Origin of the sequence: Lamprocystis purpurea DSM 4197, assembly GCF_000379525.1 — a bacterium.
In the GTDB taxonomy this organism is placed as follows: Bacteria; Pseudomonadota; Gammaproteobacteria; order Chromatiales; family Chromatiaceae; genus Thiodictyon; species Thiodictyon purpureum.
In genome coordinates, this window is record NZ_KB902515.1 from 1 (window position 1) to 55,404 (window position 55,404).

The following is a 55,404-nucleotide window of genomic DNA, read 5'->3' on the forward strand; positions in this document are numbered from 1 at the left end:
GACAAGCCGGGGACAACGCGCCGCGGGCGCGTTGCCCCCACCTTGCCCACACTCATTCACCCTTTGCCCACACTGCGCCGCACGGCCGCCGGAGCTGGCTGAGAACGCCTGCGGCGCAACAGCAACAGATCTTTTCTTAATCGCTGCGCGGATGCCGTCTTAACGACCGCTCCGCGGTGGCTGGGGCAGCGCCAAACCGCTGCGATGAACGTCGGCACGACAACTTAAATTCGGGGGAAAACTGTCCTGGACATGGGGTCCACTATACTGATCGACAGCTTCTACCGGATGCGCGGTTGTCGGAACAGTCAAGACGTCGGCTTCTTTTTATACACTATCTGGTTGCTCGGTATGAAGGCGATACGCATCAGTGGGCGGCGTGCCATCGACCTGATCGGCCGCGCCCAAGGTGACGAGCGCCGCGAATTACAGCGTGTCCAGTCGCGTGACGCGCGCGGCTTTCTGCGGCCATTCGACGGACCGCCTGATGCAGCGGAGATACCTTGCCGCCTGCTCAACCTCAACCGCGAGACGATCCTCATCCAATGCGACGACGACCGGCCGCTGACCCGCGTCCATCTGCGACTCGAACGGTATGCCCGTAATCGGCCAGGGCAGCCCGCAAAACGTCGGATCGTACACTGCGAAGGCGAGGTGAGCATCACGCGCACTCCGGCAGCCGCCAACCATCACTGGCGTTATGTGCTCAAGGTAAAGCCCAGCACGCCCCTGAACGAATTCAAATTTCAAAAGTATTTTCTAAAGTCCGGGATCTCATGAGCAAGAACCCACTCGCCACGCAACCGGGTCGGCAATGACGCGGGCGGGCGGCCCCGGGCGGAACCAGCTGCTCAGACGTTGCGCGCCGCACCCCGGCCGGATACGCTCTCTCAAGTGGACGCTGTGCAGGCGGCGCGGCCTTGATCACGGTTCCGGCTACGGGACATCCTAGGGTGGACAAGCGCAGCGCAGTCCACCAGCGACGGCGCGGGATTCGGTGGACTTGCGCTATCGCTTGTCCACCCTACGGCCGGAACGATGACCAAGGCCGGCAGCGGCGCCCCCAAGCCGGTCGTGAGACCCAGCACCCCGCGTTACCTGGGACTCCCGACGTAACTCTTAAATAATAACAATGTGTTGCTATGGTTATTGCGGTACCAGCCTTGCCCGACGCACAGATCATGGAATCCTAGGACGCGTTGATGAGCCCGTCACTGTCACCGCTCATGATCGCAGACTGCGCGCCGCTTGCCGCCGTCGCCGCGAGCCTGATTCGACTGCGTCAAAAACAGGCACTGACCAGCCTGATCGTCACCAGTTGCAACGCGGGCGAGGGCAAGACGACCGTCGCCCTGCAGATCGCCAGAGCGGCGGTACTGGAATCCGAGCTGCGGGTGCTGCTGATCGACTGCAATCCGGCCAACCCGCGGTTGGCCGACTTGCTCAACTGCGATCCCGTTCCCGGGTTCGCGGATTTTCTCGATGGTCGTGTCGCGGAGGACGTGATCATACGCGCCACCGCGGTCAGGGGTCTCGACCTGATGCCCTTCGGCAGCCCTGGACCAGGCCGGGCCAGCCGCTACGAACCGGGACGTCTGCGCAGCAAACTGCCATGGCTGAGCGCCACGGAGGGTGCCGCCTACGATCTGATCGTCCTCGACGGCCCGAGCAGCGTCGGCGAGTTCGACCTGACCGCAAGCGCCAGCCTGTTCGATGGTGTGGTGTTGGTCATCGAGTGCGAGCGCACCCGTTGGGAGGTCGTCAGGAACTACCAGGACAGGCTGCGCGACGGCAACGCCAATCTGCTCGGCGCCGTCATGAACAAGCGCCGGTATTACATTCCCAAGGGACTTTATGTCTGAGCGGCAGGACTCCGAACGGCGCGCCTGTCCGCGGGGCCGGGTCCGCGTCCGGACCGAGCGCTGGTTGCGCATCCTCACCGTGATAGCCCTGGTGCTGAGCGTGATCGCCTGCGGCACCCGCCGTGACATCGGGGTCGACGAAGAGGTCAGCGTCGCGCGCCGCTCCTTCTCATTCGAAACGTCCAATAACTTCGATCTGATGTCGAAGTATCGCATCTCGCCGGGAGACGTTCTCGACGTCCTGTTCCAGATTCGTACCTGGATCGAAAAGGAGAGCTTTCGGATCGCTGCCGACCATACGGTCGCGGTCAAATTCGTCTATACACCAGAGCTGAATACAGAACAGTTGGTACGCCCCAACGGGATGATTACATTACCCTATATCGGCGAGACCTATGTCGTCGGCAAGACGCCCAAGCAACTCGAGGCTGATCTCAAGGCGGCCTATGCCGGAACCTTGCGCGCCCCGGAAATCTTCGTTCAGGTCCCCGAGTTCCAGTCATCGATCAAGGAGCTCAAGCGCGATCTGCACACGGCCTCACGCGGCCTGAGCCGGCTGGTGACGGTGCATCCCGACGGCTTCGTGGTCTTCCCGATGCTTGGCGAGATCCTGGTCGCCGGACGCAGCATCACCGACGTCAATGATGAACTGAACGAAAAATACGAGGTCATGATCTCCGGCCTGCATGTCGATCTCTTCCTCGAAAAGCACTCCGGCTCGCTGGTCTATGTGCTTGGAGCGGTCAAGGAACCGGGTGGCTTCACGATTGCCAAGCCGATCTCGGTCGCTCAAGCGCTCGCGCTGGCAGGCAGCTTCAGCGACGGGGCCGAGTTGCGCTCAGTCATCGTGGCACGGCGTCGCCATGAGCACGAGATCGTCGCCACCCGGCTCGATCTGACCCGCTCGGCTGACCTCGGTGGACGCGGGTCACTGTTCTACCTGATGCCGGATGACATCGTCTTTGTCCCGCGCACCTTCCTCAATGAGGCGGCACAGATCGGCACTGAATTGCGCGATGCGTTGATGTTCCGCGGCTGGAGTATCAACGTCGACAACATCTCCCTCGACGACAACCCATAACGGGGCATCAGTCTTTGCAACACAGCAGTCAGCAATTCGAAAACTATCTGCGGGAGCTGCTGCTGATCTACTTCGCGCGGCAATCGTTGATCCTGACGACGGCCGCCCTCATCTTCCTGACGGCAGTGGCCGTCGCCCTCTTTGCGACACCGCGCTATTCCGCGCAAGCGGCCGTCCTGGTGCGCTCGGCAGAGGTCCAGCGCAGCCCAGACGCGATCGAAAGCGAGGACGCGCGCGCATTCAAGGTCGGCGAAGAGGACCTGCGCTCCGAGCTCGAGCTCATCCGCTCTCCCGCCGTCATCCAGGGGGCGGTCAGCAGACTCCTCGCCGAACAGCGTCCCTTTGCCGACGGGCTGGAATGGCTGCGGATACAGAAAGACCTGACGACCGAGCTGGTACCGGATTCGCGCGTCATCCATGTCGCGCTGCAACGCGACGCTGCCGACCAGGCCATCGAAATCCTGAACGCCATCCTCGACGAGTACATCCTGCGTCGGTCGCGGATCATCTACCCGGAAGGCAGCACTGAGTTCTTCAGCGCCCAGTTGGATCGCTTCAGAACACAGATCGACGACACCGAACAACAACTGGTCGCACTGGCCGCCACCGCCGGAACGCCGAACCCGCTCAAGGAGATCGAGCACAATCTGCTGGCCAAGCAGCATCTCGGCGAGCGTTTGAATGCGCTCGGGGGCGACGAGGCCACGCTGCGCGAGCAACTCAGACACCTCGACAAAGTATTGGCGGAAAAGGAGGTACGGAACTTCTCTTTCCTACAGAACCCGACCATCGGCGAGATGGCCGCGCGCCTCGTCGATCTGCAGGTCGAACGCGGCAAGACGGCGCGCCATTACGAGGATAACGCCCAAGCGGTGACGGTCATCGATAGGCAGATCCTGAGCAGCGTGAAGCAACTCCGGCGCGAGGTCGACGATTATCGCGACCGGCTCGCGTCCGACCTCGCCGCCAACACCGAGCAACAGCGTGTCCTGAACGCGCGGATCAGCGCGATTGAGGCCCGTAATCTCGAATTGAACCTGAAGAGCATCGAGGCCGACAAATTGAACCGTCAGGCCGAGTTGCTGCATCAATCCTTCGCGACCTTCTTCAAGCGCCGGCAGGAGGCGGAAATCAATACCAAGGTCGACTCCGCAATGTCCCGCTTTTATGTCAGTATCCTCAATCGCGCCTATTCGACCGGCCACCCGGTGTTCCCGAATCGTCCGATGCTGCTGGTCGTCGGCGTACTCGCGGGTCTGGTAACGGGTTTCAGTCTCGGTTTCGTACGTGAATTCTTCGATCACAGCTTCAAGAATCCGCGTGATCTGGAGCAGTTTTCCGGCCTGCCGCTGTTATTTTCAATCCCGTTGATCAAAGAATCCTGTACTCCGCTTAGCTCCCGGCCCGAACCGTATCCAAACCCTGGGAACACATCCGGCGACCTGCCCGCGTCGGCTTGGACGGCCGCGAATCCCGGAGCCGGCCAGCACCGTGGCGGATAGCCTCTCCGGTACCCTCACGCGTTACCTGTCGAGCAAACTCGTCAGCCAGATCTTAGGTGCCGGCATTGGCTTCCTGCGGCCCCGTCTGTTGTCGCCCGAGCTGTTCGGCCTCTGGACCCTGCTCAAGCTGATCCCGCAGTACGCCGGCTACGCGCATCTCGGCACACGGACGGCCTTGCGTGTGTTCTATCCGTGGCACCTCGCCCGCGGCGACCGGGAACAGGCGCAAGCGCTGGTCTCCGGCGGCATCCTCGGGGCCATGTTGATCGATACTCTGCTCGCGTCGGCAATCATCACCCTGGCCCTGATCGGCAACTGGAGCGACTTGGTCCGCTTCGGCTTACTGGCAATGGCCGCCCTGGTCGTGCTGCAAGGCTGGCGCGATTCCATGTTCGCCGCGCTCAAGGCCAGCCATCGCTTCGATGTCATTGCCCGAGCCTACTATGTGGAAGCGACAACCTTATTTCTTACGACGCTGATCCTGTTGCCGACACTCGGCATTTACGGACTGTTCCTCTCGGTGTTGCTGAGCGAGTTCCTTGTCGCCGTCTATCTCGGTCTGCGCGCCGGCGTCGCACTGCAATGGTCACGACGGATCGTCGTGATCATGGGCAGCATGATCCGTCGGGGTTGGCCGATCATGAGCTTGGAACTGGCAATGATGCTGGTGATCACCACCGATCGCTTCGTCGTGTCAGCCATGCTCGACACCACCGCCCTCGGCTATTACGGCGTCGCGCTGATGATCGTCAGCTTCCTGCGCAATGTACCCGGCACCGCACGCGAGGTGCTGGAGCCGCGCCTGATGGCGGATCTTGCCGGGACCGAGCGACCGGCACTGTTGCGGCGGCACCTGTTGGAACCAGCGCTCAATGCCGCGTTCCTGATGCCGCTGATTATCGGTCCGGTCGCGCTGGCCGCACCCTTGATCATCGAATGGCTGTTGCCGGGCTACCAGCCGGCGGCGGCGCCGACCCAGATCCTGGCCTGCGGGGTCTATTTTCTGGCGCTGTCGCTGGTCTTACGCAGCCCGGTTGTCGCCCTCGGTCGGCAACGCCGGGCCGCCGCACTGATGCCGCTCATCGTGCTCGCCAACCTTCTGACTGCCTGGGTCGCCCTGCGACTGGGCGCGGGGCTGGCGGGTGTCGCCGCCGCCAGCGGGGTCGCTTTCTTGCTGCTTTTTCTCACCCTCTGGCGGCTACTGCGCCCGGAACTGGCCGCCACCCCGCGTGAGGAGCGCCGTCAACTCATCTGGATCTGGCCCCTGTTCCTGCTGACCGCACTGCTGATCTGGCAATTGCCGGAATTGATCACGGATGCCGGCCTGCTCGGAACCGGCCTGCGTATGTTCGTCTTCATCGCCAGCTTCCTGTTGTTACATTGGCTCGCCCAGGGTCGCTTGAATCTGCTGAGTCCATTACCGCTCGAGGTGCTCGAAAACCTGTTTCGTGCACTCCAGGTCGGACGCAGAAACAAGGCACATCAATCAAGTCGCCTCCTGGCAGATAAACAAAAATCGCTTTAGCCTCAGGTGTCACGGGAGTTGTCGTTCACGCCAGAGGTGCAGGGAGTTCCCGCCGTGCAAGCGGTCGATCATCGATAGCAGGGTGAGCAGCAGCAATACTTGCCGCTTCGGGCGTTGAGTAATACCCTGAACGACGTGCCGACACGCGGCAACATCCACACCCGCCGCCGCAGTCCCTACCGTACCGATTTGATACTCAAGCAACCGTGCCACCTCATCCGTCGCGGCAAAGCCGGGGGTGCGGATCAGCGCACGCTGCACGCGCCGCGCCAGTCCCGGCCAGGAGTGTGCCGCTGCCTTGAAACGATGGTGAAACGTGAAGCCGAAAGAACCGATTGCGCCGTGCGACCCCGCCTTATCCAGCGTGGCAAGATCCTGTCTCAGCGCCGCAAGGAATTCACGGTAGAGTCGATAGTTTTTCTTCAGATGCGCCGGACAGTCCATCGCATCGCGAAAGAATGGCAACGAAAAGAACGGCGCTACGCTCCAGAAATAGTGTCGGTTACGGTCCTCGCCCTCGAACAGCCAGCGCATCGTCCGCTCATAGATCAGAAAATGAACATACTTGTCAACGCCATCCGCTTCCGGGTAACCCGAGAAGCGATCCATCAATGACGAACGCAGCTCACCAACACTGATTCCTGTGATCGCTGCTGCTTCAGTGAGCGTGAAGACACCGCGGCGATCAAGGGTAAAATCACACATCGCCTCGCTATCCGCTAGACGTCGGTTCGGACGAAGTTCGGGAAGCGCTTTGTCTCCCCCGTCTCCGGTGAAATAAACAACCTCGCTGCCGCAGCGTCGACGGATATCTGTGAAGAACGAGAGGTGGAACGCCATACCGAGTTCGTTCAGCCCCTGCTTGATCTCCAGCAAAGCCGAATAGTCAGCGCCGCGGCAGGGCGGCACTTCGAACGCGCGCCACGGGCGCCCCAACCGTCGTGCCACGTCCTGTGCGATCCGGATTTCCTCCGTGGAATACCAACCGGGTCGCGCCATCGTCACCGCGTCGAACGCATCTTCTGCACCGGCAAGCCCAGCCGCTACGGCACGCGAATCCAAACCGCCGCTTAGCGCGACGACATGAGGTCCCGGAAGCTGACCGCGCGCGGTACAGGATTTCCGGAATAAAAGCGCCAGGTGACTCGCCTGCTCACGCAGATCGCCGGCGGCTGTCGCCTTGGCGCTGAAATCGAAGCGGTGCAATTGTGTCAGGTGACTGCTTGCGTTGCGGCCGATCCGCAGCAACGTTGCCGACGGCAGCACCCGTATCTTATCCCAGAGGGTCTGCTCCCCCAGGCAATGACCGAAAACAAGGAACTGTGCCGCACCCACCGCACTCATCCCATGGTGCCCACACCACGCGACCGCGACACCAATATTGCGCGTCACGGTGAAACCTCGGTCTGAGCGACCCAAGTAGATGGGCAAACGACCAAAGACATCGTTCAAAACGTACCAATCGCCGCTTGCCTTATGCAGGATGACGAACACAAAGTCACCATCGTGCGCGAGCAGCCCATCGGTCACCGCGGCGCAATCATTGCTGACGATGGCTTCGGCCAAGGTGAACGCCGTCCGTACTAAGAGGTCTTCACCTAGCCCATAAATCCGACCTTCGCAGCAGATGACAAAACGTTCGTCCCGCCACACCCTGACCGGGTAGTGTGGATAAGCGGTCATTGTGAGCAGGGCCGCATTGTCCTCGGCAATGACTTCGGTCGATTGTTCTACCGGCGCTTCACTCCCGGCAATGCGGTCGCACGCGTCGGGCACCGCAGACGCATGGGGTGACTGGACAATCAGGTTAAAACCGGGCATTTCACATGATTCCGCGGTGAACATCCACCGCCGAGCAACACAAAGCCCGCGGCGCGACGTCGGAAGGACCCACTTGCTATCACGCGCCGCGGGTCAAGGGAGGATACGCAAATTCCGCGGGCGCGGTAAACGCCCATGGGTCCAATCCGTATAGCCGACATTCTTCCCTGGCCGACTCGGCAGGGGTGCCGGAAACGCGGTGCCATAGTAATAATTCACGAGATGCGGCTGCCAGGTATCGTCACCCTCAGCCGGGTAGTTCGCCTGCGTATGCAGCCATTCAAAGGCCCGCAGCAGCGCCTTATCCTGCCATCCGAACACATCGTATCCGGCACGCTCCAGCATCACAGCCTGAGCGAGCGCGCCCTGCAGCGTCGAGTACACATAGTTTTCATGGGGCGGGGGCCAGGTGAATATGCAGCAGCGCCGCATTCCCTCAGGAATGACACCGTCGATGTTGTGGCCGTCCCGTGCTGAACCGAACGGGTTGACACCGACTGGATTCGCGGGATCCGCCTGCCAGTCGAGTTCGCCGTAACTGAAATCCGCGTAGGCGGTACGGTCGCCAAGCCAGCCCCGAAAGATCCTCGCAATCTCGGCCAACTCCTCTTGATTGCCGAGATAGGCCGCAACGGCTAACCGACTGGCGCCGGCAAAGGTTCCCCAGCCATTTGGCCTGATGGCGTGGGTCTGGCGCAGCGTTCGACCCTCGCTCATCGGCTTCTCCACGACCTTCCCGAGCCAAGCGCGAAACACGGCATCCTGCTCCAGTGGCAGACCCACCAGGTCGGCGGCCAGGACATAGGCCATCAATTCACGGCCGAGCGCGAGGCTGCTGCCGCCGTCCTCGGTACCAATAGCGGCCATGCAAGCCGCAACCACCGCGTCCCGATAGATCGATGCCCCCGTACGCACATAGACCAGGGCCCGCGCCAAGACCAAGACGTTCGTTGGATCCTCCTGATTCGAGAGATTCGGGACAGCCATCGGCTGGTCAGCAGCGGCTTTCAGCGCATCCCAAGCGACGCCCGTGGTCGGCAGGGCACCCAACCGCTGACGATCGATCCAGATTCCGTTGGCGAGCATTTGCATGTCCGGCGGTGCGGCCCGCGTATCTATCGGCGCAATGAACAACAAGACCAGCATCGTGGACGCAAGCGAAGCGAAAACGCGGAACATTGCAGACTCCTCGGGGTTGCCGCGAATTTACCGGACACCAGCCTCTGGAGGCTGACCAAGATAGGGCTCGAACAGGACCGCTAATTGCCGAACATTCATCGCAGTATCAAAATCCCGCAGCACGCGCTCGCGCCCGGCCGAGCCCAAGGCCATCCGCAGCGCGGGACTCGCCGCCAGACGGGCAAAAGCACTGGCGATTTCCTCCGGTTGACCCGGTTGCGTAAGCAGGCCGCTCACACCATCCTCGACCAACTCCGGAATACCCGACAGGCGACTGCTGACCACCGGCAGACCGCAACTCATCGCCTCCATCAGCGTGACCGGAATACCCTCACGGTTTCCGCGGGGTGCCAGGACACTGGTCAGTGCGACGACGTCGGTCTGTTGAAGCAATTGTTGCAGCACGGCTTCCTGCCGTAAAGGCCCCAGCAACCGAACCTGATCACTCAGACCGAGCGTGCGTATCTGGCGCTCCAGTTGCACCCGTAACGGCCCATCGCCGACCAGTCGACAGCGAAACCCAACACCCCGATCCCGGAGCAGTGCGCAGGCATCGATCAGGTGACGATGACCCTTGACGTCCCGCAGAGCGGCAACGCACAGGATGCGCAATCCCCCGCCATCCGTCTGCAACCCCGCCGGGTTCGGACTAAACAGGCGGGTGTCGACACCGCAATGGACGACCTTGATCTTATCCTTGAAGGAGCGTCCAAGCCGTTGTTCGATAAAGCGGCGGTTGTATTCCGAGATGCTGACCACAAAACGCGCATCATCGATCTTTTTCTCCAACATGGTTTGATCGACATGCAGATCGGAGCCATGGGCCGTGAAGCTGTAGCCGATGCCGGTGAGCCGGTAGACGATCCATGCCGCAAGCGCCGGGTGGCTGGCGAAATGGGCGTGCAGATGACGCACCTGATCCTGTTCCAGCCGGCGCGCCAAGTGGACGGACTTGGGCCAGATACCGAGCGCACCGATAAAGAAATTCCGGCTCGGGCGGGTGCCGCGAATCATTTCCGCGAAGGTGCTCCAGTAGCGTCCCGGCCGGCTGATGGCACTGCTGAGATTCGACCACAACACCGCCACCGACAGGAATGGCAGCCATTCCACCAGCGGCATGACCCGCTCGACATCCGCGTGCTGCACCCGCGTGCGCTCGCGCAACAACGGCCAGATCCGAACACGATAGCCCAACTCCAGCAGCGCCACAATTTCCGACAGAATGAAGGTCTCGGTGAGCCTGGGAAAGCGGGACATCGTGTAGGCCATCGCGGGGGCAGACTGATCGACCTCGCCCTTGATCGGGTCCCACCGCACCACGGTACGCCCACGTACAAAATCCCACAGCCCGAGCCCGGTGCCGTAATTGCCCAGAACGAAATACCAGGCCGTGCGACTGACCGTTCCGAACCGACCGCGCAGCGCCGGCACCGCCGCGCCGATCACCGCCAGACCACCGACGCCGAGTTGCAGCATGAGCAGCCACATCCAAGGTGCTGACTCCAAGGCCAGCAGGCTCGTGCTCAGCAGCAGGAGCACCAGAAAAACGGGCAACAAGCGACGCAGCACCTTGTTGATGGCGAGCGCGAGCGCGAAGACCCCGAACCGCAGCGGATTGAGTAATTGGCGATGCATGAAAAGCCCGCGCAAAGAGCGGCACACCACCCGCCGCCGCCGCGAGACTTCGTGTTCAGCCGAGCGCGCCGGCACCCGCACCGCGGCAACGGCCTGCGGCTCGAAAACAAAGCGCCAGCCTGCGGCGATGACCTGCAAGGCGGCGTAAAGATCATCCGTCACACCATCGACGATGGGACCCGCAACCCTGGCGCGCAGCGCATAGAGCTTGCCATCGTTGCTCGTCACACTCCCGACCCGGGTCTCCAGTAACTTGATGCGGCTGTCCCAGTCGATATAACGCACCTGCGCATCCCGCAGGGCCTGTTGCTCGCGCTGCAAGACCCGTTGCCCGCACACGCCCCCGATCGTCTCGTCACCGAAATGCGCAAGCAGCGCGCGCAACGCGGTTGGCACCAGTTGGGCATCGACATCGCTGAATACCAGAATTTCGCCGCTCGCCAGCGCCATGGCCTGATTGAGCGCATAGGCTTTCCCGTGATGCGCGCCGAGTACGCAAGCATGGATCCGTGGTTCTTCGCAATGGTGCAGGATTGCTTCGGTTCCATCCGTTGAACCATCGGAGACGATCACCATGTCGATACGATCAGCGGGATAGTCCAGCGCGAACGTATTTGCAATCTTTTCCTGAAGAAGCACTCCGGGATTGCGACATGCGACGATCAGCGTCACCCGCGGCGTCCAGGTCCTGTCCAGACGGTATGGACGCGCGCGCATCCTGGCCGCCAAGAGCACCAGCAGCGGATACCCCGCCAGCGGCAGCGCGATACCACACAAACTCGCCGCGAATACGAAAAGCATTACCGCGTCCATCAACGCTCCTCCCTAAGAGGCGGCCAGTAATCAAACCCGGTGGTTGCCGGCCCGGCGCCCACAGGAGCCTTTTCCACCGCGACGGTGTCGGCGACACGCAGCCATACCTGCGACAGGCCGATGGATAAGAGCATGAATTTCTGGAACACGTCGCTGAACATGGTCAGGTAAAGCAGCAGGACGCATAATGCGACCAGATAGTGCAGCACCTGATCGGCATGGTAGCCGTCGTCACACTTGAGAAACAACCGGCGGGCACGCAACAGATTGCGCATTGCTGTCAGCAGGAGCGCGATAAAAAAGAAGAAACCCAGCAACCCCGTCCCGACCAGTACCTCTAAATAGGTGTTATGGGCAAAGCGTCGATTGGTCGAGCCTTTCTTATCGTAGCGCTGAGCCCAGTCGGACGTTGTATAGAGATCACGAAAGGTACCAGGTCCATGGCCGAGAATCGGACGATCGACAATCGCATCACGCGCCACGATCAGATAAGAACCACGGCGGTTGAGCGAGCGGTCCTGCTTGGAAGATACCAGCGTCGCCTGGCGCTCCCAGAACGACTGGGGAACCATCGCCGCCCCGACCAGCATGACCGCCGCGGCCCCAGCGAACAAGAGCCCCAACTGCCGTGAGGTCAGTCCTTTGACATTGATAAAAGACAAGATCGCCAGCGTCAGCCCCATGACGATCGCACCGCTGCGCGAAAATGTTCCGACCATCGCCACAATGTTGATGAGGAGCATGGCCAACGCCAGGAGTTTAACCAGTCGATGCCGTGCATGTGTCAGCCAGAAGACCACAAAAGGCAGGCCAAAAATGATCTGCATCGCAAGCGCATTGGGGTCGGCGGTTCCCCCTGTACTACGGCTGAATGTATCGCCTTCCGAGAACACTGCGACATGAAACAGGGTTCCGACGACTGCAGACAGGGAGCCGATCGATACCGACGCCGCGATCACGGCGGGGATGTGCCGCGTCACACCGGTCTTGTCGGTCAGCGAAATGGTCAGCGCAAAAAAAACGATGGCGACTAGCGTCAGCACGACCTGCTCCGCCGCGTTGCTCTTGTAGTCGGAAAAGAAGGTCGAGAGCAGACTGATCGCCAGGAACAACAGGAACCAGGGCCACAGGTTGGAGCGGAAGCGCGCCATCAGCGTGCGATCGGACAACAGGCGAAGCGCCAGCACCAGCAGCAACACCAAGGCCAGTAGCCAATGAATCTTGATCTTCTCGAGCGGCCCGCCAAGATCGCGAAAGTTGCCGAACGGAATCAGAAAAATGATCGCGTACAGGCCGAGTTCCGGACGGCGGCCGATGAGGAACAGAAACAGCAGCCCCAGACCGGGAGCTAACGCCAGATAGGGATAGTCGGTCAAAAGCGGCATCACACTGGCCAGAATCACCAGAACTGCCGCCAGTTGCCATAGCAAATTACCTGGCCGTGAGGCTATCATGCGTACTGACCCCGTGAAGACAACAAGCTGGCTAAGGCACATCGCGTCCGTGATCGCCAATGCCGAGGCAACCGGCAGCCGACCAAATCATGCTCAGCACCAGCGTCGTTATTCCGACTTATCATCGCCCCGCCGAACTTGAAATCGCGTTGCGGTCGATCTTGACACAAACCCGGCTGCCGGACGAGTTGATCATCGTTGACGACGGCGATCTGGCTGAAGTGCCCTTGCTCGATCCGCTGCAGCGCGCCGGCGTCCGCTGCCGACTGGTGCGTAAGGAGCGCCCTGGACTGACCGAATCGCGCAATCTGGCCGTCTCCATCGCCGACGGTGACCTGATCTTCTTCTTCGACGACGATGTCGAACTCTTTCCGGATTATCTGGACGAGGTCGTCCGCGTCTATGCCCAGGATCGGATCGGGCGTATCGGCGGCGTTGGCGGAGTCATCGTCAATCAGAAGCCGTCAAACACCAAACGTCGTCTACGGCAAATCCTGGATCGGCTGTTCCTGGTCTCGGGAAATACCGAGGGCAAGGTGCTGATCTCCGGTTTCTGCGTTGATTACGGCCACACCGGGCAGATCCCCGATGCCGACCGCGATGTCGACTTCCTGGCCGGAGCCGCCTGCTCCTATCGTCGCAGTGTTTTCGACAGCTTGCGTTTCACGCCCGGTTATCGCGATGCCGCCTTCGGTGAGGACAAAGACTTTTCCTACCGGGTCGCGAAACGTTGGCGCCTGGTGCTGGCCGCGAGAGCCAGGCTCGCTCATTTTGAATCACCGACGATGCGCCCGGAGCCGGTTGCCCGCGGGCGCAAATTTATCACCGGCCGGTATCTGTTCTTCCGCGACCTGGTGCATCACACCTGGTGGGACTGGGTGCTGTTCTGGTATGCCTGCTGCGGCTACCTGATCATTAGGCTGCTGATCCTGGCCGCGTCATGGCGCCGCAACGACTGGGACCGCATTCGCGGCGTCGTCCACGGCATCGGCGACATCCTGACCGGACGCCTCCCGCGGCGGGCGCCAAGCGCCTGAGCCGGAGCGATTTCGATCATCGCGATGCGTGCCACGCCACAGCCGCCGACAAGCTGCGACCGACCCGCGCTCCGTTGGGGGCTGGTGCTGTTCGTCCTGCTGTCGAGCCCGAATCTGATCCTGACCTTGAGCGGCGGCGAGAAATCCATCCTCTCGCTTCCGGGTCTGTCGTTCTTCGTCCTGTCTTCAGGACTTGCCGTGCTGCTGGTCGGCCTGTTTCGCCGGCCATGGGTCCTGGTCTTGGCGTGTCTGCCGCTGTTCGCGGTCCTGCCGCTGGAGATCTATTTCATTCGGACCTACCAGTCCCCGTCGACAGTCAACATCATCGCCAGCGCCTTCACCGGCGATCGACATGAGGCCCTACAGTACCTCGGCAGGCAACTCGTTCCGGCGATCCTCGTCATCACAACACTGCTGACGCTCTGGTTCTTGGGTCTGCGCGCCCTCCACCAGAGCCACTGCGCACTGGCACCGCGACTGCGTTTCTCCCTGGTTGCCGTCGGCTGTCTTTCTATCATCGTCATTTTCGGGAAAAATCTTGCCAAGACCGATCTGGACCTTGACGCCTCGCTCGCACAGACCGGCATCAATATCGAACGGACCTTTCCGGTCGGCTTTCTCTTGCGCATTTGGCGTGTCCACGAGGAGCATCAACGTCTCCGACACATCGCGGAGCGGATCGCCGGGTTTCGCTTCGACGCCCGCCGCAGCGGGCAGACCGATGAGGCCGGACTGAATCTGGTCCTGGTCATCGGCGAAGCCTTGCGCCAGTCGTCCTGGTCCCTGGGCGGATATGCCAGGGAGACGGCACCGCGGCTTGGGCGCGAGCCCGGCCTCGTCAACTATACCGACGCCACGGCCGCCGCCTGCCTCACGCGCACCGCGGTGCCGCTGATGATCTCTCGCGCAACGGCGACAGACCCCGATCGTCATCTTGAAGAAAAGACCCTGTTGGGCCTGTTCTCCGAGGCCGGCTACCGGACCTGGTGGCTGTCGAACCAATTCCGGATCGGCATCAACAACACCACTATCTCGGCCCATGCCGTCGAGGCCGATGAGGTCACTTTTTTTAACGACTCGGAGTTGGAGCAGACCCCCTTTGACGACGTGCTCCTTGCCCCCTTGGCACGAGCGCTGACCGAACCGGGACCAACGCATCGTTTCCTGATCCTGCACACCATGGGAAACCACTGGGACTACGGGTATCGTTACCCCGATGCGTTCGACCACTGGCGACCGTCACTGCGCGGTCTGACCAACTATCATATCGGCGCTCCCGGCATCAAGGCGAACATGATCAATGCGTACGACAACGCAACCCGATTCACCGACCATGTTCTTGCCGAGATCATCGCGCTGCTGAAGGCCACGCGCCGCCCTGGCGTCCTGGTGTTCATGCCCGACCATGGCGAGAATCTGTTCGACGACGCCCGAGGCTTCACCGGACATGCACACGACAGCGCCTGGGAGTTACAGGTTCCACTCGTCTTCTGGGCCACGGACGCCTATCGCGCTCTGTACCCGAACGCCTGGCAGCAGGTGATCGCTCACCGCGATGCCCCGGTCAGCGCCGACAATCTGTTTTATTCGGTGGCCGAACTCGCGCATATCGTGTTCCGCGGTCAGCAGCCGGCGCTCAGTGTCGCCAGCAGCACGTTCCAGCCCGCACCACGCCGCTTTTTGTCGATCACCGGAGCCGCGCTGAGCACCGAAGCGGTACTGCGGCGAGACCGGTCGCCGTTGGTTCCAAAGCGCCAATGAATCGCTTGCTTCCCGGTCTGGGCGACCGACAGCCTGAGATCCCGGCATTCGGATCCGCAGCATCTTCGACCGCGGCCGCCCGCAAATTATTTCAAACGACTATACTGAATCAACATTCGCGACAGTTTCGCCGCGGCATGGAACACCGGCCCTGCCAGGCCGGGGTGCGGAGGTAACGAGCGAGTGCCTCATGGGACCTTGACGCAGTGATCGTGGCTGAATAAATCTATGATTCATATTGAAACGAAGCTTCGGCAAGCGCTTGAACAGATCGCCGAGGTCAAACGAATATTGTGCGCGATCGAGTTTGCTTTACAGAAACAAGAATGCGCAACGCTGTTGATCACCAGTGCCGTGCAGGGTGAAGGAAAGAGCTTGATCGCAGCGGCGCTCGCCGCCACTGCCGCACAGCATGGTAACTATCGCGTGGCAGCACTGGATTTCAATTGGTACCGCCCGGCGCTGCATCGCTGCTTTGATCGTGCACTCCCACACTCACTGAAGGCGCTGTACAGCGCGCCGCTAAGCGAACTCGTTATTTCCTTCGGGCCGAATACGCCGGATCTTCTGACCGCTCCGGAGGATTACGCTGATCAATCCGCCTTGACTGACCAGGCATTTCCGACAATCACTCGACTGATTGGCCAGGCTCAAGACAGCTACAATCTCATCGTCATCGACAGCGCGGCGGTTTTTCCGACAAACAGAATGATGATCGACCCCGTGATGCTCTCCGGTATCGCCACGGGTGTCGTGATGGTCGTGCTATCCGCGGTAACACCGAAGCAGCATGTCAGAAAGGCCCAAAAAATCATGGAAGCCGCTGGCGCGAATATGCTTGGGGTCGTCACCAATCAGCGGATGATATCAGGAAGAAAATAGCACAGGACAACCGCATAGCCAGTCGATCAACAAGCGACAGCGATGAAAAAGGGTAATCGTGCCGGAACATCAGAGTACATCGACCTTTTCAGAAACAACCAGGAATCAACATGGGATTCTACCTGAGACGCTATGGCAACGCACTGCGCGCGTATAAGCCATGGATGTTACTGACCGTGCTTGCGGTTATCCTTTACCTGGGTATTGCCGCACTGACCGATATCACCTATTCCGTGTATCAGGATTTTGAGCCCCACTCGGGAGATATCCCGGTCGCCGCGTCAATGAGCCCAGTCGACACCATCACCATCAACGCCGTCGCGGCGGACCCGGACCTGCTGTTTCTGGAAAACTTCGCGCTGACAACACTACAGAACAAGCTGGAACTGGTGGCAACTCCGCACAGTGGTGCGGACAACAACGCGCTGCGCCGACTCGTGCACACCGCCCTGACCTTATCCGCAACACCTGAGTCCGGATTACGGTTAAGCTATACGGGGAAGGATGTTGCGCTCGGCAGGATACTGGTCGGGTTCTATACTGACAGGCTCTTGAGGCGAATCGACGATGGGTTCGCGCGTGCGCAATCACAACGCGTTCAAACGCCGGGGCCATTCCGCACGGCCGGCGACCTGCTGGTGGTTGCCAAGCGATCCGTCTGGAGCGCCGATCGACTGCGGCCGGCGCTGTTCGTGCTGCTGCTGTCATTCTTGGGCATGGTGGTACTGATCGGACTTTTCGAACTGGCAGACCCGTCATTCAAGTCCGAACGGCAAATCGCACGTTATCTTGGGTTACCGGTGCTTGGTGCGATTCCGGATGCGGAACCGCTGGTGCGGACTCTACCGGATCGGCGGAATGACACGTGAGTTGGCCAAGGTGGCCGTCGACCTCCAAGCCATCATCAAGGTTAAAGGCTCTCTGATGAAAAGCGGTATCGAATCCTATGCATGGGCAGGCGTGTTGGTCCTGCTGGCGGTCATGACTGCACCGGCCGGTGCCGCTCAGTATACTCTGGGCTGGGATCCGGTTGATGATGCGCGTATCACGGGCTATACGATTCATCGTGGCGAGCGATCCCGCGATTACGATCACACGGTCGCGGTCGGCAATCAAACGACGTTCACCCTCACTGACCTCGATCCTGATCGTATTTATTATTTTGCTGTAACGGCAAACAGCGACAATGGCGACGCCTCGGATTTTTCCGACGAAGTCACGTCCGGACAGTTCAGATATGTCCTCGGGATGGGTGCCGATCCGGCGAACAGCGGCCAACTTGAAATCGTCAATATGAATCGGACATTGGAGCAACGTGTCGCGTCCGGATGGTCGGCATACAATGCTTTGAGTGGTGAAACCCGCGTTGCCACCGGCGACATCGATGGCGACGGAAAGGATGAGGTCGTCATCGGTTTTGCTCCGGTCAGTCAATCGGGCATACCGGGCGGCCGCTTTCAGATTCTTGATGACGACTTCTCCCACTTGCTCTGGGGTCAGGTCGACTGGCCGGACTACAACGCCGCGAGCGGCGAAACGCGTCCCGCGGTCGGTGATATCGATGGCGATGGGAAAGACGAGATCATCATCGGGCTCGGGCAAGGTGGAGATGGCAAGATGGCGATCTTTCGTCTGACGGATCGCGCGCTCTCGCCAATCGGCTGGGCCGACATCAACTGGCCGGACTACGGCCAGGCGAACGGTGAAACCTGGCCGGCTCTGGGCGATATCGATGGTGACGGAAGGGATGAACTGGTGATTGGTTTGGGCAGTGGCGGCTTCGGAATCTTTCTGGTCAAGAACGGCTTTGACGCGGCGCGTCTTACGGCTGGAGTCGATCCGTGGCGCGACGAGGTTCAGGGAAACCTGTCATGGGCCGAATACGCGGCTCAGGTGGGTGAAACACGGCCTGCTCTTGGTGATCTCAACGGCGATGGCAATCAGGAGATCGTTATCGGTCTTGGACCAGGCGGCGGAGGCACGATCGAGGTTTTTGATTATGTTCAGTCCGCGGTTGTGCACATGGCATCGGCCGGCGTCCATTGGCCCGATTACAACATCCTGAATGGTGAGACCCGCCCGGTGGTCGGAGACATCGACGGCGATCAGCGCGGAGAGATTCTCGTTGGCCTTGGCGACGGCGGCGGCGGCTATGTCGATCTGTTGGATGATGCGCAGACGCAATTTCTCAATCTCGACAGTTTACGGTCAGGCACGGCCGCCTATCAGGCCGCCAATGGCGGATTCTGGCCGGCCGTCAAACGCGAGCGCAACGCACCGCCCGCGGCGCCTGTCACCTATCTGCTCAGCGTGCTTAAAAATGGCACCGGCAGCGGAATTGTCGGTGGCGGCGGTCGTTATCCTGTCGGCACTCACGTGACACCGACCGCGGCCGCCGGGGACGACTCAAGCTTTGACGGCTGGAGTCCCGGCAGTTGTGGTACGTCGTTCGCGCTCGGCGCTGACGCGACCTGCACCGCGGCCTTCACGTTGCTCCCCAAACACACACTCACCGTCACCCGTAGCGGAAGCGGTGCCGTGACCAGCAGCCCATTTGGAATCGACTGCGGGAGTGATTGCTCGGAAGCTTATGTCAGCGGCACCGCGGTCACCTTGATCCCTGTCCCGGCCGGCACCTATCGGTTTTCCGGCTGGAGCGATGCCTGCACCGGGGCTGGACCCTGTGTGGTCGCGATGAGCGCGGCGAAGAGCGTCAGAGCGACCTTCACGGCGCTGCCGAAATACACACTCACGGTCAAGCGTAGCGGCAGCGGTACGGTGACAAGTGAGCCGGCAGGGATCGCCTGCGGCAGCGATTGCAAGGAGGTTTATATCAGCGGCTCCGCAGTCGCATTGACCCCCACACCGGCGACCGGGTACCTGTTTTCGCACTGGAGCGGCGTCTGCACCGGGACGGGCCCCTGTACCTTGATCCTGTCGGGAAACAAGACGGCGACCGCCTACTTCATTCGCAAATAGGACTACTGACACGCGCTCGCCCCAGCAACGACCGCGCCTGACGAACACCCGCCGGCCTGGGTGTGCTAGGGTTATTCTCGCTTAGCCCCACAACGCTGCGGATACCTGACCCGGAGGCCCCATGCTGACACTGCGAATCAATGGCACCGAGCACCAACTGGACCTGGACCCGGCGATGCCGCTGTTGTGGGCGATCCGCGAGCATGTCGGTCTGACTGGAACCAAGTACGGCTGCGGCATGGCCCAGTGCGGAGCCTGTACCGTGTTTCTGAACGGGGCGCCGGTGCGCTCCTGCTCCACCCCCGTGTCGGTCGCTGCGGGGGGAGAGGTCGTGACGATCGAAGGACTGGTCCAGGGGCTGGGCGCCGGCGCCCTCGGCAAGGTCGGCCAGGCGGTGCGCACCGCGTGGCTGGAGTTGGACGTGGTGCAGTGCGGATTCTGTCAGTCCGGCCAGATCCTCGCCGCCACCGCCCTGCTCGCCGAGAATCCTGACCCGACCGACGCGCAGATCGACGCGGCCATGTCCGGCAACCTCTGCCGCTGTGCCACCTATGCCCGCATCCGCGGCGCCATCCGGCGCGCCGCCGACGCTTTGGTTTAAGGGGGAACGACGATGACAACCACCGACCGCCAGATTGCAGCCATCACCCCCGACACCATCGAGAACGTGGGGCGCCGCACCTTCCTAGAGGCCGGAATCGCGGCCGGCGCCGGGTTGCTGCTAGGACTGCGCATCGGCCCGGCCCCCGCGACCGACACTGACCACGCCGGGGCGGCTCCGGCCGCGGCGGCAACCTTTGCGCCCAACGCCTTCGTACGCATCGGCACGGATGACACCGTGACCGTCATCGTCAAACACCTGGAGATGGGCCAGGGCACCTTTACCGGACTGCCGACCCTGGTGGCCGAGGAACTGGACGCGGCCTGGGACCAAATCCGGGCGGAGGGCGCCCCGGCCGACGCGGCGCGCTACAACAATCTCCTCTGGGGCAGCGCCCAGGGGACCGGCGGCAGTACCGCCCTCGCCAACTCGTACGAGCAACTGCGCAAGGCCGGTGCTGCCGCACGCCAGATGCTGGTCGCCGCGGCGGCGCAACGCTGGCAGGTCCCGGCCGCCGACATTCAGGTCAAGGACGGTGTGGTCAGCCATCATGCCGGCCACAGTGCGCGCTTCGGCGAATTGGCAGAGGCGGCGGCCAGACTGACGGTGCCCGCGCAGATCCGGCTCAAGGACCCGGCTCAGTTCAAGCTCATCGGCAAACCGGGGCTGCACCGCACGGACGGACCGTCCAAGACGGATGGCAGCGCCCTGTTCACCCAGGATGTGCGCCTGCCCGGTCTGCTGACCGCGCTGGTGGTGCACCCGCCCCGCTTCGGCGCCCGGGTCAAGCGCATCCATGACACCGAGGCCCGCGCCATTCCGGGAGTCGAGCGGATCGCCGGGATCCCGAGCGGAGTGGCGATCATCGCCCGCGATTTCTGGACGGCTCGACGCGCCCAGGACGCCCTGCGGGTGGATTGGGACGAAACCGACGCCATGACCGAGGGCACCGCCGAGATCCTGGCGCGCTATCGGGAATTGGCCAAGTCCCCCGGCGCCATCGCCCGCCGGGACGGCGATGTGGACGCCGCGCTCGCCGGTGCCGCCCAAGTCATCGAGGCCGAGTACAGCGTTCCCTATCTGGCCCATGCCGCCATGGAGCCGATGAACTGCGTGATCGAGCCCACGGACCAGGGCATCCGGGTCTGGAACGGCGAGCAGTTTCAGACGGGCGATCAGGCAGCCCTGGCCAAGGTCTTTGAACTCGCCCCCGAGCAGGTCGAGATCCGCATGTTGTTCGCGGGCGGGTCCTTCGGCCGACGCGCCAACCCGGCATCGGACTATCTGATCGAAGCGGCGCACTGTTACCAGGCCCTGCGTGCCCGACTGCCGGTCAAACTCCAGTGGACTCGCGAGGACGACATGCGCGCCGGCTGGTACCGGCCGCTGTATCTGCATCGCATCCGCGCGGGGATCGACCCCAAGGGCCGGCCGGTCGGCTGGGATCAGCGCATCGTGGGTCAGTCCATCATCGCCGGGACGGCCTTCGAGCCCATGCTGATCACGGACCAGGTGGACCAGACCTCCGTGGAGGGCGCCGCCAACCTCCCGTATACCGTTCCAAACTTCAGGCTGGACCTGCACTCACCGCGGCTGCCGGTCCCGGTCCAGTGGTGGCGCTCAGTCGGGTCCTCCCATACCGCCTTTGCCGGGGAGTGCATGATCGACGAGCTGGCCACGGCGGCCGGCCAGGACCCGGTCGCCTATCGCCTGCGCCTGCTGAAGAACCATCCACGCCACCTGGGGGTGCTGAAACTTGCCGCAGAGAAAGCCGGCTGGGGCCAGCCACTGCCCAAGGGCCGCGGACGCGGGGTCGCGGTCCATGAATCCTTTGGGACCACGGTCGCACAGGTGGCCGAGGTCACGGTGCGCAAGGGTGGTCAGTTCCGGGTGGACCGGGTGGTGATCGCGGTGGACTGCGGCCTCGCCGTCAATCCGGACGTGATCCGCGCCCAGATGGAAGGCGGCATGGGCTTCGGACTCTCCGCCGCCCTGCTCGGCGAGATCCGCATCGAGCACGGCGCCGTGGTCCAGTCGAATTTCCACGACTATCAGGTGCTGCGCATCGACCGGATGCCGGAGGTGGAAGTCCACATCGTCGCCTCGGCACAACCGCCGACCGGGGTCGGCGAACCGGCGACACCGGTCATCGCCCCGGCGGTGGCCAATGCACTCTTCGCGGTCACCGGCCAGCGGCTGCGCAGCCTGCCCCTGCGCTTGTCCCCGTAGGGTCCGCTCCGCGGACCGACAACCGCCATGACCGCTGCACCCGATGATCTCCTAGAGCATATCGCCACCTGGCACGCTCAGGGAAAACGCGTCGCCCTGGCAACCCTGGTGCGCGGCGGGTCCTCATTACGCCCGATCGGCAGCCAACTGGCGGTGGCTGACGACGGCACCTTTCACGGTTCGATCTCCGGCGGCTGTATCGAGGGTGCGGTCATCGCGCAGGCATTGGCGTCGATCGCCGACGGACAACCGCGCCGGCGTGACTTCGTCATCGGCGACCCCGACCCCGCGGCGGCCGGGCTCGCCTGCGGCGGACGGGTTCAGGTCTGCATCGTGCGGATCGACCCGACCGGCGCGTTCGAACACCTGCTCGCCGCGCACCGGGCGCGGCGTCCCGCGGCACTGGTCACGCGCCTGACCGACGGCGCCATGGCGATGGTCGACGTTGACACCCTGGATGGCGACCTACCGCTGGCCCCGCCGCTCCTCGACCGGGTGCACGAGCACATCGCGGCGGAGCACAGCAGCTTGCTGGAAACCGACCCGGCACTGTTCGTATGGGTCACTGCCCCCATGCCGCGACTGCTCCTCGTCGGCGCCGTGCACATCGCTCAGATACTCGCACCCATGGCCCGACTCGCGGGCTTCGCGGTGATCGTGATCGACCCGCGCCCGGCCTTTGCCGACCCGGCACGCTTCCCCGGGATCGCGCTCATCACCGACGCGCCGGACACCGCCCTGCTGCACCTGGCGCCAGACCCACGCACGGCGGTCGTCGTCCTGGCGCACGATCCGCGGCTGGATGACCCCGCACTCACGGCGGCGCTCGCCAGCCCCGCCTTCTATATCGGCGCGCTGGGGAGCCGCCGCACCCAGCACCAGCGGCTGGAACGACTGCGCAGGGCCGGACTGGCGACACAGACACAGCGCATCCACGGACCGGTCGGACTCGACCTGGGCGGCCGGGCACCAGCCGAGATTGCGGTCGCTATTCTGGCTGAGATCATCCAGACCCGTTATCCAGGCAGCAGCGGTCGGCGCTGACGGCTCTTCCCAGGACGAATACAGATCAACGCGGCGACATCAATGAACCTCGATCAGGCGCACCGGATCGCGGCACTGGTCTTGGCCGCCGGAGCCTCCTCGCGGATGGGTGGACAGCACAAGCTGCTGCGCCTCATCGATGGAATACCCATGGTGCAGCATGCCGTGGCGGCGGCCCTGGGCTCGCGCTGCGCCCAGGTGCTGGTGGTGACCGGCGGCGAGGCCGCGGCGGTCGAGGCCGCGCTGGTCGGCGCGCCGGTGTCGATCGTGCGCAATACGGAGTATGAATACGGTATGTCGACCTCCCTGCATCGCGGCCTGGCCGCGCTGCCGTCGGACACCGCGGCGGCCGTCATCCTGCTTGCGGACATGCCGCGGGTCAGGGCCGCACACATCGACCGGATCATCGCCGCCTTCGACCCCGATCACCCCGCGATCGTCGTCCCGACCCACGGCGGCCGTCGCGGTCATCCGGTGCTCTGGCCGTGCGGCCACTTCGCGGCGCTGCGTCGGATCGTCGGCGACACCGGCGGGCGAACGCTGCTCGGCGCGCTGCGCGACAACCTGATCACGGTCGCCTTCGACACGGATGCGGTACTCACCGACGTCGATACCCCCGCCGATCTGGCGGAACTGAGTTCACAACGGAAGCAGTTGTGCTGAAAAGTCTGGAACTGTCGACGGGTGCGCGCTTCGCGTCGCCCCTTCCACTGAAGCGCAATGGTTTCATCTGCTTTTTCATCTTCACGGAGTTCCAATGCAAAATTTCACGTTCCACAACCCCACCCGCATCCTCTTCGGCTCCGGGCAGATCGCCGCGATTCACCAGGAGATCCCCAGCGGTGCGCGGGTGCTCATGACCTATGGCGGGGGCAGTGTTGTGAAGACCGGCACCTTGGCCGAGGTCAAGGCAGCGCTCACCGACTTCACCCTCCTGGAATTCGGCGGCATCGAGCCCAACCCGACCTATGAAACCCTGATGCAGGCCGTCGCGCTCGCGCGCCGGGAACAGGTCGACTTCCTGCTCGCCGTCGGCGGGGGCTCGGTGATCGACGGGACCAAGTTCATCGCCGCGGCGATTCCATTCGCCGGGGAGCCCTGGGACATTCTCGCCAAGCAGGCGCCCATCACCGCCGCCGTTCCCTTCGGCAGCGTGCTGACACTGCCGGCAACCGGCTCGGAGATGAACAGCTTCTCGGTCATCACCCGCGCCGCCACCCAGGACAAACTGGGTTTCGGAAATCCGCTGGTCTTCCCGCGTTTCTCGGTGCTGGATCCGACCAAGACCTACACGCTGCCGCCGCGGCAGGTCGCCAACGGCGTCATCGACGCTTTCGTACACATAGCAGAGCAGTACCTGACCTATCCGGACGATGCCAAGGTGCAGGATCGATTCGCCGAAGGCTTGCTGCTCACACTCATCGAGGACGGGCCCAAGGCGTTGGCCGAGGCCGACAATTACGCGGTACGCGCCAATCTCATGTGGACCGCGACCTTAGCCCTGAATGGACTGATCGGCGCCGGCGTGCCGCAGGACTGGGCGACCCACATGCTCGGTCACGAGATCACCGCCCTACACGGCCTCGACCATGCGCAAACGCTGGCCATCGTCTTGCCGGCCATGTTGCAGATCAGGCGCCGCGACAAGCGCGAGAAGCTCCTGCAGTATGCTGCACGCATCTGGGACCTCCATGACGGGGATGAGGACGCGCGCATCGATACCGCGATCCGCCGGACCCGCGACTTCTTCGAATCACTGCAGGTCCCGACCCGGCTCTCCAGTTACGGCATCGGCCCGGAGGCGATCACGCCACTGGTGCGGGCACTCGAACGCCACGGCATGACGGCGCTCGGTGAGCGGCAAAACGTCGATCTGGAGCAGTCACGACAGGTCCTGGCGTTGGCCTGCTAAGACCGGATCAACAACGCGTTCGCCAGGGACGGACATGGCGGCGGAGATCCCCGGTCTGGGATCAAAGCCCCAAATTTTGATCCAAGATCGGCGGTATCCTCATGGCCTCCTCCCCCGTCCGCCTGGCACTGTTACTGGTGACCCTGGTCATTCTGACGATTGGCTTGCTCAGCCTGCGACCGACGGCGGTCGAACCAATCCGCATCGGAGCGGTACATGCCTTGTCCGGCGTCATGGCCGAGAGCGAACGCGGACTGGTCGATGCGGTGCAGCTTGCCGTGGATGAGATCAACCGGGACGGCGGACTGCTGGAGCGACACGTGGAACTGATGGTTGCCGACAGCCGCTCGGATTGGACGGTGGCCGCGAACCAAGTCGAGCGGTTGATCCTGAAAGACGGTGTCAGTGCCCTATTCGGCTGCTGGACCTCGGCCTGCCGCCAGGCCGTCCGACCGGTAGTGGAAAAACACCATCACCTGCTGTTTTACCCGCTGCAATATGAGGGTCTGGAACAGTCGCCCAACATTGTTTACATGGGTTCGGCGCCCAACCAGCAGATCATCCCGGGCGCCCGCTGGGCGCTGGACCACTTCGGGCGCCGAATCTATCTGGTGGGTTCCGATTACGTCTTCCCGCGGACCGCCAACCAACTGATTCGCGACCTGGTCATTGCCGCGGATGGCGAAATTATCGCCGAACGCTATGTCCCGTTGGATGCGACCGCGTTCGCCGATATCGCCGCGGACATCCGCCGCCAGGCGCCGGACGCGGTACTGAACACCCTGAACGGTACGGCCAACCGACATTTTTTCGCCGCCTTGGCCGCCGCGGGGGCCGACGCGCTGCCGGTGGTTTCGTTCAGCATGGCCGAGCCGGAACTTCAGTCGATGCGGACCGCGCACGTCCACGCCGCGCATTACGCGGTCTGGGGCTATTTCCAGAGCCTGCCGCACGCGGCCAATCAGCGCTTCGTTGCCGATTTCAGACAGCGCTTCGGCCCCGAACGCGTCATCAGCGATCCGGTCGTGACCAGTTATGATGCCGTCAGACTCTGGGCCGCCGCGGTCCGCGCGGCCGGGACGCCCGATCCGGCACAGATCAATCGCTCCATCGGGCGCATGGGTGTGGATGGCCCGTCCGGCATCGTCGCGGTGGACGCCGCCACCCGTCACCTGTGGCGGCGGGTTTATGTGGGGCGGGCCCGGGCAGACGGGCAGTTCGAGGTCACCGAGATCTCCGAGGCACCCGTCCGCCCGGTGCCCTTTCCGCCCTACCGCGGCCGCGACGAATGGCTCGAACTGGTTCGTACACTGCTGACCGCGACAGATTCGCACCATCCCAAGGAAGCCGGGGAGGAGTGGTGAAACCGCTCAGCCTGCGGCTGCGTCTCGCCCTTGGCTTCCTGATCGTCGCCCTGCTCCCGCTGGCTGGTTTAGCCTGGTTTTACCTGTATACCTTTGAGCGTTCGCTCACCGCCGCGGCGTTGCAGAACATCGCCTCGATTGCCGACAAAAAATCCGACCAGATCAACAGTTACATCAGCGAACGCCTGGCCGATGCGCGCTCATTCGCCGGCCAGGATCAGATGCGCGCGGCCTTGCCGGCGCTCGCCGCGGACTTTCGCCGCGGCGGCCTCAGCGCAACCCGTGACACGGCCGCGCACTACCGCGTGCCATTCGCGACACTGAGCGAACAAGGCGAATATCATGATGTGCTGCTGATCGATGACCAGGGCAATGTCGTCTTCTCGCTGCGCGCCGAGGCCGATCTGGGTACCAACCTGCTGGATGGTCCTTATCGCAAGAGCGGGCTGGCCGCCGGCTTCCGCCAGGCCATGACCTTTCTGCACATCGATCTGAGCCGATTCGCACCCTACCCGCCGTCCAACAATGCGATTGCCGCCTTCATCGTCGCACCGCTGCTGGACCATGGCCGACCGATTGGCGCCTTGGCGCTCCAGGTCAATCTGGCCACCCTGATGCCGGTGGTGGCGGATCGCACGGGGCTCGGCCGCACCGGCGAAACGGTCCTGGCGGTGCAAGATGGGCACGGTGTCCGCTACACCATCCCGCTGGCGCGGATGCCAGGTGCGCCGTTCACCAACGTGATCCCGCTCGCGCAGGCCGCCGAACCCATGCGCCGAGCACTGACCGGAAATCAAGGTCGGGGGATGGTGCACGACTATGCCGGTCGCGAGGTCGCCGCCAGTTGGCACTATTTGCCGGCCCTGGGCTGGGGGATGGTGGTCAAAATCGACACCGACGAGGTGCTGGCGCCCTTGCACGCCACCCAACGGACGATCGTGCTGGGATTCGCGTTCTTCGTGCTGCTGTCGGCCGGCGCCGCCCATAGTCTCGGGCGTCGCTTCATGCGCACCGAGACCGCGCTCGGCCGGTCGCTTGAGCAGTTGCGCGATGCGCAACGCATCGCGCGGCTCGGCAGTTGGCGGCTCAACCTCAAGACCCGCCGACTGGATTGGTCGGACGAGGCCTTCCGTATCTTCGAACTGGACCCGACCCGCTTCGGCGCCAATTACCAGACCTTTCTCGAGGCCGTCCATCCGGATGACCGGGAACGCGTCGACCAGGCGTACCAAGCCTCGCTCACCAGCCGGAAACCTTATGCGATCTCCCATCGCCTGCTGTTTGCCGATGGTCGGATCAAGCATGTCCATGAGCACGGCGAAACCCTCTATGCTCCGGACGGCACCCCACGGGTCTCGCGCGGCACGGTACAGGACATCACCGAACTGCGCCGCGCCGAGGACGCCTTACAGCTCTATGCCAACATTTTCGAGCACAGCGGCGAGGCGATTCTGGTCACCGACCACGACAACCGCATCATTGCCATCAATCCGGCCTTCTCCCGGCAGACCGGCTATCGCCTGGAAGATGTCGCCGGAAAAAACCCCAGTCTGCTCTCGTCCGGCCGCACCCCGCCCGACACCTACGAGAACATGTGGACCGCACTCGCCGAGAGCGGCTATTGGCAGGGTGAACTCTGGGATCGTGACCGTCACGATGAAATCTATCCAAAATGGGCGGCCATCTCGGCGATCCGCGACGAGCACGGCGCGGTCACCCACTATATCGCCAGCTTCACCGACATCAGCGAGCGCAAGGCCGCCGAGGAACGGATCGAGCACCTCGCGCACCACGACAGTCTCACTGGCCTCGTCAATCGCTACAATCTGGAAATCCGCCTGTCGCAAGCGCTGCTCTCGGCCCACCGCGAAGGCACCATGCTTGCGGTGTTGTTCATCGACCTCGACCGCTTCAAAGTGATCAACGACACGCTGGGCCACCAGATCGGCGATCTGCTGCTGGTCGAGGTGGCACGCCGCCTGAAACTCTGTGTGCGGGAGAGTGACATCGTCGCCCGCCAGGGCGGTGACGAGTTCGTCGTCGTGCTGACCGGCCTGGAGAGCCCGGAAGGCGCCTCACCACTGGCCGCCAAGATCCTTCACGATCTCAACGCGCCCTATCACATCAACGGCGATCGGCTCTACACCAGTCCGAGTATCGGGATCAGCATCTATCCGAACGACGGCACGGACGCCGGTATCCTGATGAAGAACGCCGACACCGCGATGTATCACGCCAAGGAACAGGGACGTAACAACCTGCAATATTTCACCGCCGCGCTCAACGCCGCGGCCGGTGAACGCCTGTTGCTGGAGCGCGAATTGCGGATCGCCATTGAGGAGGAACAATTCGAACTGCACTATCAGCCGCAAATGGCGGCCCAGTCCGACCGCGGCGCCCGGCCCTGCGCCATGGAGGCGCTGATCCGCTGGCGGCATCCGCGACGCGGTCTGGTCCAACCAGCCAAATTCATCCCCATCGCTGAAGAAACCGGATTGATCCAAACTATCGGGGACTGGGTACTGGACGAGGCGTGCCGCCGTTTCGCGCGGTGGAAGGCGGCTGATATCGGCCCCAGCCGCGTCGCGGTGAACGTATCGGCCCAACAGTTGAGCGACCCCGCCCTGGTCACCAAGGTGGCTGCCGTGCTGCAACGCTATGGCCTGCGGGACAACGAACTGGAGCTTGAAATCACCGAATCGGTAGCGATGAGCGATCCGGTCAGCGCCGGCAAGACGCTGCAAGCCTTGCGCAGCCTCGGAGTGACGCTGGCAATCGACGATTTCGGCACCGGCTACTCATCGCTGGCCTACCTGAAGCGCCTGCCGATCCAGGTGCTGAAACTCGACCGTGAGTTCGTGCGCGACATCGAAAGCGACGAGAACGACGCCGCGATCAGCGCCGCGACCCTCGCCCTGGCCCATGGTCTGGGTCTGATCGTGGTCGCCGAGGGCATCGAAACGGAAGGCCAGAGCCGGTTCCTGAAGGCGCATGGCTGTGACCTCTTGCAGGGGTATCTTTACGGCAGGCCGGCGCCCGCCGAAACCTGGACCGCGCGCTGGAGCCTGGACTGCAACAAGACCACTTAAGCGATTTATTGTTACCCTCTCGACGAGCGGAGCAACTACCATGTCCATATGCATCCCCTTGGTCAATGGTCCGAATCTACCCAATTGGTGGGATCCGAGTGTCGTCTTTCCCGCCCCTCGGGGATACTCCACCGAGCTGGACCTTCCCTTCTGGCCGCAAGCCTATCGGCGCCCCTTCGGCAAAGGGACCGCCGAGGAGGCGATGTTCATGGCGTTTGGCCACATCGCCAAGGACAACCGATCTCTGTATCTCGCCTGGCATGTGCGTTTCGCGCCTGCCTCGAGCCCTGATCGAGACCGGCTCTATGTCGGGTTTACAGCGTCTGCAACCTCGGCCCCGCTGCTGCTTGAGATCACCATCTACGCCGAGGACGCGAGTGTGGCGGCCGAGCCGGCCGCGCGGATTGTGGCTGGCACCCTGGATGCGCAGGGGCAGTTCCAGCCGCTCCCGCGGGTCCCCGCTTGGACAGAGCGTACGACCCGCGTCTGGCGGGCTCCCACCTCCAATCTGGCTCCAGCCGTCAATCTCTGGGCCGTGCAGATGCAGGTACCCCTGGTCGCCGACGCCGCTCCGGGCGAGGACGCGGGAATCGGCGTCGACGCCGACGGTAGCTTCCGGATGTGGTATTGCTTCGACATCTATACCCCGCTGAACCCGGCGGGCAGCTCAGCGGACCCAGCGGGCGGCATTCTCCGATTCGGTTTCCCGCAGGATGCCCGATTCTCAACCGATAGGGGACAGCGTATCTGGCCAGCCCCGTCACGCTATGCGGACTACCACCTGGGCAGCCAGAACCCGCCCTCCGACGTTGGCGGCTACGGCATCTCCCTGCACTGGCTCACCATGGGCACGCCCGGCATCCCGGCAAGCGAGGTCGATCCGGACCGGCCGAATACCCTGTTCGCCCGACCCACGAATCACAGCGGTGCGCAGTTGGCGGAGGGCCAGGTGCGGGCCCGCTTCGCCATTGCCAACTGGGGCTCGGTCTGCGATGCCGGAGCGCCGTGGACGGTGATTCGTGAGGATGAGGGCAACCGGGCGCCGCTACCCGACCGGGCAACGCCGGTTCCGGGCAAGGATATCCGCTTCGACTGGATCCTGCCGGCGGACCTGGCGGACGCGATCCGCCGCGGTATGCGGCCCCGGTATCAGTGCCTTTGCGTGGATCTGTCCGGCGCTGGTCTCACCTTCGTGAGTCCGACCGTCTATCGCAATATGGACATCCTGGGGGCGTCCAGCATCTCCCGCGAGGCCGAGATCAGCGTGGTCGGCCTCGCTCCGATCGTGTCGAAACACCGGGATGTCTACCTTGCGGTCGAAGTCTACAACATGCCGGAGCAGATCGATCCGGCGGCTCCTCAGCCCCGCGCGGCACTGCCGGTGACGCGCGGCCTGGCCGCGATTGCGAGGGCAAACGACGGCGAGCCCAGCGAACTGGAACAACAGGTCAATTCCCTCAATGCGTATGCCTATGACCAAGGCATCGTTCCCAACCCCGAAGTCGCGCAACTCATGATCGACACGGGCATTCCGACCTATCGGGTGCATTGTTACCACGACACCGGGGAGCGGGAGGTCATCGACGGGCGGCGCTACGTCATCCTCGGCCTGCAGAGCAGCTTCGGCTATCACTTGGTTCACGAAGGGGACGTCCTGGGGTGGAGTCACCGCCTGCGGGGCGCCATTCGCCTTGCCGACCGGTTCTACGTCCTGCCTGTGACCCATCATGGGGTCGCCAGGATCACCACCAGCATCCAGGCACTCGAACCCGGTGACATGGTCGAGCCCGACGAGCCGATCCAACCCTGGCCGGCACCCGCGTCCGCCTCCGGTAATCGCCGGTGGTGGTGGCTGTTGGCCTTGCTGTTCCTGGTCCTCGTGATCAATCGCTGCGGCATCGCGGGCTGAAAGGACATGGCGAGCGCTGTTACTCGCGGTATCTCGTTATAGCCTTCGTACCTGATATCCAGACAGACCCTGGTGTAGGGGCGGGTTTGAAACCCGCCCCTACGTCCAGCGATCACGTTCGACGGCTATATCAGGGGGTTGATCGGACTCGCACGGACGCATCTCGTACCCGGTTCGACATTAACCGGGTACGGCCACGGCCTTAGAAAGCCACGACCACTTCCGCGCGCAGGAAATAGGACTCATCCCGACGGTTACGGGCGTAGAAGTCGCCTGGCGCCAGATACTCCGCGACCAGGTGTCCGGAGAGGTACTTGTTGAACTTGGTCTTGACCCAGCCGGTGAACAAATGGCCACGGAAGTTACCATCGTGGCTGATGTTGTAGAATTGGTTGGCGGTACGCACGCTTTCCTGGTCGGCCCACAGGGCGTGGTAGTCCAGCAGCACTTCGGTGGTCGGATGGACCTTGGCCAGCCAGCCGACGTTCAAACGGATCAAGTTGGTTGCCTGGCCGACCCGGCTGTCCAGCGGCCATTGATAGATCATCAGCTCGCTCCACTGGGGCCAGCGGCCCCAGAGCGGATCGAATGACTCGTTGGTCTTGCTGTCCGGATCGTCACCAGTGAGGTATTCCAGGTCCGCGTGCACGCGGTTGGCCAATGAGTCGTTGAAGGCATAGGTGAGACGCCCGTTGAAACCGAAGGCTGAGATGTTCTGGCGCGGTGCCCCGATGGTGACGCGGTTGGCACCCCACTCGCCCGCCGCCTCGGCCCTCAGGTTCCAGTTCGGCGTGAGCTTGGAGTCGATGCGGGCACCCACGGCATACACCTGCCCGTCGTCCGACGGCGAGGGAAAGGGATAGCCGTTGTTCACCCGCATGTTGTTCAGGGTGTAGTTCGGATCATTGCCCTTGTAGATGAAATAGCCATCCAGGTCGGTATCCTTGATCAGTGACTTGTTGCGGGCGTAGAGAATCCCGCCTTCCTCATACTGTTCGGTCTGGTCCTCGATCGTGCCGTTCAATGGCGTGGGGAAGCGGTCTGTGTTCGGGTAATTATTGATGTAGATCAGGTCGAAGGTGGTCTTGATCGCGTCCGCCGCGTAGGTCGCCCGCGCGGCGTCCATGTAGATGGTGCGCGATCCGTCGATCGGCGTGCCGTCCAGCACCAGCCAGCCGTTGCCGAGGACGAGATCCTGACGCCCGGCCTTGAGTGAGAGTCCGCTGTCGAAGATCTTCTTGAAGTCCAGGGTCAGCGAATCGAACAGGATACCGCCGCTATACCACTTCTCGAATCCGTACCCTGGCGCAAATGCGCTCTCCGGCGGCAGCGTGTAGTGGCGACCTTCCCACATCAACCGGGCGGCCAGCGCGAAATGCTCGCTGGGGGCATACTGACCCCAAGCGCGAAAGCGGTAGCGCTGGAAGACGCGGTTCGCCGTGGGGTTCTGGTTACCCGTGACGTTCCCCGTGGGCGTCAGGAGTTGGTCGTTGAGCCCGATATTCTCGATGTACTCCTCGCGCAGGCGCATATCGGCCCCCGCACTGAATGCACCCCAGGTTTGATCGGCGGTAGCCGGCGTGATCGCCATGGTGCCGAGTGCACCCAATGCGATGGCCGAGGCGGCGGCTCGGGTTGTATTAGAGTTCATCTTCCACCTTCTGTTCTTCAATAGCCCAGGCACGGTCCTCCGGGGTCACCTCATCGACGGCGGCGTTACGCCGCAGGATGCCGTAGAGGACGCTGACCGCGGTAACCGCGATACAGCCCAGAAAGGCGGCCAGGACCAGGGGATCAGCGATACCGAGCATGGGGTGTCTCCGGTCGGTTCAGACTACAGGGTTGTGGCTTGGGGAGCCGCGTACTGGGGAAAACACCGACGCAGATGCTGCGGATCGGATGGCTTGGTAACAGCACTGACCAGGATCAGGGTGAGCATCGCCAGCGGCAGCGCGATGATGATCGGGTCCACCGACGGCCAATTGGGATAATCCGCCAGGAGGCTGGTCTTGCCGCCGGTGACCAGTTGCACCAGCCCGATGGCGCTCGCCTCCTTGGCCTTGACCAGCAGGAGCCAGAACAACGAGACCAGCATCCCCACCGTCATCGAGGCCAGAGCCCCAACACGGGTCGCCCGCCGCCAGAACAACCCGCCGACATAGGCCGGCAGGAAGGTGGCAGCACAGAGACCGAAGAAGATCGCGGTGAAACGGGCGATCACATACTCCTCGCGCACGTTGTAGCTGATGCTCACCGACACCAACAGACCGATCACGATGGCGATGCGCATGGCCAGTACACTCGGCTCAGTGCCGTGCTTACCGGTGATGCGTTCATAAAGGTCGCGCCCGGCCGCGGTGCCGATCGTGTGGAACTGACTCGACATCGTACTCATGGCCGCCGCCAGCAGGGCCAGGAAAAATACCAGCCCGAACCAACGCGGCAGGGCCGTGTTGATGAAGGTCGGAATGATCTGGTCGGCGTCACCCTTGGCATAGACCACCGTGGGTGCACGCCCGCTGACCAGATCCACGGGGGCGCCCTGGCCATCCTGAGCAGGTTGATGCGCGACAACGACCATCGGCGCCGTCGCCGGCTGATTGGTCTTGGGGTTGATGACGGGCTCCCAGCGTCCGGGTGATGTTTCCTTCATCAGCCCCACCAGTGCATGACCGCGTTCCGCGTCGATCTCCTTGACCACCTGACCCTTGAGCAGGGGTCCATGCTGGGCGAACCAGGCGTTGGACAGGCTGCCCACGGCGAAGGGGGTACCGGTCATGAAAAGGATGAAAACCGCGCCGATCGGCACGGCCCGATCCAACTCGCGGCGGCTGCGCACCGTCATGAAACGCACCACCAACTGGGGTTGGGCCACGACGCCGATGCCGACACCCAGGATGATGGCCGTGATCACGGTCCACCACAGGTCATAGCCGGTCGCCCCCCAGCCGAACTTCGGCATGGCGGTCCAGCCCTGGTGACCCATGGCCTGCAGGGGCGCCGGCACCAGGTCGGCCATCCCGGTCAGGTACTGGTGCGCCGCGCTGACTCCGCCCAGGCTCGTGTAGGCGAAGAGCAGCAGATAAGCCATGGCCAGGATCATGATGAGCCCCTGGAAAGTGTCAGTGTACATCACCGCCTTGAGCCCGCCGGGAATCACATAGGCCGCGGTGATCAGGGCGAACACCAGCAGCGCCACCTCGAAATCCACATCGAACTGGGTGGCGGCAAAGACGGCGCCGCCGGTCATCACCGCCGCCGAGTAAAGCGGCATGAAGACGAAGATCAGCAGCCCGGCGAAGATCTGAATCCCTTTGCTCTGGTAGCGCGCGCCCAGCAGTTCCGGGAAGGTGTGAGCGCCGAGGTGATGCCCCAGGCGCCGGGTCGGCTCACCGAGCAGGGTGAAGGCCAGCAGAATGCCCACCCCGATATTGAGAAAGGTCAGCCACAGCAGACTCATGCCGAACAGCCCGGCGACCCCGCCGAAACCCACGATCGCCGCGGTGGAGATGAAGGTGGCCCCGTAGGACACCGCCATAATGATCGGGTGGACCGAGCGCCCGCCGACCAGATAGTCCGCCCCGGTCCGTGTGCGCTGGTAGCCGAGCCAGCCCAGATAGACCGTGGTCAGCAGATAACCCAGGATAACCACAATATCGACCCAACCCACCGCAGAATGCCCCGTCATGGGTGCCCCCGTTTGTTTATCGTGATGACTGCCCCAGCGGGCGGCGGAAGAATACCCCAGGTTCACCTCTCTTTTTCTAGATCCAGCGCAGTTAGATTGCAGATTTATGACGCGGCGAACAGACAAAGTGCCTGAAACCTGCCGGATCCGGGCTACCGACCTTGCTCCTGAGGGAAACACCGACGCAAATGCTGCGGATCGGAGGCCTTGGTCAAAACGCTGACCAACACCAGGGTCAGGAGCGACAGCGGCAGGGCGATGATGATCGGATCCACCGACGGCCAGTTGGGATAGTCCGCCAGGAGGCTGGTCTTGCCGCCGGTGACCAGTTGCACCAACCCGATAGCGCTCGCCTCCTTGGCCTTGACCAGCAGCAGCCAGCACAGCGAGACCAGCATCCCCACCGTCATCGAGGCCAGGGCACCGGCACGGGTCGCCCGCCGCCAGAAGAGACCGCCGAGATAGGCCGGCAGGAAGCTCGCGGCACACAGGCCGAAGAAGATCGCGGTGAAGCGCGCGATCACATAGCCCTCGCGGACGTTGTAACTGATGCTGACGGCGACCAGCAGACCGAGCATGATGGCGATGCGCATCACCAGCACGCTGGGCTCGCTGCCGTGCTTGCCGGTAAGGCGCTCGTAGAGATCGCGCCCGGCAGCCGTTCCGATGGTGTGGAACTGGCTCGACATGGTACTCATGGCCGCCGCCAGCAGCGCCAGAAAGAACACCAGCCCGAACCAGCGCGGCAGGGCCGTGCTGATGAAGGTCGGGATGATCTGGTCGGCGTCACCCTTGGCATAGACCACCGCGGGCGCGCGCCCGCTGACCAGGTCCAGCGTGGCGCCGTGGACATCCTGGGCGGGTTCATGCGCGGCAACGACCATTGGCGCCGTCGCCGGCTGATTGGTCTTGGGGTTGATCACCGGCGCCCAGCGGCCGGGTGCCGTTTCTTCCATCAGCCCCACGAGCGCATGCCGGCGCTCCGCGTCGATCATCTTGACCACCTGCCCCTTGAGCAGCGGCCCGTGCTGGGCGAACCAGGCGTTGGACAGGCTGCCGACCAGGTAAGGCGTCCCCACCATCAGCAGGATGAAAATGGCGCCGATCGGCACCGCCCGATCCAGTTCGCGGCGACTGCGCACGGTCATGAATCGCACCACCAACTGAGGCTGGGCCAGCACGCCGATACCGACACCCAGAATGATCGCCGTGACCACGGTCCACCACAGGTCGTAGCCGGCCGCCCCCCACCCGAACCTGGGCATGGCGGTCCAGCCCTGGTGACCCATGGCCTGCAAGGGCGCGGGCACCAGATCGGCCATCTCGGTCAGGTACCGATGCGCCGGCTCGACCCCGCCCAGGCTCGCGTAGGTAAACCACAGTAGGTAGGCCATGGCCAGGATCATGATCAAACCCTGGAAGGTGTCGGTATACATCACCGCCTTGAGCCCGCCGGGGATCACATAGGCCGCGGTGATCAGGGCGAACACCAGCAGGGCCACCTCGAACTCCACCCCGAACTGGGTGGCGGCAAAAACGGCGCCGCCGGTCATCACCGCCGCCGAATAGAGCGGCATGAACAGGACGATCAGCAGCCCGGCGAACACCTGGACACCCTTGCTCTGATAGCGCGCACCGAGCAGCTCCGGGAAGGTGTGCACGCCCAGCCGATGGCCCAGGCGCCGGGTCGGCTCCCCCAGCACGGTAAAGGCCAGCAGGATGCCGATGGCGATGTTGACGAAGGTCAGCCACATCAGGCTCATGCCGAAGAGTCCGGCGACCCCGCCGAAACCGACGATGGCCGCGGTGGAGATGAAGGTGGCGCCATAGGACACCGCCATGATGATCGGGTGGACCGAGCGCCCGCCGACCAGATAGTCCGCCGCCGTCCGGGTGCGCCGATACCCGAGCCAGCCTAAATAGCCGGTGGTCAGCAGGTAGCCGATCACGACGACGATATCCACCCAATTGACTGCAGAATGTCCGACCACGAGCGTCTCCTTGTAGGCTGTACCGCGCGTTTTGCCCGCCGACATTGGCACGACGGGGCGCGCGGCAGAATACTGTTCCTAAAATTCTGAGCAAAGTTGCTCGGGGATGAAGTTAGGATTTATCCGCACTTGGTTGATAGGCATTGCGGCCTGCAACTCAAGCCCCTTGACGCTCAGTTGCGCCGGAGAACGCGACAGCAGGACCCGTCGAACGTCCCGGTGCGGCATGTACCGCTTGATCTCGGGGTCCGCGAGCCTTGCCAGCACATTCAGAGCCGCGTTATGGTCGGCCTGCAGAACGTCCCCGGTGACCCGGTAAAACTTGTCGCCACGGCGCGTGCCTTCCAGCAAGCCTGTGGTCGAGTCCATTTGCGACGTGTAGGAACCATTGACGAGCACATGCTCGGCATCACGCTGCTCACACACCGAGTCCAGGGCCTCGGCGAGCACGCCTTTCGCCCATGAACTCATGCGTCGGTTGTATCGCTTCCATTGCTGTTTTTGGGCAATGGGCGAGGTTAAATCTTCGGAGACCACCAGGGCCGCCTTATCCACGATAGAATGCGCCGATTGATAGGCGATCGTGCGCAAGCGCTGCTTGGTGCGGACCCTTCTCGCCTCAAGCTTTTTGCGACCCAGGTTATTCGTTAGAATCCGGTCGGCCTTGGCTTGGTTGCCGCGCTTACGGTGCTTCTTTTCCAACGCATGAAGCTGGTTGCGCAGCTGACCCGTCTTGGCGCCCGTGTCGCTATACGCGGTCAGTACGTCACCAAAGGCCTGCCCATGCGCGGCGCCGTCGGAGTCCGTAAACGCTTCGGTGTAGCCCTTGTCGATCCCGAGCGCCTGAACCCCGTGCGGGCGTCCGGCCTCCTTGTCGACCGCGTAGTGGATTTCCGTGAAGCCGTCCTTCACGCAAACACGGAGGTTGCTGCCAGTCAGGTCGACGTTCTTGCCGTTGGACGTCGTAACCAACCGGATGTGATCGCCGTACTTCGGGGCGACGCGGATCGTGATCACCAGTTGGCCGTCGATCACCGCGGACGCCTGTTTGTCGGAGCGGACAATGAACTGGTTGGCCGTGTGACTGACGCCGTGCCGGAAGTGCTTGCGCATCTGGCGATGGAGAAAGGGCTCGTCCATCCACCGATCGGCTTTGAGTAGGGTGTAGAGCCGTGCCCGCTCGGCTGGGTCCGCGGTCTTGGCAGCGATGGCCTGTCGCACTTTGAGCTTCGCCGCGGCCTTGTACGTCAGGATATCGTTGACCACATCCTTGGTGGTTTCGTTTCGGATGGTGCCGTCAACCCCCAGTCCCGCATAGATGTCTCGGGCGCTGATGGCCTTACGGATGTCGCTCGCGGACTTGCCGACAGTACCCAGCGCACCGTATCGCCGCCAAATATCGGCGCGCAGGTAGCCTATGGCTTGGCAGATGGGCCCCAATGCGCCGGGGACGTTCGCTTGGAGGGTACGCGTGACTTTCATTCGCAGACTGCTGTGGGTGTACTGATCTTTACATCGGGGAAGTCGTCCTTGATTTCCTTCTGGTACTTGCGCATTCCATCCAGGCGACCACTGAAGGTGTGGACGATAGCGATCAGATCCTCAACCATTTCTTGTTGTGGCGACAGGGATTCCTGGTTCACTACCACCACCTCGCACCCGTTCTGTCTGGCGATATGCTCGAACAGGTCGAAGCCGAACCGCATCAGCCGATCCTTATGAGCGACCAGAAGCCGTTGAACCTCGCCACGCGCAACCCGATCCGCCAAGGCCAGAAACCGCTTGCGCTTGAAGTTCATCCCGCCGCCAATCTCCTGAATCCACTCGTCAACGGCGACTCCTGCGCCTTGGCAGTAAACTTCCATCGCCTTCACCTGTGACGCCAGATCGTCCTTTTGCCCGGCGCCACTGACTCGGCAGTACACCACGACATCACGTTTCTCCGTTACCCCGCCGATCAGCAGCCGAACATCCGAATCATCAAAATAGCGATGCCCTGACGGATGGCGCTTCGCAACCAGTTTGCCTTCACGCTCCCAGCGCCGAATCGTCGATGGCGCTTTGCCAACACGCTTGGCGAACTCACTCATCCGATAAATCTTGCTCATCTGCACTATTGTAAGCACAAATGAACATATTTCAAGCAACAGTTGTTGTCTCCTGGTTGGCAATCGTGATTCGAATGTTGCGCCGGAGGCCGCTCCTACGGGGGTCGCGGCGCGGCTTTCACGGTAACATGCTGGCCCTACGAGGCTGGCGGCCGAGCGCTAACTGCCAGAATTCAAGATAAAACCCCAGCGTGTTCGCTACGGAACACCGAGGATGGCAACGTGGAAAGTTACAAGGTCGTGCGACCCGAGCACCTCAATCACTTCGGGTATCTGTTCGGGGGCTTCATGCTCATGTGGGTGGATGAGATCTCCTGGATCGCGGCCAGCCGCGACTATCCAGGGTGCAGTTTCGTCACGGTGAGCATGGACAAGGTGGAATTCCGCCGCGGGGTGCATCAGGGCGCCGTGCTGCGCTTCGCCGTGCGCAAACTCCACTCGGGCAAGACCTCGGTGGAATACGAGGTGCAGGTCTATGCCGATGACCTGGAGACCGGGACCGAGGAGGCCATTTTCCAGACCCACATCCGCTTCGTCTGCCTCGACGCCATGGGTAAGAAGACCTTACTGCCACGGCGCTGAAGCTCAGGCTTTCTTGCGGTGGACGGTTCCGGTAAAGAGACCGATCAACTCCCCACCGCTCTGCACCTCCACCTGATAGACCCCGGTCCGGCGGGTCAGGCTGACCTCGCGGGCGACCGCCTCGATGGTGTCGCCGACCGCGGTCGCCTTGAAATACTCCATGTGGGCACTCAGGGACACGGCCAGCGGTCCGTGTGAGTTGGAGGCCAGGGCGAAGGCCGAGTCGGCCAGGGTGAACAGCAAACCGCCGTGGGCCGAACCCCAGTTGTTCAGATGCTCGGGCCGCAGTTGGACCCGCATCCGCGCCTGGCCGGGGCCGGTGATCTCGCCCTCGAATCCGAGGGCGGTCATGAAAGGATCCAAGTGCATGGGGATCTCCTGATGCATCAGCCCGCCGTCCGCCCCCAGGGCAGCATGCGCTCCAGGGTCCCGTCGCGCAGGGTGTACTGGTGCCAGAGGGCGGCGACCACATGCAGGCCGATCACCACGTAGAAAAAGATCTCCATGGGCTCACCGTGCAGGATGTGCATCAGGTCATTGATCTGTGGCGATTCACCGATCAGCGAGGGCACCTGGACGCCAAAAAACTCGACGGTGCGGCCCTTGGAAACGACCCGCAGGTAGCCGAACACCGGGACCAACAGGGTGGCGAGATTGAGCATCAGATGGACCGCCTTGGCGGCCAGCATGATCCAGGGGGACCCCGGGATCGGCGCCGGCTGAGTACTGATGCGGCTCCACAGAATACGCACGATCACGATCAGAAACAGCAGGATACCGAGCGAGATGTGCAAATGCAGCCACTCGGTGCGAAGCTCCGAATCCTTGGGCGCGGCCGAGCGTAGGCTGTCGGTGACCAGCATCGCGATCATCATCAGCACGACCGACCAGTGAAAAAGCTGGGAGATCAATCCGTAACGTTGGGGTGTTGCAGTCTGGGTCATGGTGTTGGGAATCTCGGTAGGTTGGAAAGCCCCTTATGATGGCACAGGAATCGGCGCGCGGCAGGGGCATTGATCAATCGCGGCGTACCCCGCCCGACGCGGAGTTAGGATCCGTTCAGACCGACCGGCTGAAGATCGGCGGGAAACCGGCGGTTCCTCATGGTAAGATTTTAGAAAATTAGCGGGTTCTTCGATAGGCCGACAGTGTCGGGACACACTCTGCGGACTGCCGCTCGACCCGACGCGTCCAACACCGCTGCTCCGCCCCCGGCCCCCACCGCAGGAATGACGACATGACCCGGTCCGCGCTCGCCCCCGCCCTGAGCTGGTTGACACCTTTCATGAAATGGGCGCCGGGCCTGACCCGCCGTGATGCCAAGGCCGACCTCATTGCCGCCCTGACTGGCGCCATTGTCGTGCTGCCGCAAGGCGTCGCCTTCGCCGTCATCGCGGGTATGCCGCCGCAGTACGGACTCTACGCCGGCATGATCCCGGCCATCATCGCCGCGCTGTTCGGGTCGTCGCGGCACCTGGTGTCAGGTCCGACCACGGCCGCCTCGGTAGTGCTGTTCTCCGCGCTGTCCGGGTTCGCGACACCAGGCTCGGCAGACTACGTGATGTTGGCGCTGACACTCACCTTCATGGTCGGAGTCATCGAACTCTCCCTGGGCCTGGCGCGGATGGGCGCCCTGGTCAATTTCATCTCACACTCGGTGGTGGTCGGTTTTACCGCCGCCGCCGCCGTCCTGATCGCGGCGAAGCAGCTCAAATACTTCTTTGGCGTCGACATGAACAGTGCGGGACACCTCCATGAGATTCTCATCGAGTTCGGGCACCATGTGATCGAAATCAGCCCGGCGGAGACCCTGGTCGCCACGGTGACCTTGCTGACCGGCATCGCGGTCAAACGCTGGGTCCCGCGCATTCCCTATATGATCGTGGCCATGCTGGTCGGGAGTCTGCTCGCGACCGTCATGAACCGCTGGTTCGGCGACCTGTTCGGCGACGCCATCGCCACCGTGGGAGCACTGCCCAGCACATTGCCGCCGCTCTCGGCCCCCACGCTGACGCTGGAAAACATCCGCGACCTGGCACCCACGGCGCTGGCGGTCACCCTCTTCGCACTCACCGAGGCGGTCTCGATCGGGCGCTCACTGGCCGCCCGCGGCGGTTACCGCATCGACGGCAATCAGGAGTTCATCGGCCAGGGGCTGTCGAACATCGCCGGGTCCTTCTTTTCCGGCTATGTCGCCACCGGCTCCTTCAACCGCAGCGGCGTCAACTACGAGGCCGGCGCCCGAACCCCGCTGGCCGCGATCCTGGGCGGTGTGTTCCTGATGGCCATCGTCCTATTGGTCGCACCACTGGCAAGCTACCTACCCAAGGCGGCCATGGCCGGCGTGCTCTTCCTGGTCGCCTGGGGGCTGATCGACTTCAAGGAGATTCGTCACATCCTGCATTCGTCCATGCGTGAGACCTCGGTCTTCCTGGTCACCTTCGCCGCCGCGCTCTTCCTGGAACTGACGTTCGCCATCTTTGCCGGTGTGCTGTTGTCCCTGGTGCTCTATCTGGAGCGCACCTCGCGCCCGCGTATCGTCACCCGGACGCCGGACCCGCACCTGCCGGGCCGCGCCTTCTCCAGCGATCCCGAGCTCAAGCAATGCCCGCAACTGCGTTTCCTGCGCATCGACGGATCGCTCTTCTTCGGCTCGGTCCCCCATGTCCAGGATGCCTTCGATCGCCTGCGTGCCGAGCATCCTGAGCAGAAACACCTCGCCCTGATCGCCAGCGGGATCAACTTCGTCGACCTTCAGGGCGCCGAGGCGCTGACGGACGAGGCCCAGCAGCGCCGCGCCGACGGCGGCGACATGTATCTGATCAAGGTCAAACAGCGCGTGTGGGACATGCTGGGCCAGTGTGGTTGTATGCACGAGCGCGATGAGCGCAACGTCTTCCAGTCCGAGGAGGTAGCCATCCGGGCGATCTACCAGAAACTGGACAAATCAGTGTGCGCCACCTGCGAGGCGCGCATTTTCGGCGAGTGCAGCCGTTAGGTCCGTGCGTGCTGAGAGGTACCATCCATGGCTCTGGATTCCGGCATCCTGACGGAATGACGGTTCAGACTCACGCCGGCCGCCGGCCGCTCAGGCCCCGGCGTTGACCTCATGGGTCCACACCTGGAAGCTCTTCAGCGTATTGGGGCCGAAGGTGTTGGTGAGTGCGACATCGGCCGCATCACGTCCGCGCGCGATCAACACCCGGCCGATCCGCGGCGTATTGTTGCGAGCGTCGAAAGTATGCCATTGGCCGCCCAGGTAGACTTCGAACCAGGCGGCGAAATCCATTGGGCTATAGGGCGGCGGCTGTCCGATATCACTCAGATAGCCGGTGCAGTAGCGGGCCGGGATATTCATGCAGCGGCAGAAGGCGACCGCCAGATGCGTAAAATCGCGACAAACACCGACCCGCTCATTGAAGGCTTCCCAGGCCGTTCGGGTGGCCCGGGCGTGCGCGTAACCAAAGGTAATATGCTGATGGACAAAGTCGCAAATGGCCTGAACGCGCCCCCAACCCACGGGTGCCGTGTGGAACAGCGCCCAAGCCGCCTCGGACAGCAGATCGGTTTCACAATACCGGCTGCCCAGGAGGAACAGCAGGGTTTCTTCGGGCAGTTCCTGCACCAGGTGCTGCTGGGCGGAGGGGACGACCGGATCACGCTCACCCCGGTCGTTCACCACCGCATCGGTCGACAAGCGAAGTTCGCCCTGGGGCGCGACGATGCGGCTGCACCAGTTGCCGAAGCTATCGCGATAGGCGGTGATCGGGACGGACGGACGGGTGATCAGATGATCGGGAACCACGAGATCGGAAGCGCGCGTGAAATGGATGTGCAGCGACAACAGCATTGGTGTCGGCTGCGGGCAGTCATAGATCAATTCATAACCGACCCGGATGTGCATAATGAGCCTCTATCAGTCAGGTGATTGGTGCCACAGTTGGTCCGGCGAACCGGATCACGCGGGTGGACACCGCTAAGGCCCTGCGGGGGCACGGCGTTCAATCCCAGAGTAACACCCCGCCACGCTGATGACATCGCATTGCGACCGTGCAGCGGATCGCCAACAGCCCGCGGGGTCATTCAGTCAGCTGCCCAGCCGCTCGGTCATCGTCACCGAGCGATCCCGTGTGAGCGGCCTCCGACCGCAACACGGTACCGCGGTGAACGCCGATGTGCGCTGTCCCGCGAGCTCGCATCGCGGCCGCAGGCCCCTCCTCCAAATTTTGGCGACATCGCGCGACCCCTGGTGGATGCGGCGCGCGCGACCGCCGTGCCGGGTCCCTGACACCGAGCGGCGCGCCTTATCCACCCTACAGCGAGCCGGTTTTGTAGGGTGGATAAGCGCAGCGCATCCACCATCAGCCTCGCGACCGGCACGCTGTTGGCGGCGGCCACCCAAATTTGGAATTGCTGATGCCAACCAGTCTCATTTCCTGGGCGCCGACCTGACTCCGGACGACCTGTTCACCCTGGAATTTCTGGACATCCCGGCCGAGCGCCTCCCCAACCACTATCGCAACCTGATCGATGCCAGCGGCACCCGGATCTTCGACACCTGGTACGGCTAACCTGCGCAGGGCGGAACGCCGCGCGCGGTTCCGCCGGCAAGGCATTGATCATCTCAGCACACGGTGTAGCGACGCACGTCCAAGGCGGCCGCCAGCAGGGGTTGGGACTGCGCCACCAAGGCGTTGAGGTGGGGGGTTTCCAGGTGGGCGTTGATCGCCGCAGCGTCCGCCCACTCCTCGACAAAGGTGAAGTCGGTCGGGTCCGCTGTATTGTGAAGCAATTCATAACGCAGACAACCGGACTCCCGACGCGTCGGCTCCAGCATACCCTGCAAGAGGGTGCGCAGTTCGTCCACGCACTCCGGGCGGGCGATGAAACGGGCGACAATGTGAACGGTCATGCAGGCGTCTCGTGAGGGTGATGGTTTAAGGCTGGAGAACGGGACGGCGGGCTTTGGTGACGACCTCGCCTTGCCAGTCCGTGTCGCAGCGATCCATCATCACCCGTATATATAGCCTTCATACCTGATATCCGGACAGAGCCCTGGTGTAGGGGCGGGTTTGAAACCCGCCCCTACGTCCGGTTATCACGTCCGATGGCTATAGTAGCCGCCCAAGAAAAAACCAGCCGAAGCTGGTTCACTTGAGTCGCCAAATTGGTGGGCGCGGCAGGGATCGAACCTGCGACCCTCCCCGTGTGAAGGGGATGCTCTCCCGCTGAGCTACGCGCCCGAATCAGACCCATTATTGTAGCCGCGACCGGCTGGACGGTCAAATCAGCGGCCGACTTTTTCGGCCTTCACCGCCTCGGCTACATGCGCTTCACGATCGGGTCGCGTTGCAGCCCCAGTGCCTGGGCGCCGAGTTTGAGGGCCTGATTGGCAAAGGTCTCCAGATCGCCCCACCGATCGTCGCGATCCACCACCTCGGTGAGAGCCTCGCTGACGACACGCAACTGGTAGGCACCGTCCGCCCGATCCGGCGGTGCGGCCGGCTCGGCACAGACATAAAACACCGGCTCACGCTGGCCCTGACGCACAAAGGCGAGAATATAGCGATAGGTCCGGGCGTCGCCCGCGACAATCTCGCCCAGCAGGGTGGCGGCATAGCCGCCGATTTCATATCGGTGTTTGGGAATGGCGGTGGTGATCTGGGGGCGGTCTTGCATCGCTGGGCTCCGGCAACTTTCGGGGGGATGTGATTCTGCGCGAATGAACCGTTCACGAATAAGCGAAACGAGTCCATTAGGGAACGCCCGTGGCGTCTCGGTCGTTGTCGTTGTCGTAATCGAGTTTACGATACCAGCGAAGGGCCGTGATCGTAACTCCAGCCACGAGAACGACGTGACGGCCTGGGTGCACCCAAGCGGCCTCAGGAATCAGAAACCGACAGACATCGGACTGATCGTGCCAAAAGTGAATCGCTCTTCCGATTACGACAACGACAACGACAACGATTGTTTTTGCTTCGTTAGGAAAATCCTAACAAACAGAACCTTATGAAACCCCTGCGTAGTCGATGGTAATCTCCTCGCCGGGCGCGATGGCGCGCGACGCATAAAGATCGAACCGGTCGAACTCCGCATTGGGGTCGTCGCTATGGTTCAGCCAGCGCAGCAGGTTGCTCCCACGGCGCGCACTGAGCACGCCTCCTGCGGCGTCGTAAATCCACAACACATAGGTTCCATCCTCCGCGACCTCGGGTCCTTCGTAGGTGCCGATGAAATCACCCGCATCGAAAGCGACGCGCGCAAAGCACCCGGAACCGTGAATTTCGGAGCGGGCCTTGCACACCCGGTCCACAAGACGCCCGGACAGTCGAGTGCTGGTCATTCCCCATCGCGCGCGCCCCGCGCGGACTGGCCCTGACGAGCCGGACTCGACTCACGCGGCGACCCCCCGGACGGCTGTACCTGGTCCGACGCGGGCGGCGACGACGGCAATGATGTCTGACGTCCGCTGGACGATGGCTCCGACGACGGAGCCGATCGGCTTTCCGACATCCCCTGAGCAGATCTGGACGACACATACGTGTCGGTGGAGCTCGGGATCGATACCTGCCGGGATGGCGTGCCCCGACCGCGTTCAACATCACCCCCACGCGTCGGCAACTCCGGTCTCGCCGATGACCAACCTGTCGGACCCCGCATCTGCTCACGCGTTATCGGTAAGGCTGAACGGCCGCCGGTGGATCGCGCCGGACCGGAACCCACTGTTGGCGCTTCGGCTGACCGCTGGTCTCGCGGCACGGACCCGCGCGGATAGCCCATCGACCGGCTCCGATCCGGGTAACCACGAGCGCCCTCAGTGCCTCGCGGGGCATCCGGGTCCCGAGCCGCACCGCCCGCGCGACCGAGCCTATCGCCGTCGAGCGGGATCGGACGCCGGTCCGACTGCGGCGTCGAGACGGCAACCGAAGACTCGGACGGCAGGTTCGGTCGCCGCTGATACTGGTCGTCCGAACCACCTCGACCTGGATGACCGTAATACCCGTCGTACCCACCATACCCGCCATACCCACCATACCCGCCATACCCGCCATATCCATAAGGGTAACTCGAGTACCGCTGATAGCCGAAAGCGTCAGTATTGTCCGCACCGGCGGCCGATTCCGACCAACTGTTTGCCGCATCACCCGCGGCACAAACAGTTCCCGACGACACCCGGGCTAGGTAGGTACAGAACGCCGCGCATCCAGTCAAGCCGAGGACCGGGACGAGGACGAGCAAGCGCAAGAAGACCTTGAGAGAAAAAATCCGCTCCACCTGAACCTCCCTGACGAAACGCCGGAGCGACGCCTGGGCGCCACCCAGATACACCAAAGCCCGCACAGGGCGGGCCAAGTCTTGGGAGAAGCGCCGGCGAGACGTCGCCGGCCAGTCGGCTACAGCTCCAGTTGGAGACGCAGTTTCTTCATCGCATTCTTTTCAATCTGACGAATGCGCTCCGCCGAGACATTGAACTGCTGCGCCAAGTCGTGCAGCGTCTGCTTTTTCTCGTTCAGCCAGCGCTCGCGCAGAATCACCTTGCTGCGCTCATCCAGGCCCTGGATGGCGGCATAGAGGCGTTCCTTATCGTCGCGCTCGGTGTCTTCGATTTCAAGCATCTTCGACGGCTCCATGCGCATGTCGGGCAGATAGGTCGAAGGCGCGGACGGGGCATCGTCTTCGTCGTCGTCGTACCCGTCGAAGGCCAGGTCCTGGTTGGACAGTCGGGACTCCATTTCCAGCACCGTAGCCGGTTTGACCCCCAAATCGGCGGCCACGGACTCCACTTCCTCGCGCGTGAACCAGCCCAAGCGCTTCTTGGCGCTGCGCAGGTTGAAGAAGAGTTTCCGTTGCGCCTTGGTGGTCGCCACCTTGACGATGCGCCAGTTACGCAGGATGTATTCGTGAATCTCGGCGCGGATCCAGTGCACCGCGAAGGACACCAGACGTACACCCATATCGGGCTCGAAGCGCCGAACCGCCTTCATCAGGCCAACCGTGCCCTCCTGGATCAGGTCCGGAAGGGGCAGGCCGTAGCCGAGATAGCCGCGGGCGATGCGAATCACGAAGCGCAAGTGCGACATCACCATCCGGCGCGCGGCATCCATATCGCCATGGTCGCGCAGACGCTCGGCCAGATCGCGTTCTTCTTCGGGAGTCAGCACCGGGATCTGGTAGGAGGCGCTGATGTACGCATCAATGTTGCCGGTCGGCATGAGGGCGAAATCTTTGGCCATGTGCTGATCACCTTAAATTTGGACTTGAAACAAATCCTAGCAGTTTACTCTGTAATTGGCCAGCGTCAGATCGTCGGGCTTGTCGTCCGCGCTGCTTCAGAGGTTGAGTAGACTTTAGGCAAAGTCACGGGTTTGTACAAGGGCTATCCAGGCCAATCAGACATCGAATATTCCGATCTTTCCAATACGCTTTGACGATACGAAAAACATTATTTTATTTTTCATGATCTTATATTGCTTATCCGAAGACGTTACCAGGGCATTAATTTTTGGTCATCCCACGCCAAGCTGTCTGGATATGAACCGGCAATATCTGTTCACTTTATGGCCACTCTGAGGCCCCAACCGGACTCTGAACAGATCCCGGCACTGGGTTCCGGCATCGCGCCGGGACCAAGGTCAACCCGGCTCGACCCCGCGCAGATGTCGGTTGACCGCGATCCAACTTCCCACCAACCCAAGCAGCATGCTGCCGCCCAGGATCGTCAGCAGCTCGAGCGGGCCAAGACCGGCGAGCGGGAACTCGCTGCGGTAGAGGCTGGCGAGCCGCGCCACCGGCCCCTGGAGCCCGAGCACCGCGAGCGTGACCAGGAACCAGGCACTCAGTCCGCCGAGCAGCCCATACCAGGCCCCCGCATAAAGAAACGGCCGCCGGATGAAGGACGCCGTGGCACCGACCAGTTCCATGATCTCGATCTCCCCCCTGCGGTTCTGAATCTCCAGCCGGATGGTGTTGCCCACGATGAGCAACACACCCGAGGCGAGCAAACCGGCAAGCAGCAAGACCAAGGTCGCGGCCAGGTCCAGGATGGCCTGGAAACGCAAGAGCCACTCGGTGTCCACCCGCACGAAGTCGACCTCCGATAACTGACCCAGTCGTTCCTGCAGATTGAGGATCTCCGCCGGCGCCGCGTAGGCCGGCTGCGGGAAGAGCGCCAGCACCGCCGGCAAGGGGTTGGTCGTCAACTGGGCCAGCGCCTCGGCGAAACCGGCCTGTTCGCGAAACTCCGCCAGTGCCTGTTCGGCACCGATCAACTGGACACGCTGGAACTCCGGCCACTCACGCAGCCGACCGGCCACCGTCGCCGCGTCCTGGTCGCTGATATCCCGATGGAGAAACAATGAGATGGCGGCGGCCTGATCCCAACTGCCGACCAGGTTGCGCAGATTCTCGGTCAGCACATAGAGCGCCGCCGGCAGGGCCAAAGCGATGCCGATCACAGCCACCGTCATCACCGTGGCCAGCGGCGCACGCAGCAACCGTCCGAGGGTGGCGAAGGCACTCTGGACATGGTGCGACAGCCACGCCTGGGGCAGTTGCAGAAGGTCGGGGGCGCGGCTGCGGCGCGGGGGGCGGCGGGCCATAGCGGCTAGTCATCCCCCGAATCATTCACCAGCCGACCTTCGCTCAGGGTAAAGGTCCGGTGGTGCATCGCGTGGATCAGCGCCAGATCGTGGGTGGCGATCATCAGCGTGACGCCGACCTGATGAAAGCGCTCGAACAGTTCGAAGATCTCGCGCGACAGGTCGGGGTCCAGGTTGCCGGTCGGCTCATCGGCCAGCACCAGCGGCGGTCGGGCGACCACCGCCCGGGCAATGCCGACCCGCTGCTGCTCCCCCCCGGAGAGGGCCACCGGCAGGGCGCGCTCACGTTTCAGGAGCCCCACCTGGTCCAGCGCGGCACGCACGCGGCGACCGACCTCCTTGTGGCCGAGCCCGGTCACCACCAGCGGCAGCGCAACATTCTCGAACACACTGCGGTCAGGCAGCAGACGATGATCCTGAAAGATCATGCCGACCTGACGGCGATGATAGGGTATCCGGCCGCGCGCCAGGGTGGCGAGGTTGCGCCCGTTGACGATCACCTGACCCCGACTGGGCCGCTCCAGCAGCCCGATCAGACGCAGCAGCGTGCTCTTGCCGGCCCCCGAGTGCCCGGTCAGGAACACCATCTCCCCGGCCTGCAACTCGAAACTGACATCGCTCAGGGCGTCGCCCCGCTCCGGGTAGCGCTTCCAGACATGATCGAAGCGGATCATCGGGCGCTACCTGACAACTCTTGACATCATCACGGGGTCAGCTCAGCAACGCATCCAGAAACTCATCCGCATCGAAGGGCCGCAGGTCCTCGATCGACTCGCCCACGCCGATAAACCGAATCGGCACCTTGATCCGCTCGGCGATGGCAAAAACGATGCCGCCCTTGGCGGTCCCATCGAGTTTGGTCAGGGCGATGCCGGTCAAACCCACTGTCTGGTGGAACTGGACCGCCTGCGTCAAGGCATTTTGACCGGTGGTCGCATCGACTACCAACATCACCTCATGGGGTGCGTCCGGATCGATCTTGCGCATCACCCGCGCGATCTTGGACAACTCGTCCATCAGATTGGTCTTGGTGTGCAGCCGACCGGCGGTGTCCGCGATCAGCACGTCGATCCCGCGGGCCGTAGCCGCCTGCAAGGCGTCGAAAATCACCGAGGCCGAGTCCGCCCCGCCCTTCTGCGCGATCACCGGCACCCGGTTGCGCTCCCCCCAGGCCTGCAACTGCTCCACCGCCGCCGCCCGGAAGGTATCGCCGGCCGCCAGCATGACACTGTTGCCCTCCGCCTGAAGCAGCTTGGCGAGCTTGCCGATAGTGGTGGTCTTGCCGGCCCCATTGACTCCGACCATCAGGATCACCTGCGGCCGACCGGGTGCCGCGGGGCAGGCGCGCGCGTGCGCGGTCGCCAGAATCTCGCGCAGCGCCTGTTTGAGCGCCGCCAGCAGCGCCTGCGGATCGGCCAGCGACTTGCGCCGCACGCGCGCGGTCAGATCCGCGATGATCCGGGTGGTTGCATCCACCCCCACGTCGGCCGTCAGCAGCAGCGTCTCCAGCTCCTCCATCAGCTCATCGTCGATGCGCTTGCGACCCAGAAACAGATTGCCCAGGCCGGTGCCGAGTTGGGTGCGGCTGCGCGTGAGCCGCTCACGCAGCCGCTTGAACAGGCCGAGCTTGACCTCCGGCGACTCCTCGTCCGCGAACTGCTCGGTGACGGTGCGCGGCAGGACGACCGCGGGGGCCGCCGCCACCGGCTTCGCCTCGCTGGGCCGTCGAACCTCAGCCGCGGGCAACCGATCGATCGTGATCGCCTGGCTGACGGCGGGCGCACCGACCTCCGGCGCGATCCCGGCAACAGTCGGCGGAACAGCCGCCGTTTCACTGACCGCAGCCGGAGACTCAGCCGGCGTCGCAACGCCGCCCTCGCCCGCCGCGTCCGCCGGGGGCGGCAGCACCAGCCCAGGGATCCAGCCGAATTCCTGCTCCGGCCGCTGCCGCCCGAAGCCCAGCCGGGCAAAAAGCCCGCGCCGCGGCACCGGCGCCTCATCGACCGTGGACAGCACGCCCGGTTCGACCGGCTGATCCGACTCGCCGGGTCCGGCGACCGTGTCCGCCAGTCCGGATGACGTCGACGGGTCGGCTCCGGTTTGCGGACTGATCTCCGACGCCGCGGTCTCTTGCTGCTTTTTCTTTCCGAAACCGAACATAACCTTCGCCGCGGTGACTGATGAGCCGAACAGCCGTCAATGCTAACAGATCGCCCGCGCTGGAGCCGCCTTCACCGTCTTGCACCAGCAGTTCCAAATTTGGGTGGCCGCCGCCAACAGCGTGTCGGCAGCGAGGCCGGTGGTGGATGCGCTGCGCTTATCCACCCTACGAAACCGGCTCCGTTAGTAGGGTGGATAAGGCGCGCCGCTCGGTCTCAGGGACTCGGCACGGCGGTCGCGCGCGCCGCATCCACCAGAGGTCGCTGATCGGGCCGGGCCTCTCGGTAGGATGGGCAGAGCGAGAGCGATGCCCATCCTACGCGCATCTGCGACCACCCCACTTCCGACTTGCACCAATCCTGATCAGACCCATACTTGAACAGAGAGACGATGGAACTGGTCGGCGCCAGCCACCTGAAGTCCAAGGACAACCGACCACGCCGTGATCCAGAACTACACGCAGCTCAGCACCAAGAAAGTGCTGCAGGCTCTGGAGCGGTAGCGGAACTCGCCGGCCTGCGCCGGAACGTCCTCACCACGGCACGCCGCCCGATCGGCTCGTTTCTCTTCCTCGGCCCCTCCGGGGTGGGCAAGACCGAGTTGGCGCGAGCGCTCGCCGCCTTCCTCCTGGACGACGAGTCGCGGATCGTGCGGCTCGACATGTCGGAGTACATGGAGCGCCACGAGGTCTCCAAAATGATCGGCGCGCCTCCGGGCTACATTGGCTACGGAGAGGGCGGCCAGATCACCGAGCGGGTTCGGCGCAATCCCTACACCGTGGTCCTGCTCGACGAGATGGAAAAAGCCCATCCGGACGTCTTTAACGTACTGCTCTAGATCCTGGAGGATGGCCGCCTCACCGACGCCCAGGGCCGCACCGTCTCCTTCCGCAACAGCATCCTGATCGGAACCTCCAACCTCGGCACCGAGACCCTGTTCCGGCCAGCGACGGCCTGTCCGCAACTGGAGGCCGAGGTATAGCCGGTGGCGATTCCCGAAATCTGAAAGACAATCAATAACGCCTGCACGCCGGACCGGCTAACGGCCATGGAAGGAACATCACGCCACCGCGGAAGATGAAAGTGCCCCGTGGGAGCGGCGTCCCGCCGCGATGCGGTGCCGCGGTGACCTCGAACGCCGCGGCTGCACGCCCGGCCCCATCGCGGCGGGACGCCGCTCCCACAGGGTCGCTGCGCGACGTTCACGGTAACGACTATGGCGCCCGCGCCACCCCGGAACATGAAAGTCCTCTCGACCGCTGCGTAGTCAGGGCTTCCAGCCCTGACCGTTCAAGTCCCGACGCCGTCAGGCCAGGATGGCCTGACGAAGCACCGTCACGGTAAAACCTCGACCTCCAGTGGTCCGAACGATGATGACAGCCTCGCGATCATCACCGAGCCGAACAATCTACGCAGAATGTCCAGTTGCCCGATGACAGCAAAATTAGAGATGACCGTAGTATTGACGATGACGGTCACGGCAGAGTCCGATAGCCCGCACGTAACACCTCCGCCTCGGCGCGAGCGTCATCGATGTCGTCCGGCCCCAGGCGGGGGACAACGCCCTTTTCCAGCAAGATGTCTTTCATCTGCGCCCAACTGATCCCCGCGAGTTCCGCCGCCTTAGCAAGCGAGACCTCAACCCCGCTCCCTCGCGATCTGCTCGACCGTCGGTCCGCACAGCGACGGATTCGGATACGCGCAGCGGGGCGCTCAGCATTGTGGATGCGGTTCAGAGGGGCACTGAACCACGACGTTTGTTTCCACCGCCACGTCGGCAACGCAATGTTGAATAATGGTTCGAGGCGCAGCACGAATCCGGGCGCTTTTCGGGATGATCGATGTCCATCGCTGGTATCCTCTACCATCGACCATTACCAGACGGATCGACGATGCTCAAGATCGAACAAGACCACGCCTTGACTCGGGGGCAGCGCTTGCCGCCACGGCATCGACGGATGGCCTTTGCCGGGGGCTTGCTGGTCCTGGGCCTGGCTCCTCTCCTGTCCGGCGCCGAAACACCTGCCACCATCACCATCGCTCAGGTCCTCGCCGCCTGTGAGCGCGGCTACGCCGTCGGCAACAGAGGCGTGGACGCGGCCATGTGCGAATGGTACGCCAACCCCTGCGGGTGCAAACCGGACGCGGCTGGACCCGGCGGTGAGCACTGGTGCATCCCGGCGGCCGAGCCGGCCGAGACCACCATCCGCAAGGTGGTGACCGAACTGCGCCGGCAGCCGGACCCCGCGGCCCCGGTCGAGCGGGTCGTGCCGGATATCCTGGCACGGATGTATCCCTGTCAGTCGGCGGCGGGCAAGTCTTCGCTCCGTTCACCCTAAGAAAGAATCGTTCTCGCACAAAGACACAAAGATCACAAAGGATAACGATCCCGATGCAAGCACGAACTTTGGTCAAGGTCGAAGCCGACGAGCCGGCGAAGCGTCTCGCCGTGCTGATCGATGCGGATAATGCCCAGGCCGCGGTGATCGCTGGGTTGCTGGAAGAGGTTGCGCGTTTTGGCGAAGCCACCGTCAGGCGCATTTATGGCGATTTTACGTCACCGGGAAGCGCGTCCTGGAAAAAGGTGCTCAACACCTTCTCGATCAAGCCAGTTCAACAGTTTGCTTATACCAGCGGTAAAAATGCCACTGATAGTACGATGATTATCGATGCGATGGACCTGCTTTATACCCGGCGGTTCGAGGGATTCTGTCTGGTGACGAGTGACAGTGATTTTACCGGTCTCGCGGTTCGCCTCCGCGAAGAAGGGCTGGTTGTTTATGGTTTCGGCGAGCAAAAGACGCCTGAAGCCTTCAGGAATGCCTGCCACAAATTTATCTTTACCGAGGTACTGCGCAAGCCCGTGTCGGGCGAGCAAACGGAGGTCAAGCCATCGCCGGCGGCGCGGATGCCGATCGAAAAACCGTCTGGTGCTCAGTCGTCGATTGCCTCACCAGCAGAGTTCCCAACCGCTTTCCTGATGGCGGCGCTGGAACAGTCGGTTGATGATTCGGGGTGGGCGCATCTCGGAACCTTCGGGAGCTATCTTCAGAAAATCCAGCCCTCTTTCGATTCGCGGCTTTATGGATTCAAGAAGTTGTCCGATCTCATCAAGGGCAAGCCCGAGCTGTTCGACGTTGAGGAGCGCCCTGCCCCAGGGGGGACCGGCAAGTCGCTTTACCTGACCGCAAAGCGACGATGAATCCGACGGGCCGCTAAGGACGCGGCCCCCACAGATGGTCCAGATTGATGGTGATCGCATCGAAGTGCCGGGCAATGATGCGATCCAGTCGCGACGCCGCCCCGATATGCCGCGCTGCGGGGCGCGGCTGGGCGTAGAGCTGTATAGTGGACCCCATGTCCAGGACAGTTTTCCCCCGAATTTAAGTTGTCGTGCCGACGTTCATCGCAGCGGTTTGGCGCTGCCCCAGCCACCGCGGAGCGGTCGTTAAGACGGCATCCGCGCAGCGATTAAGAAAAGATCTGTTGCTGTTGCGCCGCAGGCGTTCTCAGCCAGCTCCGGCGGCCGTGCGGCGCAGTGTGGGCAAAGGGTGAATGAGTGTGGGCAAGGTGGGGGCAACGCGCCCACGGCGCGTTG

45 protein-coding genes, 1 tRNA gene and 1 pseudogene are annotated in these 55,404 nt (G+C 63.0%); 24 read left to right on the forward strand and 23 right to left on the reverse strand.

The window, feature by feature from the left end; all coding sequences use genetic code 11:
- The first annotated feature begins 252 nt into the window (after positions 1-252).
- The 5 genes from A39O_RS0120335 (at position 253) to A39O_RS0120355 (ending at position 5,970) form a co-directional block, all read left to right on the forward strand.
- Entirely contained in the window at positions 253-780 is a 528-nt protein-coding gene (locus A39O_RS0120335) for a hypothetical protein (protein WP_157640298.1), read from the forward strand.
- Positions 781-1,226: 446 nt separating this feature from the next.
- Positions 1,227-1,862: a tyrosine-protein kinase family protein gene (locus tag A39O_RS36880; protein ID WP_211211653.1), complete on the forward strand. Its 636-nt coding sequence runs from the start codon at positions 1,227-1,229 to the stop codon at positions 1,860-1,862.
- Positions 1,855-2,943 carry a polysaccharide biosynthesis/export family protein gene (locus A39O_RS0120345; RefSeq protein ID WP_020506512.1) on the forward strand — a complete coding sequence of 363 codons (1,089 nt, stop codon included), beginning with the start codon at positions 1,855-1,857 and terminating at the stop codon, positions 2,941-2,943. The genes A39O_RS36880 and A39O_RS0120345 overlap by 8 nt, the downstream gene beginning before the upstream one ends.
- 14 nt (positions 2,944-2,957) lie before the next feature.
- Positions 2,958-4,445 carry a GumC family protein gene (locus A39O_RS0120350; protein ID WP_020506513.1) on the forward strand — a complete coding sequence of 496 codons (1,488 nt, stop codon included), beginning with the start codon at positions 2,958-2,960 and terminating at the stop codon, positions 4,443-4,445.
- Positions 4,435-5,970 (forward strand): lipopolysaccharide biosynthesis protein, encoded by a 1,536-nt coding sequence (locus A39O_RS0120355; protein ID WP_020506514.1) that lies wholly within the window; start codon positions 4,435-4,437, stop codon positions 5,968-5,970. Before A39O_RS0120350 ends, A39O_RS0120355 begins: the two co-directional genes overlap by 11 nt.
- Positions 5,971-5,979: 9 nt before the next feature.
- On the opposite strand, the gene A39O_RS0120360 is transcribed toward A39O_RS0120355, so the two are convergent.
- The 4 genes from A39O_RS0120360 to A39O_RS0120375 all read right to left on the reverse strand — a co-directional run bounded on the left by A39O_RS0120360 (position 5,980) and on the right by A39O_RS0120375 (position 12,821).
- Positions 5,980-7,791 (reverse strand): asparagine synthase-related protein, encoded by a 1,812-nt coding sequence (locus A39O_RS0120360; RefSeq protein ID WP_020506515.1) that lies wholly within the window; start codon positions 7,789-7,791, stop codon positions 5,980-5,982.
- A 93-nt stretch (positions 7,792-7,884) separates the two neighbouring features.
- On the reverse strand, positions 7,885-8,970 hold the full coding sequence (locus A39O_RS0120365; protein ID WP_245561944.1) for an alginate lyase family protein: 1,086 nt from the start codon (positions 8,968-8,970) through the stop codon (positions 7,885-7,887).
- A gap of 27 nt (positions 8,971-8,997) precedes the next feature.
- Positions 8,998-11,418 carry a glycosyltransferase gene (locus A39O_RS36885; RefSeq protein WP_020506517.1) on the reverse strand — a complete coding sequence of 807 codons (2,421 nt, stop codon included), beginning with the start codon at positions 11,416-11,418 and terminating at the stop codon, positions 8,998-9,000.
- Positions 11,418-12,821 carry an O-antigen ligase family protein gene (locus tag A39O_RS0120375; protein WP_245561945.1) on the reverse strand — a complete coding sequence of 468 codons (1,404 nt, stop codon included), beginning with the start codon at positions 12,819-12,821 and terminating at the stop codon, positions 11,418-11,420. Before A39O_RS0120375 ends, A39O_RS36885 begins: the two co-directional genes overlap by 1 nt.
- Positions 12,822-12,961: 140 nt before the next feature.
- On the opposite strand from A39O_RS0120375, the gene A39O_RS0120380 reads away from it, so the two are divergent.
- From A39O_RS0120380 to A39O_RS0120440, 13 genes are all read left to right on the forward strand, one after another.
- The gene (locus A39O_RS0120380; RefSeq protein ID WP_157640299.1) at positions 12,962-13,909 is read left to right on the forward strand and encodes a glycosyltransferase family 2 protein; all 948 of its coding nucleotides are present in this window, start codon (positions 12,962-12,964) and stop codon (positions 13,907-13,909) included.
- 24 nt (positions 13,910-13,933) lie between these two features.
- Complete coding sequence (locus A39O_RS0120385) at positions 13,934-15,670, forward strand: phosphoethanolamine transferase (protein WP_020506520.1); 1,737 nt, start codon at positions 13,934-13,936, stop codon at positions 15,668-15,670.
- Between the two features lie 228 nt (positions 15,671-15,898).
- Positions 15,899-16,552 (forward strand): P-loop NTPase family protein, encoded by a 654-nt coding sequence (locus tag A39O_RS0120390; RefSeq protein ID WP_020506521.1) that lies wholly within the window; start codon positions 15,899-15,901, stop codon positions 16,550-16,552.
- 110 nt (positions 16,553-16,662) lie between these two features.
- On the forward strand, positions 16,663-17,421 hold the full coding sequence (locus A39O_RS0120395; RefSeq protein ID WP_020506522.1) for a hypothetical protein: 759 nt from the start codon (positions 16,663-16,665) through the stop codon (positions 17,419-17,421).
- Entirely contained in the window at positions 17,411-19,531 is a 2,121-nt protein-coding gene (locus A39O_RS0120400; RefSeq protein WP_020506523.1) for an InlB B-repeat-containing protein, read from the forward strand. The genes A39O_RS0120395 and A39O_RS0120400 overlap by 11 nt, the downstream gene beginning before the upstream one ends.
- Before the next feature lie 121 nt (positions 19,532-19,652).
- On the forward strand, positions 19,653-20,132 hold the full coding sequence (locus tag A39O_RS0120405; protein ID WP_020506524.1) for a (2Fe-2S)-binding protein: 480 nt from the start codon (positions 19,653-19,655) through the stop codon (positions 20,130-20,132).
- Positions 20,133-20,144: 12 nt separating this feature from the next.
- A complete protein-coding gene (locus A39O_RS0120410) occupies positions 20,145-22,361 on the forward strand; it encodes a xanthine dehydrogenase family protein molybdopterin-binding subunit (protein WP_020506525.1) in 2,217 nt (738 codons plus the stop codon).
- Between the two features lie 27 nt (positions 22,362-22,388).
- Positions 22,389-23,405: an XdhC family protein gene (locus A39O_RS0120415; protein WP_020506526.1), complete on the forward strand. Its 1,017-nt coding sequence runs from the start codon at positions 22,389-22,391 to the stop codon at positions 23,403-23,405.
- 42 nt (positions 23,406-23,447) lie between these two features.
- Positions 23,448-24,068 (forward strand): nucleotidyltransferase family protein, encoded by a 621-nt coding sequence (locus A39O_RS0120420; protein WP_020506527.1) that lies wholly within the window; start codon positions 23,448-23,450, stop codon positions 24,066-24,068.
- A gap of 94 nt (positions 24,069-24,162) precedes the next feature.
- Positions 24,163-25,317 (forward strand): iron-containing alcohol dehydrogenase, encoded by a 1,155-nt coding sequence (locus A39O_RS0120425; RefSeq protein WP_020506528.1) that lies wholly within the window; start codon positions 24,163-24,165, stop codon positions 25,315-25,317.
- Between the two features lie 101 nt (positions 25,318-25,418).
- Positions 25,419-26,681: an urea ABC transporter substrate-binding protein gene (locus tag A39O_RS0120430; RefSeq protein ID WP_020506529.1), complete on the forward strand. Its 1,263-nt coding sequence runs from the start codon at positions 25,419-25,421 to the stop codon at positions 26,679-26,681.
- Positions 26,678-29,770, forward strand: a complete 3,093-nt coding sequence (locus A39O_RS34405; RefSeq protein WP_245561946.1) for a bifunctional diguanylate cyclase/phosphodiesterase — start codon at positions 26,678-26,680, stop codon at positions 29,768-29,770. Before A39O_RS0120430 ends, A39O_RS34405 begins: the two co-directional genes overlap by 4 nt.
- A gap of 40 nt (positions 29,771-29,810) precedes the next feature.
- Positions 29,811-31,679 carry a hypothetical protein gene (locus tag A39O_RS0120440; protein WP_020506531.1) on the forward strand — a complete coding sequence of 623 codons (1,869 nt, stop codon included), beginning with the start codon at positions 29,811-29,813 and terminating at the stop codon, positions 31,677-31,679.
- A gap of 202 nt (positions 31,680-31,881) precedes the next feature.
- Here A39O_RS0120440 and A39O_RS0120445 read toward each other — a convergent pair whose 3' ends face one another.
- From A39O_RS0120445 to A39O_RS0120470, 6 genes are all read right to left on the reverse strand, one after another.
- Complete coding sequence (locus A39O_RS0120445; protein WP_026199579.1) at positions 31,882-33,330, reverse strand: alginate export family protein; 1,449 nt, start codon at positions 33,328-33,330, stop codon at positions 31,882-31,884.
- Positions 33,320-33,490, reverse strand: coding sequence for a symporter small accessory protein (locus tag A39O_RS41810; RefSeq protein WP_020506533.1), 171 nt, complete (start codon positions 33,488-33,490; stop codon positions 33,320-33,322). Before A39O_RS41810 ends, A39O_RS0120445 begins: the two co-directional genes overlap by 11 nt.
- 23 nt (positions 33,491-33,513) lie before the next feature.
- On the reverse strand, positions 33,514-35,367 hold the full coding sequence (locus A39O_RS36890; RefSeq protein ID WP_020506534.1) for a sodium:solute symporter family protein: 1,854 nt from the start codon (positions 35,365-35,367) through the stop codon (positions 33,514-33,516).
- A gap of 152 nt (positions 35,368-35,519) precedes the next feature.
- Complete coding sequence (locus A39O_RS36895; protein WP_026199580.1) at positions 35,520-37,358, reverse strand: sodium:solute symporter family protein; 1,839 nt, start codon at positions 37,356-37,358, stop codon at positions 35,520-35,522.
- A 78-nt stretch (positions 37,359-37,436) separates the two neighbouring features.
- On the reverse strand, positions 37,437-38,840 hold the full coding sequence (locus A39O_RS0120465) for a transposase (protein ID WP_020506536.1): 1,404 nt from the start codon (positions 38,838-38,840) through the stop codon (positions 37,437-37,439).
- Entirely contained in the window at positions 38,837-39,466 is a 630-nt protein-coding gene (locus tag A39O_RS0120470) for an IS607 family transposase (protein ID WP_020506537.1), read from the reverse strand. The genes A39O_RS0120465 and A39O_RS0120470 overlap by 4 nt, the downstream gene beginning before the upstream one ends.
- Before the next feature lie 222 nt (positions 39,467-39,688).
- Here A39O_RS0120470 and A39O_RS0120475 point away from each other — a divergent pair, with 222 nt between their 5' ends.
- The gene (locus A39O_RS0120475; RefSeq protein ID WP_020506538.1) at positions 39,689-40,048 is read left to right on the forward strand and encodes an acyl-CoA thioesterase; all 360 of its coding nucleotides are present in this window, start codon (positions 39,689-39,691) and stop codon (positions 40,046-40,048) included.
- A 3-nt stretch (positions 40,049-40,051) separates the two neighbouring features.
- On the opposite strand, the gene paaI is transcribed toward A39O_RS0120475, so the two are convergent.
- Both paaI and A39O_RS0120485 read right to left on the reverse strand, forming a co-directional pair.
- The gene (paaI, locus tag A39O_RS0120480; RefSeq protein ID WP_026199581.1) at positions 40,052-40,417 is read right to left on the reverse strand and encodes a hydroxyphenylacetyl-CoA thioesterase PaaI; all 366 of its coding nucleotides are present in this window, start codon (positions 40,415-40,417) and stop codon (positions 40,052-40,054) included.
- Between the two features lie 17 nt (positions 40,418-40,434).
- Complete coding sequence (locus tag A39O_RS0120485; RefSeq protein ID WP_026199582.1) at positions 40,435-40,992, reverse strand: cytochrome b; 558 nt, start codon at positions 40,990-40,992, stop codon at positions 40,435-40,437.
- Positions 40,993-41,285: 293 nt separating this feature from the next.
- On the opposite strand from A39O_RS0120485, the gene A39O_RS0120490 reads away from it, so the two are divergent.
- On the forward strand, positions 41,286-43,046 hold the full coding sequence (locus tag A39O_RS0120490) for a SulP family inorganic anion transporter (protein ID WP_020506541.1): 1,761 nt from the start codon (positions 41,286-41,288) through the stop codon (positions 43,044-43,046).
- A 90-nt stretch (positions 43,047-43,136) separates the two neighbouring features.
- On the opposite strand, the gene A39O_RS0120495 is transcribed toward A39O_RS0120490, so the two are convergent.
- Positions 43,137-43,952 carry a transglutaminase-like domain-containing protein gene (locus A39O_RS0120495; RefSeq protein ID WP_020506542.1) on the reverse strand — a complete coding sequence of 272 codons (816 nt, stop codon included), beginning with the start codon at positions 43,950-43,952 and terminating at the stop codon, positions 43,137-43,139.
- A 259-nt stretch (positions 43,953-44,211) separates the two neighbouring features.
- Here A39O_RS0120495 and A39O_RS41815 point away from each other — a divergent pair, with 259 nt between their 5' ends.
- Positions 44,212-44,619, forward strand: a complete 408-nt coding sequence (locus A39O_RS41815) for a hypothetical protein (RefSeq protein ID WP_169338468.1) — start codon at positions 44,212-44,214, stop codon at positions 44,617-44,619.
- A 53-nt stretch (positions 44,620-44,672) separates the two neighbouring features.
- Here the strand turns inward: A39O_RS41815 and A39O_RS0120505 are convergent, their stop codons facing one another.
- The 8 genes from A39O_RS0120505 to ftsY all read right to left on the reverse strand — a co-directional run bounded on the left by A39O_RS0120505 (position 44,673) and on the right by ftsY (position 51,327).
- Positions 44,673-44,960, reverse strand: a complete 288-nt coding sequence (locus A39O_RS0120505) for a putative quinol monooxygenase (protein ID WP_020506544.1) — start codon at positions 44,958-44,960, stop codon at positions 44,673-44,675.
- A gap of 256 nt (positions 44,961-45,216) precedes the next feature.
- Positions 45,217-45,291, reverse strand: a tRNA-Val gene (locus A39O_RS0120510).
- Positions 45,292-45,370: 79 nt separating this feature from the next.
- The gene (locus A39O_RS0120515) at positions 45,371-45,727 is read right to left on the reverse strand and encodes a hypothetical protein (RefSeq protein WP_020506545.1); all 357 of its coding nucleotides are present in this window, start codon (positions 45,725-45,727) and stop codon (positions 45,371-45,373) included.
- Positions 45,728-46,055: 328 nt separating this feature from the next.
- On the reverse strand, positions 46,056-46,391 hold the full coding sequence (locus tag A39O_RS0120520) for an SET domain-containing protein (RefSeq protein WP_051088860.1): 336 nt from the start codon (positions 46,389-46,391) through the stop codon (positions 46,056-46,058).
- 1,051 nt (positions 46,392-47,442) lie between these two features.
- On the reverse strand, positions 47,443-48,282 hold the full coding sequence (rpoH, locus tag A39O_RS0120525; protein ID WP_020506547.1) for an RNA polymerase sigma factor RpoH: 840 nt from the start codon (positions 48,280-48,282) through the stop codon (positions 47,443-47,445).
- Between the two features lie 399 nt (positions 48,283-48,681).
- Positions 48,682-49,647, reverse strand: a complete 966-nt coding sequence (gene ftsX, locus A39O_RS0120530) for a permease-like cell division protein FtsX (RefSeq protein ID WP_020506548.1) — start codon at positions 49,645-49,647, stop codon at positions 48,682-48,684.
- Positions 49,648-49,652: 5 nt separating this feature from the next.
- Positions 49,653-50,321, reverse strand: a complete 669-nt coding sequence (ftsE, locus tag A39O_RS0120535; RefSeq protein ID WP_020506549.1) for a cell division ATP-binding protein FtsE — start codon at positions 50,319-50,321, stop codon at positions 49,653-49,655.
- 37 nt (positions 50,322-50,358) lie between these two features.
- Positions 50,359-51,327, reverse strand: coding sequence for a signal recognition particle-docking protein FtsY (gene ftsY / locus A39O_RS0120540; protein ID WP_051088861.1), 969 nt, complete (start codon positions 51,325-51,327; stop codon positions 50,359-50,361).
- 1,017 nt (positions 51,328-52,344) lie between these two features.
- On the opposite strand from ftsY, the pseudogene A39O_RS0120545 reads away from it, so the two are divergent.
- A pseudogene (locus tag A39O_RS0120545) lies at positions 52,345-52,743 on the forward strand (AAA family ATPase); the annotation flags it as partial.
- A gap of 398 nt (positions 52,744-53,141) precedes the next feature.
- Here A39O_RS0120545 and A39O_RS41050 read toward each other — a convergent pair.
- Positions 53,142-53,285, reverse strand: a complete 144-nt coding sequence (locus A39O_RS41050) for a hypothetical protein (protein ID WP_157640301.1) — start codon at positions 53,283-53,285, stop codon at positions 53,142-53,144.
- Positions 53,286-53,698: 413 nt separating this feature from the next.
- Between A39O_RS41050 and A39O_RS0120560 the strand changes: the two genes are divergently transcribed.
- Both A39O_RS0120560 and A39O_RS0120565 read left to right on the forward strand, forming a co-directional pair.
- The gene (locus A39O_RS0120560) at positions 53,699-54,145 is read left to right on the forward strand and encodes a Rap1a/Tai family immunity protein (protein ID WP_020506554.1); all 447 of its coding nucleotides are present in this window, start codon (positions 53,699-53,701) and stop codon (positions 54,143-54,145) included.
- Between the two features lie 53 nt (positions 54,146-54,198).
- Positions 54,199-55,008, forward strand: coding sequence for an NYN domain-containing protein (locus A39O_RS0120565; protein WP_020506555.1), 810 nt, complete (start codon positions 54,199-54,201; stop codon positions 55,006-55,008).
- 13 nt (positions 55,009-55,021) lie between these two features.
- Here the strand turns inward: A39O_RS0120565 and A39O_RS41060 are convergent, their stop codons facing one another.
- Positions 55,022-55,165 carry a hypothetical protein gene (locus A39O_RS41060; protein WP_020506556.1) on the reverse strand — a complete coding sequence of 48 codons (144 nt, stop codon included), beginning with the start codon at positions 55,163-55,165 and terminating at the stop codon, positions 55,022-55,024.
- Positions 55,166-55,404: the final 239 nt, after the last annotated feature.

Bases quoted from the DNA above. Each gene is read 5' to 3' on its own strand.
- A39O_RS0120390 (WP_020506521.1), top strand. From the start codon at position 15,899: ATGATTCATATTGAAACGAAGCTTCGGCAAGCGCTTGAACAGATCGCC.
- A39O_RS0120425 (WP_020506528.1), top strand. From the start codon at position 24,163: ATGCAAAATTTCACGTTCCACAACCCCACCCGCATCCTCTTCGGCTCC.
- A39O_RS0120445 (WP_026199579.1), bottom strand. From the start codon at position 33,330: ATGAACTCTAATACAACCCGAGCCGCCGCCTCGGCCATCGCATTGGGT.
- A39O_RS0120405 (WP_020506524.1), top strand. From the start codon at position 19,653: ATGCTGACACTGCGAATCAATGGCACCGAGCACCAACTGGACCTGGAC.
- A39O_RS0120400 (WP_020506523.1), top strand. From the start codon at position 17,411: ATGACACGTGAGTTGGCCAAGGTGGCCGTCGACCTCCAAGCCATCATC.
- A39O_RS0120420 (WP_020506527.1), top strand. From the start codon at position 23,448: ATGAACCTCGATCAGGCGCACCGGATCGCGGCACTGGTCTTGGCCGCC.
- A39O_RS0120430 (WP_020506529.1), top strand. From the start codon at position 25,419: ATGGCCTCCTCCCCCGTCCGCCTGGCACTGTTACTGGTGACCCTGGTC.
- A39O_RS36880 (WP_211211653.1), top strand. From the start codon at position 1,227: ATGATCGCAGACTGCGCGCCGCTTGCCGCCGTCGCCGCGAGCCTGATT.
- A39O_RS0120440 (WP_020506531.1), top strand. From the start codon at position 29,811: ATGTCCATATGCATCCCCTTGGTCAATGGTCCGAATCTACCCAATTGG.
- A39O_RS0120495 (WP_020506542.1), bottom strand. From the start codon at position 43,952: ATGCACATCCGGGTCGGTTATGAATTGATCTATGACTGCCCGCAGCCG.
- A39O_RS0120565 (WP_020506555.1), top strand. From the start codon at position 54,199: ATGCAAGCACGAACTTTGGTCAAGGTCGAAGCCGACGAGCCGGCGAAG.
- rpoH (WP_020506547.1), bottom strand. From the start codon at position 48,282: ATGGCCAAAGATTTCGCCCTCATGCCGACCGGCAACATTGATGCGTAC.
- ftsX (WP_020506548.1), bottom strand. From the start codon at position 49,647: ATGGCCCGCCGCCCCCCGCGCCGCAGCCGCGCCCCCGACCTTCTGCAA.
- A39O_RS0120560 (WP_020506554.1), top strand. From the start codon at position 53,699: ATGCTCAAGATCGAACAAGACCACGCCTTGACTCGGGGGCAGCGCTTG.
- A39O_RS0120465 (WP_020506536.1), bottom strand. From the start codon at position 38,840: ATGAAAGTCACGCGTACCCTCCAAGCGAACGTCCCCGGCGCATTGGGG.
- A39O_RS0120415 (WP_020506526.1), top strand. From the start codon at position 22,389: ATGACCGCTGCACCCGATGATCTCCTAGAGCATATCGCCACCTGGCAC.
- A39O_RS0120520 (WP_051088860.1), bottom strand. From the start codon at position 46,391: ATGACCAGCACTCGACTGTCCGGGCGTCTTGTGGACCGGGTGTGCAAG.
- A39O_RS0120505 (WP_020506544.1), bottom strand. From the start codon at position 44,960: ATGACCGTTCACATTGTCGCCCGTTTCATCGCCCGCCCGGAGTGCGTG.
- A39O_RS0120485 (WP_026199582.1), bottom strand. From the start codon at position 40,992: ATGACCCAGACTGCAACACCCCAACGTTACGGATTGATCTCCCAGCTT.
- A39O_RS36885 (WP_020506517.1), bottom strand. From the start codon at position 11,418: ATGGACGCGGTAATGCTTTTCGTATTCGCGGCGAGTTTGTGTGGTATC.
- A39O_RS0120410 (WP_020506525.1), top strand. From the start codon at position 20,145: ATGACAACCACCGACCGCCAGATTGCAGCCATCACCCCCGACACCATC.
- A39O_RS41060 (WP_020506556.1), bottom strand. From the start codon at position 55,165: ATGGGGTCCACTATACAGCTCTACGCCCAGCCGCGCCCCGCAGCGCGG.
- paaI (WP_026199581.1), bottom strand. From the start codon at position 40,417: ATGCACTTGGATCCTTTCATGACCGCCCTCGGATTCGAGGGCGAGATC.
- A39O_RS0120335 (WP_157640298.1), top strand. From the start codon at position 253: ATGGGGTCCACTATACTGATCGACAGCTTCTACCGGATGCGCGGTTGT.
- A39O_RS0120380 (WP_157640299.1), top strand. From the start codon at position 12,962: ATGCTCAGCACCAGCGTCGTTATTCCGACTTATCATCGCCCCGCCGAA.
- A39O_RS0120360 (WP_020506515.1), bottom strand. From the start codon at position 7,791: ATGCCCGGTTTTAACCTGATTGTCCAGTCACCCCATGCGTCTGCGGTG.
- A39O_RS0120490 (WP_020506541.1), top strand. From the start codon at position 41,286: ATGACCCGGTCCGCGCTCGCCCCCGCCCTGAGCTGGTTGACACCTTTC.
- A39O_RS0120365 (WP_245561944.1), bottom strand. From the start codon at position 8,970: ATGTTCCGCGTTTTCGCTTCGCTTGCGTCCACGATGCTGGTCTTGTTG.
- ftsE (WP_020506549.1), bottom strand. From the start codon at position 50,321: ATGATCCGCTTCGATCATGTCTGGAAGCGCTACCCGGAGCGGGGCGAC.
- A39O_RS0120345 (WP_020506512.1), top strand. From the start codon at position 1,855: ATGTCTGAGCGGCAGGACTCCGAACGGCGCGCCTGTCCGCGGGGCCGG.
- A39O_RS0120470 (WP_020506537.1), bottom strand. From the start codon at position 39,466: ATGAGCAAGATTTATCGGATGAGTGAGTTCGCCAAGCGTGTTGGCAAA.
- A39O_RS0120385 (WP_020506520.1), top strand. From the start codon at position 13,934: ATGCGTGCCACGCCACAGCCGCCGACAAGCTGCGACCGACCCGCGCTC.
- A39O_RS0120515 (WP_020506545.1), bottom strand. From the start codon at position 45,727: ATGCAAGACCGCCCCCAGATCACCACCGCCATTCCCAAACACCGATAT.
- A39O_RS41810 (WP_020506533.1), bottom strand. From the start codon at position 33,490: ATGCTCGGTATCGCTGATCCCCTGGTCCTGGCCGCCTTTCTGGGCTGT.
- A39O_RS0120395 (WP_020506522.1), top strand. From the start codon at position 16,663: ATGGGATTCTACCTGAGACGCTATGGCAACGCACTGCGCGCGTATAAG.
- A39O_RS36890 (WP_020506534.1), bottom strand. From the start codon at position 35,367: ATGACGGGGCATTCTGCGGTGGGTTGGGTCGATATTGTGGTTATCCTG.